The organism is Bradyrhizobium sp. SZCCHNS30572, from assembly GCF_032484415.1.
Classification (GTDB): Bacteria; Pseudomonadota; Alphaproteobacteria; order Rhizobiales; family Xanthobacteraceae; genus Bradyrhizobium.
The window spans coordinates 575,046-632,716 of the sequence record NZ_JAUESY010000004.1; the positions used below are offsets into that span (position 1 = coordinate 575,046).

Below are 57,671 nucleotides of genomic sequence, written 5' to 3' on the forward strand. Positions count from 1 at the left end.
GATCTGGCTGCCATCATCGACGCGCGCGCCGCGGCGGGCGGCGAGGCGTCCTATACGCGCAAGCTGCTCGACAAGGGTCCGCCGCAATGTGCCAAGAAGATGGGCGAGGAGGCGGTCGAGACGGTCATCGCCGCACTTGGCACCGACCGTGAGCATCTGATCTCCGAAAGCGCCGACCTGCTGTTTCATCTGTTGGTGTTGTTGAAGTCGCGCGACGTCCGGCTCGAGGAGGTCGAGGCGGCGCTCGGCAAGCGGACCGGCCAATCGGGGCTGGAAGAAAAGGCGTCGCGCAAGACGGAGTAGGGCGCGACGGCGGGGGAAACGAAGGGCAGCGTCATGGACATGCGCACCACCGAACAACAATATAATCCGTACCGCGTCTTCACCCGCGAACAATGGGCCGAGCTGCGCAACGACACGCCGATGACCTTGGAGCCCGGCGAGTTCTCCAAGCTGCGGTCGATGCACGATCGTCTCGACCTTCAGGAGGTCGAGGACATCTACCTCCCGCTGTCGCGATTGCTGTCGATGTATGTCGATGCGGCGCAGCGGCTGTACTACGCGCAGCGCCAGTTTCTCGGCATCCGCGACCGCAAGATGCCCTACATCATCGGCGTCGCCGGCTCGGTGGCGGTCGGCAAGTCCACCACTGCGCGCGTGCTGCAGGCGTTGCTGACCCGCTGGTCGCCGCGGCCCAAGGTCGATCTCATCACCACCGACGGCTTCCTGTATCCGAACGCGGTGCTGGAGCGGCAGGGCCTGATGCAGAAGAAGGGCTTTCCGGAAAGCTATGACCTGCCGCGGCTGCTCGGTTTTCTCTCCGACATCAAGGCCGGCCGCCATCCCGTGCGCGCACCGGTGTATTCCCATCTGAGTTACGACATCGTCCCCAATCAGTGGGCCGAGATCGACCAGCCGGACATCCTCATCGTCGAAGGCGTCAACGTGCTGCAGACCGGACCGCTGCCGCGCGATGGCCAGGCCGTGCCGGTCGTCTCCGACTTCTTCGACTTCTCGGTCTACATCGACGCCGACGAGGCGATCCTGCGCAAATGGTACGTCAAGCGCTTCCTGTCGCTGCGCGACACGGCGTTCCATGATCCGCGGTCCTACTTCAACCGCTACGCGCTGCTGTCGGACGAGGAGGCCATCGCCACCGCGATCGCGATCTGGGAGCGCACCAACCTGGCCAATCTCGAGGACAACATCCTCCCGACACGGCCGCGTGCGACCTTGATCCTGAAGAAGGGCGCGGATCACGAGATCGAGACGGTGGCGCTGAGGCGGTTGTGAGCGGGGCCCGCGAGCGCGGCGCGAGCTGATCCGCTCCAACTAATGACCTACGCTGGCACCTGTCGCGCCGCCGCCAGATTCGCCAGCGCCTCGTCGAGCTTGTCGCGATCGATCGGCTTGACCAGGAACCCATCCATGCCCGCCTCGAAGCAGGCGTAACGGTCCTCGACCAGAGCATTGGCCGTGAGCGCCAGGATCGGGGTGCGGCCGCCGGGCTCGCTGGCCTCGATGGCGCGAATGCGCCTGGCGGCGGCAATGCCGTCGAGCTTCGGCATCTGCACGTCCATCAGGATCAGATCATAGGGCGCGCCGGCCGAGCGCGCCGCGAGCCAGGAGTCCAGCGCGGCTTCGCCATGCACGGCGATGTCGGCGTGGTGGCCGAGCTTGCTCAGCAGCGAGCGCATCAGCAGTGCGTTGATGTCGTTGTCCTCGGCGACCAGGATGGACAGTCCCGTGCCGGCCTGGGCCGCGATCGGCGGCGCGATGGTCGGGATCGGATCGTCGGCCATGACCGTGCCGTCGGTGTCGAAGCTCACGCGCGCGGCGAGCGATGCGGCCCGCAGCGGCTTGACGAGATAGCCGTTGAATGGCGCCCCCGGCGCCAGCTCGTGGCGGCTCGCCGGTGTCACCAGCACGATCAGCCGCGTCGTATGACGTTGCGCGACCCCGCCCACACGCAGCGATACATCGCCGCCGATGCTGTCGTCGACCAGCACGGCGTGCCAGGCGCGTTCGGGCAGCAGGGCCTCCGCCACCTCGGCCTCGGCGACCAGGCAGGTCTGCGCGCCCCAGTTCTGCAAGCGCCGCTCGATCAGCTCGGCCTGCAGCCCGGCCGGCGCGACCAGCATGATCGACCGTCCTGCGAGATCGGGGCCGCGGAAGCTGTTCTGCTCGCCGCGCTCCAGCGCCGGCGGCAGCGGCACCGACACCTCGAAGGTCGAGCCGGCGCCGAGCGCGCTCTGCAGCGCGATGCGGCCGCCCATCCGCTTGACGATCCGGTCCGAGATCGCAAGGCCAAGCCCGGTGCCGCCGAAGCTGCGCGCCACGCTGTCGTCGGCCTGTTCGAATTCGCGGAAGATCCGCTCCTGCGCGTCGGCTGCGATGCCGATGCCGGTGTCGCACACCTGGAAGCTGATCTCGTTCGGCCAGATGCCGGGCTCGGCGATCAGGGCAACGCCGCCCGTCGCGGTGAACTTGATGGCGTTGCCGGCGAGGTTGAGCAGCACCTGGCGCAGCCGCGCGGCGTCGCCCGTCACCCAGGTCGGCAGCCGCTCGTCGAGATAGGCCGCGATCTCCAGTTGCTTGGCCTGCGCCCGTGGCGCCAGCAGCTCGGTGATCTCCTCGATCAGCGCCGCCAGCGAGAACGGCTGCGCCTCGAGCGCCAGCTTGCCGGCCTCGATCTTGGAATAGTCGAGCAGCTCGTCGATCAGCGACATCAAGGCCTCACCCGAGGTGCGGACCGCCTTGGCGTAGGTCGTCTGTTCCGGCGTCAGCTGCGTTTCGAGCAAGAGTCCGCTCATGCCGAGGATGCCGTTCAGCGGCGTGCGGATCTCATGGCTGGCCATCGCCAGGAACCGCGACTTGGCGCGGTTCGCGGCATTGGCCTGATCGCGCGCGTCCGCCAGCGCCCGCTCGGTCTCGGTGCGGTCGGTGACGTCGCGGCCGACACATTGCAGCACGGCGGGCTGGCCGGCGTCGGAACGCACCAGCGCCTCGCGCCACGCGATCCAGCGCGGCCCGATCGCGCTCTCGATGCGCTGGTCGTGGACGCGCGTGCCGTTCGGCTCCAGCGCGCTGTCGCCCTGCTCGATCAGCTCGAAAGTGAACGCGCTGCCGAGCAGGTTGTCGCGATCGAGGCCCGCCATCCGGCAATAGGCGTCGTTGACGAAGATGATGCTGCCGCCGTGCGCGCGCATGACGATGAGATCGCCCTGCTGCTCGAACAGATTGCGGGCGCGCTGCTCGGCTTCCTGCAGCTCCCAGTTCCGGTCGGCCAGCACCTCGTTGTGGAGCGCAATCTTGTGCATCTTCCTGGCGACGAAGCGCAGCCGCATGCTGAGCGTGGCCAGGCCGACGCAGGCGAGCGCGAACAGGAAGCTGGCGCCGATCGCGAACGTGTGCGGGTTATAGCCGGAGTTCTCGGAGATGCTGGCCTTGATGAAGCCGTACGCGCCGCCGAAGCCGGCGGAGAAGATCATCAGCGAGCGCAGGATGGCGAAGATGGTGCGGTGACGGCGCGTGAACCGGCGCAGGCGCAGCCTGACGTGAAAAATCCGTCCCATCTCGATCACCCCCGACGATTTCGATCCCAATGTCATGGCCGGCCCGCACCATGCGGCGTCGGTATTGCTGAGACTTTGAAAGGTCATGCACGCGCGATGAAGCCGTGCTGAGATGGTGAACCGGGCGTTAGCCCGACTCACAGAACCGGATCGGCGGGCGGTGAGTCGTGGCCGCGGGCCGAGACGATGAGCGCGGCGGCGTGAGCATCTGCTGCACTGTCCTTGGCGAGATGGATCCGGAGCGCGCCAGGATGCGGATCGGCGGCGATCGCGACGACCGCGGTCGCGGCAGTCATGCCGCAGCCACGATCCTCCTTGGCGAGCACATCGTCGACCACGACGAAATCGGCCGTCTCCGGACTGTCGGCCAGCGCCACGCGAACGGTGGCGAGCGCCGGGTCATCGGTGAAGTCGACATGGAGATCGGCGGTAAACGGCGCCGAGCCGAGCGAGATGCTGTCGGCACCGACGGCAATGCAGGGCTGCGGGGAGGGCGCCAATTCGAGTCTGGCGATGACCGCGGCCGCGATCAGCGGCACGGCCGAGACAAGGACCTTGAAACGCAACATGATACGCACCGACGCGGCAGGCCTAATGACGGAACGCGGGCCTTATGGTTGTCGGAGCGTAAAGAGAAGTCGTTACCAGAGTGTTGAGGGGGAGGGGGCGCCCTTACGCCGCGTGGCGATTGTCCTCCGCCAGCGCGCGATACGACAGCGCCTCGGCCAGATGCAGCCGGCCGATCGCATCAGTGTGGTCGAGATCGGCGAGCGTCCGCGCCACGCGCAGCACGCGGTGATAGCCGCGCGCCGACAGCCGCATCGTCTCGGCGGCTTCGCGCAGCAGCTTCTGGCCGGGCGCGTCGAGCCTGGCGATTTCGTCGAGCACGGCGGCGGGGGCCTCGGCGTTGGTCCGGATGTGCGGCAGGCCGGCTTTGGCATAGCGGGCGCGCTGCAGGTCGCGCGCGGCGGCGACGCGGGCGGCCACCTCGGCCGAGCCTTCCTTGGCGGGCGGCAGGATGAGGTCGGCGGCGGTGACGGCGGGGACCTCGATGCGCAGGTCGATGCGGTCCATCAGCGGGCCGGAGATGCGCATCTGGTAGTCGGACGTGCAGCGGTCGATGCGGCCGCGCTTGCAGGCATAGCCGGGCTCGAACGCGTTGCCGCAACGGCACGGATTCATCGCGGCGACCAGCATGAAGCGGGCAGGGTAGGTGACGCGGTGGTTGGCGCGCGAGATCGAGACCTCGCCGTTCTCGAGCGGCTGGCGCAGCGAATCCAGCACGCGCGGATCGAACTCCGGCAGCTCGTCGAGGAACAGCACGCCCTGATGCGCCAGCGAGATCTCGCCGGGGCGGGCGCGCAGGCCGCCGCCGGTCAGCGCCGCCATGCTGGCGGAATGATGCGGGCTGCGGAACGGCCGGCGCGACGTCAGCGCGCCGCCCTCGATCTCGCCGGCGACCGAGGCGATCATCGAAACTTCCAAGAGCTCTGCCGGCGACAGCGGCGGCAGGATCGACGGCAGCCGCGCCGCCAGCATCGACTTGCCGGCGCCGGGCGAGCCGATCATCAGCAGATGATGCCCGCCGGCGGCCGCGATCTCCAGCGCGCGCTTGCCGCTCTCCTGGCCCTTGATGTCGCGCAGGTCGAGCAGGCTGGCGGGTGCCTCCTGGATCTTCGGCTGCGGCCGCGACAGCACCTGCGTGCCCTTGAAATGGTTGGCGATCTGGATCAGCGACGTCGCCGCGATGATCTGAAGGTCCGGGCTCGCCCAGGCCGCTTCGGCGCCGCAGGCGGCCGGGCAGATCAATCCTTCCTCGCGCGCATTGGCGCCGATCGCCGCCGGCAGCACGCCGGCGACCGGCGCAATCGAGCCGTCGAGCCCGAGCTCGCCGAGCACCGTGAAGCCGCCGAGCGCATCCGGCGGAATGGCGCCGATCGCGGCCATCAGGCCGAGCGCGATCGGCAGATCGTAATGGCTGCCTTCCTTGGGCACGTCGGCCGGCGCGAGATTCACCGTGATCCGCCGCGCCGGCAACGCGAGGCCCGAGGCGATCAGCGCCGAGCGCACCCGCTCGCGGGCTTCCGACACCGCCTTGTCCGGCAGGCCAACGATGGCGAAGGCCGGCAGGCCGGGCGCGACCTGGACCTGCACGTCGACCGCGCGGGCCTCGATCCCCTCGAAGGCGACGGTGGAAACGCGCTGGACCATGATGCCCCTCCCGGACAAGGAGGCTAGCGGAAGCCGGCATCGTTCGCAAGAACAATACGGGAACACTGTTGTTGCCGCGCTCTGCCGCAATCCATTAACGACAGCCGCGTGGGGTTTCAGCTCCGTCCGCTGCGCTTAACGCCCCTTTAGTCCGGCCTTCGCATTCTTCCTCAATTGAAGATCGACCCGCGCCTCCGTCACAGCCGAGGGAGGCGCCCAACGAGGGACGTGCGATGCCTCCAGCGCCTGCGGCAGCTCCGACCGCCAAGACGCCCCCCGGTGATGCGCGGACGGTGTCCGAGCTCGCCACCGACATGCTGCGCCGGACCACCAGCCTGTTCCTGGCCGGTCCGCGGCCGGCCTCGGCCGAGCAGCTCGATCTCTACGATCAGATGTTCGCCCGGCTGATGCCGCAGGTCGCGACCGAGCTGCTGGCCGAGCTGAGCATGGCGCTCGCCGGCGTCGAGCGCGCGCCTTACGCGACGGCGCGGATGCTCGCCGTTCACCCCGAATTGCGCGTCGCCGGGCCGATGCTGGCCAAGGCGGCGGTGCTGACCGAGCGCGACCTCGCCGAGTTCATCCGCACCGGCAGTCCGGCGCATCTCGTTGCGATCGCCAGCCGCAGGGGCATCGGCGACGGCCTCACGACGCAGCTGATCGCGCGCGGCTTTCCGGCGGTGCGCATGGCGCTGGCGCAGAATCTTTCCGCCCGGCTGTCCGAGGACGGCTATCGCAGCCTGTTCAAGATCGCCGAGCGCGACGAGGATCTCGCCGAGAAGCTGGCGCTGCGCACCGACCTGCCGGCCAAGCTGTCGCGGGCCTTCGTCGCCGCGGCCAGCGAGGGCGCCCGCGCCCGCTTCATCAAGGCCGCGCCGCCGGCGACCCGCGCCACTCTGCAGGCGACGCCGACCCGCTCGCCCGGCGCGGCAATGCGCGCGATCTGGGATTATCAGCAGGTCAAGGCCGAGGTTGCCGCCCTTAGCCGGACCGGCAAGCTCGGCGACTCCGCCGTCAACCGCTTCTGCGCCACCGGCGATTTCCCTGCCGTGATAGCAGCGCTGGCGCTGCTCTGCGTCGTCACCATCGAGACGATCGAATCGCTGCTGGAGGAGGACCGCATCACGGACCTGCTGCTGGCCTGCAAGGCCGCGCGGCTCAGCTGGGCGACGACGTCGATGATCCTGCGCGACCGGCCCGGCTGCGACGCGCTTCCGGCCGATGACCTCGAAGAGGCGCGCAAGCGCTTCGAGAAGCTCGCACTGTCAGAAGCGCAATGGAAGGTGCGCGGGCTCGAATCGCGCTGAGCGAGCGCGAGAGGCGGCGTCAGCCCGGCGGCGTGCTCGGATAGGCCGTGAAGTCGATCTTGAACATCGCCGGATCGAGCTTCTTGGTCGTATCCAGATTGTAGACGGCAATCGTGGTGTCGTAGCCCTGCGGATCGGTCACGGTCCACTGCTTGAGCTGGCCGTCCTTGGCGCCGAGCATCAGCATCAGCCGGCTGGTGCCGATCAGGGCCTGCTTCTCCTCGATCGTGATCGTGACGTAAAGGTCGTCGGCGGCGACCGCGATCACGTTGGTGTCCTTCAACAGGTCGATGCGGTCGGACAGCAGATAACGCAGCGGCGTCTGCGACAGCGGATAGACGTCCTGGGTCGCGAGCTTGCGGTCGCGCACCACCAAGGAAGAGCCGTCGGCGATGATGTCGATCGGCGTCGGCGGCTCGTATTCGAAGCGGACCTTGCCCGGCTTCTGGATGTAGAAATCGCCCTTGGTCTTGCTGCCGTCCGGGCCGACCTGGACGAAGTTCCCGACCAGGGTCTGCAGCGACGACAGATAGGCGCTGACCTTGGCCGCCTGCGCCTTCTGGTTGGCGTCGAACGAGGTGAAGATGCTGGCCGGCACGTTGCGCCGGGGATCGGGAATGACCGGGTTTGGCGGGGCCGTCTGGGTGGTCGAGGGGCTCTGGCCGGCCCGCTGCTGGTCGGAGGCGCTGAGCTGGGAGCCGCTCTTCGGGCCTGATTTCGGAGCCGGCGTGCCCTGCGCGGCGGCGTGACCGGACGCACCGGCGACAGAGCATATCGTCACGGCGCAGGCGACCAGCCAAGCGCCGATCCGGCGCCCGCGCCAAGCTGCGTGATACGAAAACGTGCTGTTCAACAAGGAGCTTTTCAAAACGACGTCCTGAGGTTTTACGCGTTCTATCCCGGTTCGGCCGGGCAGCGTGATCGTAATCGCGTGAAGATCGGGCACTGAAGCGGCGTTTCTGCGGCCATCGGGGCCGTCAGAACCCGCCTTCCTCCTCGGGCACCAGGATCTCGCGCTTGCCGGCGTGGTTGGCCTGGCCGACGATGCCTTCCTGTTCCATCCGCTCCATCAGCGAAGCGGCCTTGTTATAGCCGATCTGCAGCCGGCGTTGAATGTAGCTGGTGGAGGCCTTGCGGTCGCGCTTGACCACGGCGACCGCCTGGGAGAACAGGTCGTCGCCGCCGCCACCGCCGCCCATGCCGGTGGCATCGAACACGGCGCCATCCTCCTCGCTCGGCTCCTCGGCGGTGACCGCCTCGAGATATTCCGGCGAGCCCTGTGCCTTCAGGTGCTTGACGACCTTCTCGACCTCCTCGTCGGAGCAGAACGGGCCGTGCACGCGGCTGATGCGGCCGCCGCCGGCCATGTAGAGCATGTCGCCCTGGCCGAGCAGTTGCTCGGCGCCCATCTCGCCGAGAATGGTGCGGCTGTCGATCTTGGACGTGACCTGGAAGGAGATGCGGGTCGGGAAGTTCGCCTTGATGGTGCCGGTGATGACGTCGACCGACGGGCGCTGCGTCGCCAGGATGACGTGCAGGCCGGCGGCACGCGCCATCTGCGCGAGGCGCTGCACCGTGCCCTCGATGTCCTTGCCGGCGACCATCATCAGGTCGGCCATCTCGTCGACGATGATGACGATGTAGGGCAGGGGATCGAGGTCGAGCTTCTCTTCCTCGTAGATCGCCTTGCCGGTCTCCTTGTCGAATCCGGTATGGACGGTGCGCGTCAGCTCCTCGCCCTTGGCGCGCGCTTCGCCCAGACGGGCGTTGTAGCCGTCGATGTTGCGCACGCCGAGCTTGGCCATCTTCTTGTAGCGTTCCTCCATCTCGCGCACGGCCCATTTCAACGCGACGACGGCCTTCTTCGGATCGGTGACGACAGGCGTGAGGAGATGCGGAATGCCGTCATAGACCGACAGTTCGAGCATCTTGGGGTCGACCATGATCAGCCGGCACTGGTCCGGCCTGAGGCGATAGACCAGGCTCAGGATCATGGTGTTGATGGCGACCGATTTGCCCGAGCCGGTGGTGCCGGCGATCAGCATGTGCGGGGTGCGGGCGAGGTCGATGATGATGGATTCGCCGCCGATGTTCTTGCCGAGGCACAGCGGCAGCTTGGCGACGCTCTCGGTCGCCTCCTTGGCGACGAGCAGCTCGCGCAGGTACACCTTCTCGCGGTGCGCGTTGGGCAGCTCGATGCCGATGGCATTGCGGCCGGGCACGACCGCGACGCGCGCCGACAGCGCGCTCATCGAGCGGGCGATGTCGTCGGCAAGACCGATGACGCGGGACGATTTGATGCCCGGCGCCGGCTCCAGCTCGTACAGCGTGACGACCGGGCCGGGATGCGCCTTGACGATCTCGCCGCGCACCCCGAAGTCCTGCAGCACACCTTCCAGCGCGCGCGAATTGGCCTCCAGCTCGCTCTTCGACAGCGGCTGGCGGTCGGAGGATTTCGGCGCCGCCAGCATCGAGACCGAGGGCAGGTCGTATTTGTCGTTGGCCTTGCGCGCCGGCGTCTTGGCCGCGGGCTTCTTGCGGGCGCGGGGAGCGGGCTCCTCCTCCTCTTCTTCGTCCTCGCCTTCGTCGGCCTCGTCCTGGTCGCCGCCGTCCTCGTCCATCTCGGGCGCGAGCGTCGGCTTGCCGCGACCCAGGCTCGGCTCCTGCCGGCCTGCGGCGGCGGCGCGCGGCTGCGGGCCGGAGGAGACCAGCGCACGATAGGCCGTGCTCAGGAACCAGACGACCTGGGCCTTGGCGCTCATGATGGCGTGGAACACCCAGCCGAGCCGGATCGCCTTGCGGTCGTCGTCGTCCTCGGGGTCGGCCAGCGGCGTGTCGTCGTCCTCATCCGCGAGCAGGCTCGGATCGGCTTCCTTCGCGCCCATGCCGCCGGCCACCAGCAGGCAGCCGATCATCGCAACCAGAAGAAGGGCGCCGAGCACCAGCCGATAGATCACACCGGGCGGACCGAACACCACGGCCGGTGCGCGCACCAGGGCGTCGCCGACCACGCCGCCGAGACCGGTCGGCAGCGGCCAGGCGTGCGAGCGCGGCCAGCAGCTGGCAAAGCCGGCGGCGATGACGGCGCCGAGAATCCAGGCGCCGAAGCGCAGCGCCTCGCGGTCGAACGGCCGGTGCGTCATCATCCGCCAGCCGCGGATCGAAAGCGGCAGGATCGCCATGATCGAGCCGAGACCGAGGATCTGCATCAGCAGATCGGCGCTGATCGCGCCGGGATAGCCGACGATGTTGCGGATGGCGCGCGAGGTGGCGTGGCTCAGGCTGGGGTCCTGCACCGACCACGTCATCAGCGCCGCCGCGGCCACGCCGCACAGCGCGATCAGGCAGAGGCCCGCGAGCTCGCGCAGCCGTCGCACCAGCGCGTCGCGCAGCGACGTCGGCAGGTGGTTGACCAGGGGGATGACTCGTTCGATCGCCGGCATCTGCATCAGCCCCGCGATTATCCCAGGACCTCGACCAGCCGGTGCAACGCCTCACCGGTGGATCCGGCATCCGCCACCAGCGCCAGCCTGATGTAGCCCAGGCCCGGATTGAACCCGTCGGCTTGCGGCCGCGCCAGGTAGCTGCCGGGCACCACGCGCACGCCGGCGTCGCGATACAGCCGCAACGTCACGTCCTCGTCGCCGCCGCGATCAGCCACGTCGAGCCAGACGCAGAAGCCGCCATCGGGACGCTTGTAGCCATAGCGGTTGCCGATGATCTGGTCGGCGAGATCGAACTTGGCGCGGTACAGCCGCCGGTTCTCCTCGACATGCGCCTCGTCGGCATAGGCGGCGACGGCCACGTGCTGCAGCGGCACCGGCACCTGCGGCGCCGCGACGTTGCGCAGCTCGTGAAAGCCCGCGAGGAATCGGCGGTCGCCGGCGGCGAAGCCGATCCGCATGCCCGGCACGTTGGAGCGCTTCGACAACGACTGGAACGCGACCACGTTGGTGTAGTCGGGTCCGGCATGCTCGAGCATGCTGCCGGGCGCCGCCTTCGTGTAGATCTCCGAATAGCATTCGTCGCTGAAGATCAGGAAGCCGTAAGCGTTGGCGAGCTGGACCAGCTTGCGCATGTAGTCCGCTGATGCCACCGAACCTTGCGGGTTGGCCGGCGTCGCGAGGTAGAACGCGATCGTGCGCGCCAGGGTCGCCTCGTCGATCGCATCGAGATCGGGCAGGAAGCCGTTGTCGCGCGTGGTCGGCAGATAGATGGAGTCGCAGCCGGCGGTGCGGGCGCCGACGCCATACACCGGATAGAACGGGTTCGGCATCAGGATCGCGGGCCGTCCGCGGCGCGGGCCGACATGGCGGAGCGCCGCATGGGCGGCGAAGAACAGGCCCTCGCGGCTGCCGTTCAGGACGAGAATCTCGTGCTCGGGATCGATCGCGCGCGGCAGCGCGAATCGCCGCGCCAGCCAGCCGGCGGCCGCCTTGCGGAACGGCTCGATGCCCTTGGCGGCCGGGTAGCGGCCGAACTCGGCGATGTGCTGGGCCAATACAGGCCCGACGAAGTCCGGCACCGGATGCTGCGGCTCGCCAACGGCGAGTGTGATCATCGGCTTGCCCGGCTTGTAAGGGGCGAGCAGCTCGTTCAGCCGCGCAAACGGCGAGCGTTCGCTCTCCGAATGGCTGGCGCCAGCGGGCGCGGGGGATGAAGCGGTCATTGCCATACGTAAAACGCGCGCCAAACCAGTGGAAGCCGCCGATCGCCCATGAACCGGTGCCTGTCTGGTCACCATAGGTGGGGCGAGGTTAAGACGCGATTAACCATCGGCGCTGCCGCCCGTTTTGATCGGTTTTCCCGCCCCGATCCAGAGGCAATTTCGCAACAGCGGCGGACATTGTGGTGATTCGGGTGGGGCGGCGGGAACCGTGGGAGGGCAAGGCGGCGGCCGGCACACCGCCGCGCAGCGCATTCGCGCTCAGACCGTGGGCATGGCGCTGCCGCGACCTCGGATGGAGCCGCGGCACGACCGCCTCCGCCCATCCTACGGGCCATCGGCTCGCGCGCGAGGGAAAACGGGCGGCCCGGTGCGCCGGAATATAAATGGGAATCTACGCGCACCGGGCCTTGGCCGAACTACTTGGGGGCTTAGTTCGGATGACGATCAATTAGCACCCTCGTTTTTCCCTCGTATTGCCAATTTCCGAAGATTTGTAGAATTTGATTTCGGAAGCCACCGAATGCGGCGCGGCCGGGCCGATTGCTTAACGGAGATGTCCGTCTCAGCCGTGGCTTTCCGGTCGCAGCGCGGGCGACGCACTTATTAGCTGCTCATGCCCTCTGCCGCTCGGTTGGCCCGAGAATCTTGTCTGACCGGAAACACTCAGTCACATCCAGCATCATCAGACATTTCACGAAACGAGATCGGCGCATCGCGACCATCTTTGACGGGCATCAGCGATTCCGGTGGCGTGCCGACGAACGTCTGCGCGCCGAGGACTCTGACTTTCGAAAGAGCGTCGATGATGCGTCTGAGACTGCCGGGCGTGCTTGCCCTGATGCTGCTGGCCATGCCCGTTTCCTCGCTGCCCCGCATGGCTGCGGCGGCACCCGCCGTCGCCAGCGCGATCACCGTCGAGGGTAACAGGCGCGTCGAATCCGACACCATCCGCTCCTACTTCAAGCCGGGTCCCGCCGGCACGCTCGATGCCGGCCAGGTCGACGACGGCCTCAAGGCCCTGGTCCAGACCGGCCTGTTCGCCGACGTGAAGATCGACCGGCAGGGCGGCCGGCTGATCGTGCGCGTGGTCGAGAATCCCGTGATCGGCCGCGTCGCCTTCGAGGGCAACAAGAAGGTCAAGGACGAGCAGCTCTCGGCGGAAGTGCAATCGAAGCCGCGCGGCACGCTGTCCCGTCCGATGGTGCAGTCGGACGCGCAGCGCATCGCCGAGATCTACCGCCGCTCCGGCCGCTACGACGTCCGCGTCACGCCCGAGATCATCGAGCAGCCCAACAACCGCGTCGACCTCGTCTTCACCATCGAAGAGGGCGTCAAGACGGGCGTGAAGTCGATCAGCTTCGTCGGCAACAACGCCTATTCCGCCGCGCGCCTGCGCGACGTCATCAAGACGCACGCAACGAACTGGCTCAGCTTCCTCGGCAACAACGACGTCTACGACCCCGACCGCGTCGAGGCCGATCGCGACCTGATCCGCCGCTTCTATCTGAAGAACGGCTATGCGGACGTTCAGGTCGTCGCGGCGCTCAGCGAATATGACCCCGACCAGAAGGGCTTCCTGGTCACGTTCCAGATCGAGGAGGGCCAGCAATACCGCGTCAGCTCGGTGCAGTTCCAGTCGAGCGTCGCGGCGCTCGACGCCAACACGCTGCGCGGCTATTCGCGCGTCAATGTCGGCGCGCTCTACAACGTCGAGCAGCTCGAGAAGTCGGTCGAGGAGATGCAGATCGAGGCCTCGCGTCGCGGCTTTGCCTTCGCCGTCGTGCGTCCGCGCGGCGACCGCAATCTGGAAGCGCATACGGTCGCGATCGTGTTCCAGGTCGACGAGGGTCCGCGCACCTATATCGAGCGCATCACCATCCGCGGCAACACCCGCACCCGCGAGTACGTGATCCGGCGCGAGTTCGATCTGTCCGAGGGCGACGCCTACAACCGCGCGCTGGTCGACCGCGCCGAGCGCCGGCTGAAGAATCTCGACTTCTTCAAGGACGTGAAGATCGCGGCCGAGCCGGGCTCGTCGAGCGACCGCGTCATCCTCGTGGTCAATCTGGAGGAGAAGTCGACCGGCGACCTCTCCGTTTCCGGCGGCTATTCGACCACCGATGGCGCGCTGGGTGAGGTCTCGGTTTCGGAACGCAACTTCCTCGGCCGCGGTCTGTACGCCAAGGCGTCCGTGAGCTACGGCCAATACAGCAGGGGCGTCTCGCTGTCCTTCGTCGAGCCCTATCTGCTCGACAACCGGATCGCGCTCGGCCTGGATGTCTACTACAAGCAGCAGCTGGCGAACAGCTATACGAGCTATGGTGTGACGACGATCGGCTTCAGCCCGCGGCTTGGCTTCCAGTTGCGCGAAGACCTCTCGCTCCAGTTGCGCTACTCGCTGTATCGCCAGGAGATATCGCTGCCGTCCTACTACAAGAACTGCAACAACAACGCCGCCAACAGCCTGCTCGCCTTCAACCCGACCCCGGCCTACATCAAGAGCGTGCTCGGCGGCGTCGATCCGACCAATTCGACCAGCTCGGGCTACTATGGCTGGGGCTGCTACGGCGATGGCGAGTCGAGCCTGCCGGTCCGCAAGGAGCTGAGCGACGGCGCCGCGCTGACCTCTGCGCTCGGCTACACGCTCAGCTACAACACGCTCGACAACAACAAGAACCCGACCGATGGTCTGCTGATCGACTGGAAGCAGGATTTCGCCGGCGTCGGCGGCAATGTCAGCTACCTCAAGTCGGCGGTGGATGCGAAATATTACTCGCCGCTGGTGGCCGACATCGTCGGCATCATCCATCTGCAGGGCGGCATGCTGAACAAGATCGGCGACAAGGATCTGCGGATGCTCGATCACTTCCAGATGGGACCGAGCCTGGTGCGCGGCTTCGCCTCGAACGGAATCGGGGCGCGCGACATCACCTATCGCAGCCTCGGTGCCACCGGCGATGCGCTCGGCGGCACCAAATATTGGGGCGCCTCGGCCGAGCTGCAGATGCCGTTCTGGTTCCTGCCGAAGGAAGTGGGCTTGAAGGGCGCCGTCTATGCCGATGCCGGTTCGCTGTGGGGCTATCAGGGGCCGACCTCCTGGGCGGCGACCGGCGAGGTCAACACCGCGACCTGCAAATGCGGCCTGCTGTACGATGACAGCAAGGTGGTGCGCTCCTCCGTCGGCGTCGGCCTGATCTGGGCCTCGCCCTTCGGCCCGCTGCGCTTCGACTACGCGGTGCCGCTGTCCAAGGGCAAATACGACACCGTCCAGGAGTTCAGGTTCGGCGGCGGCACGTCGTTCTGAGGCGCACAGCGACCGCGCTCTCCCAGAGGTGCGTGACGCTCACCACGCGGGCGGTGCGCGCTCCCCTCCCCCTTGCGGGGAGGGGTCGGGGGTGGGGTCCACGAATCATGCTCGACATGAGGGTCAAAGCCCATGCCCTGATATCGGCGATAGCGACGCTTGCTGTTCGCCCGGCATTCACGCCACTGAAGTCAGCGCCCGCGGACCCCCACCCCCAACCCCTCCCCGCAAGGGGGAGGGGAGCCGACCGTCTGCGCGGCGCACAGTGCGGTCCACATGATCTCTGATCAGCTTGATCTCTCATGAGAGAGATCGCATCAGAGATGATCGCGTCGATCGAATGATGTTGTTCGCATCCCTCCCATGCGCAAATTGCCCGTCGAGCTACTTTGTCGCGCACCGCCGACGTTGCACCGTCGGGCAAATCACCTGCACATTTCCGCACGTCCCTGCTGCCGCATGAGGGGCGCTTCGCGACCGTCACGAACCGTTGGCAGTGGGATGCGATGGGCGTGTGTCGCCGCAGCGTGGATCAGTCTGCGCGGACGAACGGTGATGCACGCACGGTCAAGTCGCGCGGTCCTGACATCCCGATGCTGATGTCAACTCACGTTGAGGCTTTGCTTCGCGTGGGGATGGTGGCCAGACAGCCCGGCGCACCAGGGAGAACGCGAAGCAGCCGTTAAAACCGTTGCGCGGGGAAGGCCGGGCGTTCTCGGCCAGACCTGTGGTACCTGCCGCCTGCATTTTCTTTCGCAGGCGGGCCACGGGCGCGGCCAGCGCCCGGCCTTCCCTGCGCCCTCTGTTTGAGGGGCGACCAAATTCAGCACAGCTCGGGCGCGGATGCGTCGCGGGGTGAACACACACGTATTCAACTCTGTCTCGAAGGCAACGCTGCCAACGCCAACCTCCGCCGTCGTCCCTGCGAACGCAGGGACCCATAACCACAGGGTTCAGTTGTTTTGCACGGGACTCGCCGCCTGCCTCCTACAACAATCACGCGGTATGGGTCCCTGCGTTCGCAGGGACGACACCGGTAGCTGGGCATCACCTCGATCTTCATGACCCGCGCCGACACGATTGCCGCAACCGATATCCAGCCCCGCTCAATCCCGGTTCCCCGGCGTCTGGATAAATCCCCGATTCCACGTCGGACTGATCAGGATCTCGTTGACGCACACCCGCGGCGGCATGTTCGCCACAAAGGCGATGGTGCGGCCGAGGTCTTCCGGCTGCAGCATCCGCGCCCGCTCCTCGGCGCTCGGCACCACCGGGCGCTGCTGCAGGATCGGCGTGGCGACCTCGCCGGGCATCAGGCAGCAGGCGCGCAGGCCGTTGACGCATTCCTCCATGTTGAACGAGTGCGTCAGCGCCAGCACCGCGTGCTTGGTCGAGGTGTAGGCCGGTCCCGGCATCTTCGAGACATGACGGCCGGCCCAGGACGAGACGTTGATGATGGTGCCGTCCTGCTGCGCCCGCATCGCCGGCAGCACCGCCTTCATGCAGTAGAGCACACCGTTGAGGTTGATCTCGACCAGCTGGTTCCAGCCCTCGATCGTCAGGTCGTCCCAGCGCCGCTTCGGCACGTTGACGCCGGCCGAGTTGACCAGCAGATCGATGCGGCCATGCCGCGCCAGGATGGCATCGGCCGCGGCCTGCACGTCGGCGGCTTTGGCAACGTCGAGCTCAACGGCCTCGGCCGTGCCGCCCGCCGCGGCAATCTTGGCCACTACGGCCTGGAGCGCGGCCGTGCGCCGGCCCGAGACGATCACCGTCCAGCCGTCGGCCGCGAGCGCCAGTGCGCCGGCCTCGCCGATTCCGGTGCCGCCGCCGGTGATCCACGCGATCCGTTTTCCCTTGACCATATCCCAGCGTCTCCCGTTGCCTTCGAAAGGGCGTTTTTGCTAGAGCAGCCTCGATCAGAGATGGCGACCGTGGTGATGGCGATGTCACCGGTCTTGTTCGCTGTCCCGGCCCTTTTCGTCTTCGTCGAGCATGATGTTCCGCCGGCTGGCACTGCCGGCCTGCCCATGCTCCCAGGGGAATGTTGCATGAACCAAGCCGCCAACGCCAATCTGTTCTCCCGCCTGTTCGATGGCCTCGACGATCCCAGCCGCCTGGCGATCGAGACCCATGACGGTCAGCGCATCACCTACGGCGACCTGATCGCGCGGGCAGGGCAGATGGCGAATGTGCTGGCGGCTCGCGGCGTCAAGCCGGGCGACCGGGTTGCGGCGCAGACCGAGAAGTCGGTGTCCGGCCTCGTGCTCTATCTCGCCACGGTGCGTGCAGGCGGCGTCTATCTGCCGCTCAACACCGCCTATACGCTCAACGAGCTCGACTATTTCATCGGCGACGCCGAGCCGACCGTCGTCGTCTGCGATCCGGCCAAGGCCGAGGGCATCGGCGCGCTGGCGGCCAAGGTCGGCGCCAAGGTGGAAACGCTCGATGCGTCGGGCAGGGGCTCGCTGACCGAGGCGGCCGACAAGGCCGACAAGGCGTTCACCACCGTGCCACGTGGCGCCGATGATCTCGCCGCCATTCTCTATACGTCCGGCACCACCGGCCGCTCCAAGGGCGCGATGCTGTCTCACGACAATCTCGCCTCGAACTCGCTGACCCTGATCGACTACTGGCGCTTCACCAAGGACGACGTGCTGATCCACGCGCTGCCGATCTATCACACCCATGGTCTGTTCGTGGCCAGCAACGTCACGCTGTTTGCGCGGGCGTCGATGATCTTTCTGCCCAAGCTCGATCCGGATCTGATCATCGACCTGATGGCGCGCGCCACCGTGCTGATGGGTGTGCCGACGTTCTACACTCGGCTGTTGCAGAACCCGCGGCTGTCGAAGGAGACGACCAGCCACATGCGGCTGTTCATTTCCGGCTCGGCGCCGCTGCTCGCCGATACCCATCGCGAATGGTTCGCGCGGACCGGCCATGCCGTCCTCGAGCGCTACGGCATGACCGAGACCAACATGAACACGTCGAATCCTTACGAGGGCGAGCGCGTGCCCGGCGCGGTCGGCTTCCCGCTGCCCGGAGTCTCGGTGCGCGTCACCGATCCCGAGACGGCCAAGGAGCTCGCGCGCGACGAGATCGGCATGATCGAGGTGAAGGGCCCGAACGTGTTCAAGGGCTATTGGCGGATGCCTGAGAAGACCAAGTCGGAATTCCGCGACGATGGCTTCTTCATCACCGGCGATCTCGGCAAGATCGACAAGCAGGGCTACGTCCACATCGTCGGCCGCGGCAAGGACCTCGTGATCTCCGGCGGCTTCAACGTCTATCCGAAGGAGATCGAGAGCGAGATCGACGCGATGCCGGGCGTGGTCGAGTCCGCCGTTATCGGTGTGCCGCATCCCGATTTCGGCGAAGGTGTCACGGCGGTCGTGGTGCGCCATCCGGGGGCCGATGTCAGCGAGGCCGGCGTGCTCAAGGGTCTCGACGGCCGACTGGCGAAATTCAAGATGCCCAAGCGCGTGTTCGTGGTCGACGAGCTGCCGCGCAATGCGATGAGCAAGGTGCAGAAGAACGTGCTGCGTGATCAGTACAAGGACATCTATACGAAGTGACGGCGGCCTAGCGCCGTCGTCCGATCGCGAGGCCGGCGAGCGCGGCCAGCGGCGGCGCGGCGCAGATCAGCACGAATTCGAGCACGGCGAGCGAGGCAATCTCATGCTGGATGGCCAGCGCGAGACAGGCGGCGAACAGGCCGGCGGCGGTGAAGCCGAGCACGCAGGTCAGGGGCTCCTCGACGGGCTCGTGCGACGACACCTTGCGCGCCGGCAGTGCCGCCGGGCGTTCAGTGGTTGTCGGTCGGACCGTCGGCAGCGGCATCGAGGCTTCCTGCACCGCGTCTGTTGCACCTCGCCTGAGACTAGGCTGCTTCGCCGGGCGGCGACATGCGGCAAAATCGACCGGCGGAGGGGCCCCGTGTGGGCGAGGAACGCGGGAGATCGAGGGAGATTTGCTGCAGCGCAGGCGGTCGCAACGCAGGTTGTTGCTCCGCGAATCGCTCCGGGCAGGTTTGCAGAATCATCAGATGGCGCTGACGCTTGCCGCGAAACCGGCTTGGTCAGGACCGTAGCTAAGCGGTGAATCAATGCTCGACAGTCGGCGCCATTTGACAGTCTCGCGGCGTCGGTCATGGCCTTGGTGAGGACTTAGGAATGAATAATAGTTCGCCGCATCCGGTCACGATCGGTTTCTGGTATACCACGGCGGCCATTGATCCTTTTGCGATCGGTCGCCTAGGACTGAATCGCTGTTCGCATTTGGGCGATTTGTTCGTTGCAACGCCTGTTCCTTCTCCGTAAATAAAGCCCGCCTTGCCGATCCACACGGCCGCAAGCCCCCCGCGTTCACGGCCCACAAGAAATCATCAAAGCAACCAATGACAGCCAGGATCGAACGACCGCTTTCGCCGCATCTGCAAACCTACCGCTGGACGCTGACGATGATTCTCTCGATCGTCCATCGCGCCACCGGGGTTGCATTATATTTCGGGACGCTGCTGCTGGCCTGGTGGTTGATCGCCGCCGCGTCCGGTCCCAGCGCCTACTCCTACGTCCAGGGCTTCATGGGCAGCTTCCTCGGCCGCCTGATCGTGTTCGGCTACACCTGGGCGTTGCTGCACCACCTGCTGTCCGGCATCCGCCACTTCGTCTGGGACCTCGGCTACGGCTTCAAGGCCAATGAGCGCGAGGCGCTCACCTGGGGCGCCCTGATCGGCGGCATCACCTTGACCGTCCTGGTGTGGATCGTGGCTTACGCAGTGGGAGGCGGCCGATGAGCAACGCACACGCGAAATCGATGCGCACCCCGCTCGGCCGGGTCCGCAACCTCGGCGCAGCGCATTCCGGCACCGGCGACTTCTGGCGCCAGCGGCTCACCGCCGTCGCCATGACCCTGCTGATCGTGCCGGTCGTCGTGGTCGTGATCATGCTGCTCGGCCGCAACCAGGCCGGCGCGGCGCAGATCCTCGGCTCGATTCCGATTGCGGTGATCATGCTGCTGTTCGTGATCGCGAGCTGCTGGCACATGAAGATCGGCATGCAGGTCGTGATCGAGGACTACGTGCACAGCGAGCCGCTCAAGCTCGTCGCGATCATGGCCAACAACTTCTTCGCGGTGACCGTGGCGCTCGCCTCGATCTACGCCCTCATCAAACTGTCCACTGGAGTCTAGCCTATGGCCGGCGGAGCAAATGGCAGCGCGAATGGCGCGCCCGCGACGAACGGAAAAGCCTATCCGATCGAGGACCACACCTATGACGTCGTCGTGGTCGGCGCCGGTGGCGCGGGCCTGCGCGCCGTCGTCGGCTGCAGCGAGGCGGGCCTGCGCACCGCCTGCATCACCAAGGTGTTCCCGACCCGCTCGCATACGGTGGCGGCGCAGGGCGGCATCTCGGCCTCGCTCGGCAACATGCACCAGGACGACTGGCGCTGGCACATGTACGACACCGTCAAGGGGTCGGATTGGCTCGGCGACCAGGACGCGATCGAATACATGGTGCGCAACGCGCCCGACGCCGTCTACGAGCTCGAGCATTGGGGCGTGCCGTTCTCGCGCACCGAGGACGGCAAGATCTACCAGCGGCCGTTCGGCGGCATGACCCTGGACTACGGCAAGGGACAGGCGCAGCGCACCTGCGCCGCCGCCGACCGCACCGGCCACGCGATGCTGCACACGATGTACGGCCAGTCGCTGCGCCACGCCGCGGAGTTCTTCATCGAATTCTTCGCCATCGACCTGATCATGGACGACCAGGGGGTCTGCCGTGGCGTCATCGCGCTGAAGCTCGACGACGGCACCTTGCACCGCTTCCGTGCCCAGACCACGATTCTGGCCACCGGCGGTTACGGCCGCGCCTACGCCTCCTGCACCTCGGCGCATACCTGCACCGGCGACGGCGGCGGCATGGCGCTGCGCGCCGGCCTGCCGCTGCAGGACATGGAGTTCGTGCAGTTCCACCCGACCGGCATCTATGGCTCCGGCTGTCTGGTGACCGAAGGCGCGCGCGGCGAGGGCGGCTATCTCGTCAACGCCGAGGGCGAGCGCTTCATGGAGCGCTATGCGCCGTCCGCCAAGGACCTCGCCTCGCGCGACGTCGTCTCCCGCGCGATGACCATCGAGATCCGCGAAGGCCGCGGCGTCGGCCGGAAGAAGGACCACATCTTCCTGCATCTCGACCATCTCGATCCGAAGGTGCTGGCCGAGCGTCTGCCCGGCATCTCCGAATCGGCCAAGATCTTCGCCAATGTCGACGTGACGCGCGAGCCGATCCCGATCGTGCCGACCGTGCACTACAACATGGGCGGCATCCCGACCAACTATCACGCCGAGGTGCTGACCAAGAGGGACGGCGACGACAACGCCATCGTGCCCGGCCTGATGGCGGTGGGCGAGGCGGCCTGCGTGTCCGTGCACGGCGCCAACCGGCTCGGCTCGAACTCGCTGATCGACCTCGTGGTGTTCGGCCGCGCGGCGGCGCTGCGGCTGGCCGAGAAGCTGACGCCGAACGGCAAGCAGCCGGACCTGCCGAAGGACTCCGCCGACAAGGCGCTGAGCCGGCTCGATCACTATCGCTACGCCTCCGGCGGCACGCCGACCGCGAAGCTGCGCGAGAGCATGCAGAACGTGATGCAGACCAACTGTGCCGTGTTCCGCACCGGCGAGGTGCTGCAGGAAGGCCATAACCTGATCCACAAGGTCTATGGCGGCATCGGCGACATCGCGGTGTCCGACCGATCGCTGGTGTGGAATTCCGACCTGATCGAGACGCTCGAATTCGACAATCTGATCGCGCAGGCGGTCGTGACGATGGACTCGGCCGTCAATCGCACCGAGAGCCGCGGCGCCCATGCGCGCGAGGATTTCCCGGATCGCGACGACAAGGACTGGATGAAGCACACGCTGGCGTGGATCGACAGCAAGGACGGCAAAACCACGATCGATTACCGCCCGGTGCACAACTACACCATGACCAACGACGTGCAGTACATCCCGCCGAAGGCGCGCGTGTACTGATCGCGTGTGACCTGAGCCCGTCCGTCAAACCCAAAAAGGCCTTCCGAAATGGCTGAGTTCGCACTTCCGAAGAATTCTCAGATCACCGGCGGCAAGACCTGGCCCAAGCCGGCCGGCGCCACCGAGGTCCGCGAGTTCAAGGTCTATCGCTGGAATCCGGACGACGGCAAGAATCCGAGCGTCGATACCTTCTACGTCGACGTCAACGATTGCGGCCCGATGGTGCTGGACGGGCTGATCTGGATCAAGAACCACATCGATCCGTCGCTCACCTTCCGCCGCTCCTGCCGCGAGGGCGTGTGCGGCTCCTGCGCGATGAATATCGACGGCCAGAACACGCTGGCCTGCACCAAGTCGATGCACGACGTGAAGGACGGCGCGGTCAAGATCAATCCGCTGCCGCATCAGCCTGTCGTGAAGGACCTGGTGCCGGACCTCACCAATTTCTACGCGCAATACGCCTCGATCGAGCCGTGGCTGAAGACGACCTCGCCGACGCCGCAGAAGGAATGGCGGCAGAGCCACGAGGATCGCGAGAAGCTCGACGGCCTTTACGAGTGCATCCTGTGCGCCTGCTGCTCGACCTCGTGCCCGAGCTACTGGTGGAACAGCGAGCGCTATCTCGGACCCGCCGCTCTGCTGCAGGCGACGCGCTGGGTCAAGGACAGCCGGGACGAAGCCACCGGCGAGCGGCTCGACAATCTCGAGGACCCGTTCCGGCTGTACCGCTGCCACACCATCATGAACTGCGCCAAGGCCTGCCCGAAGGGGCTCAACCCCGCCGAGGCGATCGCGGAGCTCAAGTTCAAGCTGGTCGAGCGGCAGATCTAGCCTGACGGGCGGCTTTCGATCTCACCTTCCGCGCCCGATACCGGTGCAAGTTTCGGGCGCGGCTAGTTTGTAGCTGCCGTCGATTGCGTTAAGCTCGTGGCCCTTTGAAGCCGGAGCGACCGTGCAGACCGCACAACGCAAATCGATGACGATGCTGCGCTGGATGATGGTCGCGTCCCTCGCGCTTCCCGTCGCGCTGTTCGTGATCACGGCCTACGTATCCCACGGCACGACGTATGAGGAGGCCGATCGCGAGATCCGCCGCTCGCTCGAAATCGTCCACGAGCACGCGCTGAAGGTGTTTGAGACGATCGAGCGCAGCCTCTCGGAGATCGACGAGGTCGTCCGCGACCTGTCGGATGCCGACATCAAGGCGCGCGAGCAGGTGCTGCATGCCCGGTTGCGACAATTGTCGGACGCGCTGCCGCAGATGAAGTCCGCCTGGGTGTTCGACGCCAGTGGCCGGCCGCTGGTCAACAGCATGATCTATCCGGCGCCGGACATGACGTTCCTCGACCGCGACTACTTCAGCGCCCACGTCAAGGACAGCATCGGCACCTTCATCGGCGCGCAGTTGACGCCGCGGCCGCCCTATCAAGGCGCGCCGTTCTTCAGCATCAGCCGCCGCCGCCAGAGCGACGACGGCAGCTTCACCGGTATCATCCAGGCCTCGGTGCTTCCGGACTATTTCGAGCACTTCTATGCCCGGATCGGCCGGGCGCCCGGCAGCTACTTCGCGCTGCGCCGCTTCGATGGTCTCGTTCTGGCGCGCTTCCCGGCTGGCGGGCGAAGCGCGGCTGCGGGGCCCAGCGACATCGCCGCCCGGGCCGCAGATACCGAGCAGCTCGTCACCGAGATCTCGCCGGTCGATGGCGTCGAGCGTCTCGTCGGGTATCAGCGGCTCGGCGGCTATCCCGTCTACGTCTCGGCAGGGCTTGCGACGTCGACCATCCGCAACCGCTGGCTCGGCACGATCGGCCGGCATCTCATCTTCGGCATCCCGGCAACCGCGCTGCTCATCGTCTTCCTGGCCCTTGCCCAGCGGCGGACCGAGCGCCTGCATGTCGAGGCCGCCCGCCGCCTCGAGGCCGAGGATGCGCTCAAGCACGGTCAGCGCATGGAGGCGCTCGGACAATTGACCGGCGGCGTCGCGCACGACTTCAACAATCTGCTGACCGTGATCCGGGCCTCAGCCGACCTGTTGCGCCGGCCGAATCTGGCTGATGAACGGCGGCAGCGCTATATCGACGCGATCTCGGATACGGTGGCGCGCGCATCGAAGCTCACGTCGCAGCTCCTCGCGTTCGCCCGTCGCCAGACGCTGAAGCCGGAGGTCTTCGACATCTGCCGCAGCGTCGTCACCCTGCGCGACATGACCAAGACCCTGGTCGGGTCACGCGTCGAGGTCGCGGTCTCCGTTCCCGACGAGCCGTGCTACGTCAATTGCGACGCTGGCCAGTTCGAGACGGCACTGATCAACCTGGCCGTCAATGCCCGCGATGCGATGGCCGGCCAGGGACGTCTTAGCATCACCGTCGCCCCTGCAGCGGCGCTGCCGACGCCGGCGGCGCCGCACGACCGTCCGCCGCTGGGCTATGTCGCCATCACCGTCCAGGACACCGGCGTCGGCATCCCGTCGGAGCATTTCGGACGCATCTTCGAGCCGTTCTTCACGACCAAGACCATCGGCCAGGGCACCGGCCTCGGTCTCTCGCAGGTCTTCGGCTTCGCGAAGCAGTCCGGCGGCGAAATTGGGGTCATGAGCCAGCCGGGCCGCGGCGCGACGTTCACGCTCTATCTGCCGCGCGTCGCTCCAGCCCAGGTGCAGCGCGGCGAGGACGGCAGCCATGCGGAGCCGATCGACGGTCGAGGCATGTCGGTGCTGGTGGTCGAGGACAACATCGACGTCGGCAGGTCGGCGACCGAAGCGCTGGCCGAGCTCGGCTATCGGACCACGCTGGTCGACAACGCCAGAGACGCGCTGGAGGAGCTGATCAGCGGCACCAGCCGGTTCGACGTCGTCTTCACCGATGTCGTGATGCCCGGCATGACTGGGCTGGAACTTGCCGAGGAAATCAGGCGGCTCGAGCTCAACGTGCCGGTCGTGCTCGCGAGTGGCTACAGCCACGTGCTGGCGCAGCAGGGCACGCATGGCTTCGAGCTGCTGCGCAAACCCTATTCGATCGAGGAATTGTCGCGCGTGCTGAACAAGGTCGTTCCGGTGCCGCTGTATCGTGCCCCACCAATGGCGCCGAACACGCAGGTGCCCTGAATCCGGCGCGCATTGCGCGGGAACCAAGCCGGGAACCTTCTGTTCGCACTGCTGTTATCGCGCGATGGGACAGGTTCAGGACACCGCGCGGCCGCCGGCACAGGCGCCCGAGAAGGCGCCGATCATCGAGATCGCGGCCGAGAATGGCGGCCAGGTTGAGCCGCCGCCGCCCGAACTGGTGGAGCCTGATCCGGAGCTGTCGCCCGAAGAGGCAGAGCAGCTGCGCAAGCGCTATCTGCTGACGCGGTTCTGGATCAGCGCCCGCGGTTATTGGGGTCAGAGCGGCGACCGTCTGGCGTGGGCATTCACGATCGGGCTGCTGTTCCTGATCGTTGCGACTGTCGGATTTCAGTACGGCATCAACGTCTGGAATCGGTCGATCTTCGATGCGATCGAGAAACGCGATTCGGCGACGGTCTTTCATCTCACCGCGATCTTCTTCCCGCTCGCGATCGGCAGCGTCATACTCGGGGTCGCCCAGGTCTATGCGCGCATGTCGATCCAGCGGCGCTGGCGCGCCTGGCTGACCAACAGCGTCGTCACCCGCTGGCTGGCCAGCGGGCGCTACTATCAGCTCAATCTCGTCAGCGGCGACCACAAGAATCCGGAATACCGGATCGCCGAGGACCTGCGCATCGCGACCGATTCGCCGGTCGACTTCATCGCCGGCGTGACCTCGGCGCTGCTGTCGGCTGCGACCTTCATCGTCGTGCTCTGGACCATCGGCGGCGCGCTGACGCTGCATCTCGGCGCCACTGAGATCACCATTCCCGGTTTTCTGGTCATTGCCGCGATCGCCTACGCCGCCATCGCCTCGGGCTCGATCATGACGATCGGCCGCCGCTTCGTGCAGGTCTCCGAGGACAAGAACCAGGCCGAGGCCGATTTCCGCTACACCCTGACCCGCGTCCGCGAAAACGGCGAGAGCATCGCCCTGCTCGGCGGCGAGACCGAAGAGCGCGCCGGCATCGACCGGACGTTCGGTAACGTGCTGCAGCAATGGGCGCGGCTCGCCGGCCAGCACATGCGCACCACCCTGGTGTCGCAGGGCTCCAGCCTCATCGCCCCTGTCGTGCCACTGCTGCTGTGCGCGCCGAAATTCCTCGACGGCAGCATGACGCTCGGGCAGGTGATGCAGGCGGCGAGCGCGTTCACGATCGTGCAGACCGCGTTCGGCTGGCTGGTCGACAACTATCCGCGGCTCGCGGATTGGAATGCCTGTGCCCGCCGCATCGCCTCGCTGATGATGTCGCTCGATGCGCTGGAACGTGCCGAGAGAGGCGACGGCATCGGCCGCATCAAGCGCGGCGAGACCACCGGCGACGCGATGCTCAGTCTGAATGATCTGCAGGTGACGCTCGACGACGGCACCGCCGTGGTCGGCGAGACCGAGGTCGTGGTCGATCCCGGCGAGCGCCTGCTCGTCGCGGGCGAATCCGGCACCGGCAAGAGCACGCTCGTGCGCGCCATCGCCGGGCTGTGGCCGTGGGGCGGCGGCAGCATCAACTTCCACCCCGACCGCAAGCTGTTCATGCTGCCGCAGCGACCCTACGTGCCATCGGGCACCCTGCGCCGGGCCGTCGCCTATCCCGGGGCTGCCGAGGATTGGAGCGTGGCGCAGGTCGGCGAAGCCCTGCACAAGGTCGGTCTCGACCATCTCAAGGACAAGATCGAGGAGGACGCGCCCTGGGATCAGACGCTCTCCGGCGGCGAGAAGCAGCGTCTCGCCTTCGCGCGCCTGCTGCTCCACAGCCCCGACATCGTCGTGCTCGATGAAGCCACCTCCGCGCTCGACGAGAAGAGCCAGGACAAGATGATGGAGATGGTGACGAGCGAGCTGCCGAAGGCGACCATCGTCAGCGTGGCGCATCGGGCGGAGCTCGAGGCCTTCCACAGCCGCAAGATCGTGCTCGAACGGCGCAAGGGCGGCGCCAAGCTCGTCAGCGACATCGATCTCATTCCGCGCAAGGGGAAGCGCCGCCTCATCGGCCGCTTCCTGCGTCAGCGCAAGGCGGCCTGAACGGCTCGGGCGTTGCCTCAGCGCGGTCCTGGAGACGACACAATGCGGCCACGCCGCCTGCATTGGAGATCGCGGCGAAACCAGCTATCACACGTCGCCCTCAGCCCAGGACGCGACCTTGACGCCCGACAACGATCCTTCTCCGCCCCCCTTTGGTGCCTTCGCTCCGAATGCCGCCCAGGCGCTGGTGATCCGCATGGCGCACGGCTCCGGGCTGAAGCGCGGCGCGTTCCGGCCGATGTTGACGCGTGTCGTCAACATGCTCGGAGCAGGCCCCGTCGACGTCGGCTATCAGGGCGCCAATTTCCGTTTCTACCATCAGGTCAGTGCGACCGAGCGCGGTGCACTGTTCAATCCCGACTACAATCGCGAGGAGCTGGATTTCCTGCGCAGCCACGTTCCGCCGGGCGGCGTGGTGGTGGATGTCGGCGCCAATGTCGGAACGTTCGCCTTGCCGCTTGCCCGTCACGTCGGGCCTGATGGCCTCGTGATCGCAGTGGAGCCGCATCCGGTCACGCATGCGCGGCTGAGCTTCAACCGTGCTGCGTCCGCGCTGCCCCAGGTCAGGCTGCTCGCGGTGGCAGCGGGTGAGAGCGATGGCGAGGTGATGATCGAGACCGATGGGGACAATCTCGGCGCCAGTCACATCGTGACCGGCGAGGCCGGAGCGGAAGCGTTCAAGGTGCCGTCGTTGCGGCTGCAGACCATTCTCGCACAGGCCGGAGCGACCAGGGTTGATGCGCTGAAGATCGACGTGGAAGGTTTTGAGGACCGCGTGCTGACCGGCTTCTTCCGTGACGCGCCTGCCGCGTTATGGCCGCGTGCCGTCGTCATCGAACACCTGTCGCGCGACGAATGGCAGAACGATTGTCTCGCCGACATGCTCGGTCGCGGTTACCGTGAGAGCGGCCGCACGCGCAGCAATACGCTGCTGCTGCGCGGCTGAATGGCGTTCGCTTTCCCCGGGCGCGTCCGGAACATCGGCGCCCCACGCGGCGTTGTCGCCCCTGACATTGAGGGAGCCGACCATGAGCAATGACGACGCGCGCGACCAGGACCGCGTTTGGGACCTGATGAAGAAGATCGGCTTTGCGATGCTGGTCACCCGCGACGGTGACAGGCTGCGGGCACGGCCGATGAGCGCGTATCTCGCGCGCGGCGAGAACATGATCTATTTTCTCACTGACGCGCGGCATCACAAGGACGAGGAGATCGCGCGATCGCCGCAGGTCAATCTGTCGTTCGCGGACGCCGGCAACCAGAAGTACGTGTCGCTCACGGGTACGGCGGCCATTTCCAACGATCGCGGCAAGATCCGGGAGCTGTTCTCGACGCCGGCCAAGGCCTGGTGGGACAGCGCCGAGGATCCGAACATCCGCCTCTTGAAGATCACGCCCGACGACGCCGAATTCTGGGATTCGCCCGGCACGGTCGTGAGCTACGTCAAGATGGCGGCGGCCGCGGTGACAGGCACGCGTCCCGACCTCGGCGACAATCGAAAGGTCGCGATGTGATGCCGATCGAACCGCCAGAGATTCCGCCGGCGACGCCGGGCCGCCCGGTCGAACCGCCGCCGGAGGATCCCGTCGGCAATCCGCAGCCCGACATTCCGCCGCCGGTCTACGAACCCGATGCGCCGGCGCCGCCGCGCGAGCTGCCAGGGCAGACGCCGGACGAAATCCCCGGCCGGGGGCCGCTCGGTCCCACCACACCGAATCCGGCCACGGATTGACCGCGATTGGACGGTCATGATGATCGCCCGCCAGGGGCTTGGTCGCGGGCCTGTCCCGCAGCCCTGCGGCTGCGCCAAGCCCTTGAAAATCAAGGCTGAATGAAACCTGAATGGCGGCCCTGCGGGGGTGGCTTCGCGTCGAAATAAATCCCCCTGCGGATTTGAACTGCGCCACAATCCGGCCTAACGCATACTTGTTGATCTCTCCGTGCTTGAAAAAGATCGTTCCGGGAAAACAAGACACATGAGCAAACTTCGCGTCCTGCTGCTGGCGACGACTGCGCTGTCGGCGATGCAACTAATGAGCTCCGGCTCCCATGCGCAGGGGGCGCCGATGATCGTCGCCCAAGGCCCGGGCGGCGGCGAAGTCGGTCCAGACGGCCGGCCGAAACAGCAGCCGCAGGGGCAGCCGCAGCGACCTGGCCCAGGCGCGCCGCCACCGCATCAGGCTGCGCCTCCGCCGCCTCCCGCGCCGCCGCCGGCCGCTGCTCCACGCCCAGCGCCTCCACCGCCCGCGCCGCCACCGGCAGCGGCCCCGCGTCCCGCACCCCCTCCACCACCGCCTGCTCCGCCGCGGGCCGAGCCGCCGCGTCCGGCGCCCCCACCGCCCCCTCCGCCACGGGCCGAGCCACCACGTCCGGCTGCTCCGCCGCCGCCCCCACCGCCGCCGCGGGCTGAGCCGCCACATTCGGCACCGCCGCCTCCACGGGCTGAGCCGCCTGCACCTCCGCCGGCGCGTCCAGCGCCACCTGTTGCGGCTCCGCCGGTGCATACGCCGCCGCCTCCAGCGCCTCCGCCGGGGCCGCCGCGTGAGCCGGCACGTCCTGCGACTCCGCCTGCGCCCCCGCCGACGGCTGCTCCCGCGCGTCCAACGCCGCCCACGCCGCCCGTGGCCACGCCCGCCCCGCCACCTCCGCCGAGTCCGGCACCGAACCTGCGGCCGGGAACGCCGCCGTCAGCCGTGACACCCCCGCCTTCGTCGCCAGCGGCCGGGAACGCGTCGCCGCCTGCGCACTCGCCGGCTCCGTCCGCGGCGCCGTCTCCGCAGCCGACGCCGGCTCCGACTCCTCCGGTTGGCCCCGGGCAGCGGCCGCCGACACAGCCAGGTGCCGGCGTCCCGCCGCCTGGTGCTCCCCAGGGAGCACCCCCGCCACGCGGCGCGCCGACGCCGCCGGCCGGAACCGTCGCGCCTGCTCCGGGAACTCCGCCGGCGCCACCCGCGCCTCCGGCCACCCAGACGCCGTCGCAGCAAGGCACGCCGCCCGCAGCCGGGAGCCCGCCCGGCGGACGTCCGGGGACGCCCCCAGGAGCCCCGGGTGGTCCGCCTCCGGCGGCAGGTCCTGGTGCTGCCGGACCCGGTCCGGGACCCGCCGGCGCGCCGCAGGCCGGTCCTGGCGCTGTGCCGCCCGCCGGCCCCCCGGCCATGTCCAATCGGCCGCCGCCGCAGGTCACTGCGCCCATCCCGGCGCCGCCGCCGCCGACGGCACAGCAGCTCACGCCGATCGCGCCCGGCGCGCCGTTGGCGGGGCCGCAGCGGCTGGACGATTTCCGCGGCCAGCGCCGCGAGGTCCAGGAGGGCGGTCGCACGCTGATCTACGAGCCGGGCCGCGTCATCGTGCGCGATCCGAGCGGTCAGGAGTTCGTGCGTCATGACGAGCTTGAGCGCTTCCGCTACGGCGCGCGGGACATCCGCGTCCAGCAGGAGCGGGGAGAGACGCGCACAGTGGTGATCCGTCCCGACGGTAGCCAGATCGTCACGATCACCGCGCCGGACGGCCGGCTGCTGCGCCGCATCCGCCGCGACATCGGTGGCCGCGAGATCATCATCATCGACAACACCTACCGCGATCCCCAGGCGGTCGGCGGCTTCTACGTCGACCTGCCGCCGCCGGAGATCCGCATCCCCTACAACCGCTACATCGTCGACGCGGATGAGGCCGAGCCGGATGTCATCTACGACACGCTGATCGCGCCGCCGGTGGAACGCGTCCAGCGCCGCTACTCGCTCGACGAGGTCCGCTACTCCCCATCGGTGCGACAGCTGATGCCGTCGATCGATCTCAACACGATTACCTTCGAGACCGGATCGTGGGAGATCAGTCCCGACCAGGTGGCGAAGCTGCAGGTCATCGCCGACGGCCTCAACCAGGCGATCCAGCGCAACCCGCGCGAGGTCTTCCTGATCGAGGGCCACACCGACGCGGTCGGCAACGACACCGACAATCTGTCGCTCTCGGATCGCCGCGCCGAGTCGGCCGCCACCTTGCTCACGCAGCAGTTCGGCGTGCCCGCCGAGAACCTGACCTCGCAGGGTTACGGCGCGCAGTACCTGAAGGAGCAGACGCAGGGGCCGAGCCGCATCAACCGCCGCGTCACGGTCCGCCGCATCACGCCGCTGCTCAATGGCGGCCAGGCCGCCCTGCCGCCGCCACCTCCGGGCGTCGCGCCGCCGCGGTGAGACGCGACTGAGCGACAATGAAAATGGCCGGGAGCGATCCCGGCCATTTTTTGTTGGTGGCAATCCGTTCCGTCCTGTTCGGTGTCGTCCCCGCGAACGCGGGGACCCATACTCACAGGATCCAGTTTTGCGATGGCTGGAGCCGCAGCCGGCTCTCACCGTGTCAGTCGGTGGATATGGGTCCCTGCGTTCGCAGGGACGACAGCGGTGGAGACGGCGCGGATTGCGCTCGACAGCTCCAACTCAGCCCTTGTCGTGGCCGAGCTGGAAGATCTGAGCGCCGTCCGCGCCCGACAGCAGCCCCGTGTCCGAATAGAGCTTCAGCTTGGAGCGGGTGTCGGTGATGTCGAGATTGCGCATCGTCAGCTGGCCGATGCGGTCGGCAGGCGTGAACGCGGCGTCCTCGACCTTCTCCATGCTCAGCCGCTCCGGCTGGTAGGTCAGGTTGGGGCTCTCGGTGTTGAGGATCGAGTAGTCGTTGCCGCGGCGCAGCTCCAGGGTCACCTCACCGGTGACGGCGCGCGCCACCCAGCGCTGCGCGGTCTCGCGCAGCATCAGCGCCTGCGAATCGAACCACCGGCCCTGATAGAGCAGGCGACCGAGGCGCATGCCGCTGATGCGGTACTGCTCGATCGTATCCTCGTTGTGGATGCCAGTGACGAGCCGCTCATAGGCGATGTGCAGCAGCGCCATGCCCGGCGCCTCGTAGATGCCGCGGCTCTTGGCTTCGATGATGCGGTTCTCGATCTGGTCGCTCATGCCGAGACCATGACGGCCGCCGATCGCGTTGGCCTCCAGGAACAGCGCCACGGGATCGCTGAAGCTCTGGCCGTTCAGCGCGACCGGCTGCCCCTCCTCGAAGCGGACCACGACCGTCTCCGGCTTCACGGAGCAATCCTCGCGCCAGAACGGCACGCCCATGATCGGATTGACGATGCGGATGCCGCTGCTCAGGCTCTCGAGATCCTTGGCCTCGTGGGTGGCGCCGAGCAGATTGCTGTCGGTCGAATACGCCTTCTCGGCGCTCATCTTGTAGTCGAAGCCGTTGGCCGTGAGGAAGGCCGACATCTCGGCGCGGCCGCCGAGCTCGTCGATGAACTGCTGGTCGAGCCAGGGCTTGTAGATCTTGAGGCTCGGATTGGTCAGCAGGCCGTAGCGGTAGAAGCGCTCGATGTCGTTGCCCTTGTAGGTCGAGCCGTCGCCCCAGATGTTGACGCCATCCTCCTTCATCGCGGCGACCAGCATGGTGCCGGTGACGGCGCGGCCGAGCGGGGTGGTGTTGAAATAGGTGATGCCGCCGGTCGAGATGTGGAAGGCGCCCGACTGAATCGCGGCGATGCCCTCATGCACCAGCTGAGTGCGGCAATCCACGAGGCGCGCCTTCTCGGCCCCGAAGCTCACCGCCTTGCGCGGGATCTCGTCGTAGTCGGACTCGTCGGGTTGCCCGAGATTTGCCGTGTAGGCAAAGCAACGCGCGCCCTTCTGCTTCATCCAAAGCAGCGCGGCGCTGGTGTCGAGACCGCCGGAAAAGGCGATGCCGACCTTCTCGCCCTTGGGCAGGCTTTTCAGGATCGTGGTCATGGGAGAGTCCAACCGTGTTTGTGGCTGCGCCGTTCAGAAATTCGGGCGCGAATAACAGATTTTGCGTTGCTGGGCACGCCTTTAATGGCGACTGAGGGTGACCGGCCCGCGCTCAGGCCGCGGGGCTGGTATCCGCGGTACGGCGGCCGAACAGCCGGCGCATCAGGCGGAAGCCCGGCCAGCCGAAGCGGGTCAGGGCGGCGTCGATGCCGGCGTCGGTGAGGCGGGTGGACGGCCAGCGGTAGATGTAGCCGTGCAGCAGCCAGATCACGATGAAGGTGACGAGGCCGGCCGCGGCGATGTCGGTGAAGAAATGTCCGCCAAACGCCATCCGCAACACCGAGGTGGCGATGCCGAACAGGACGGCGGCGCCGTAGGCGACGGGCCGGATCGCGGGCGGCGTCAGCGCGGCCGGCGCCAGGGTCCAGAATGCGGTGGCTCCCTCTCCGGAGAAGAACGAGCAGTTGCGGCCGCAGCCGCCGCGCGGATCCCACCACGGCACGAACTGCATGTCGCCGCCGAACTCGGCCACGACAACCGGGCGCGGCCGGCCCCAATAGGATTTGAAGGTGAAGTTGGTGAGCACGCCGGCCGAGAGCGATAAGGTCAGCAGCAGGAACGCCACGGTGCGGCCCTTCACCAGCAGCGGCCGGTCGGGACGGACGAGCTTCACGACCAGCGCAACGATGGACGGCAGCGCGATGCCCCAGGCGACCCACATCGCGGCATCGCGCGCGAACGCAGCATAGCCGTCGAGCTTCACGGGGAAGCTGTGCGTGCGCGGATCGTAGAACAGCGCGGCCAGCTTGAGGTCGAGCTCGGGAAAGACGCCGAACAGCACGCCGATGACGAGCGCGAGCGACAATGCGATGAAGAGGCCGGTCCGGTTCATGGCGCGCGGTTTAGCGAAAGCGGATGGCGATGGAAAGGCCGGCGGCTCAACGTGGCGATCCCGACGGCAATGGCGGCGGTGGCGGCAGGCGCGGCGACGGCTCGCGCCAGCGGCCGGCGTTGCGGCCGGCAATCAGCCAATAGACCAGTCCGCCGACGATGCCGGCCCCGGTCAGGATCTCGAGATGGCGACGCACGATGCCCTCGAACCGGAAGGTCTCGGGATCGAACGGGACCAGGCCGAGATAGCAGGCTGCGCCGACCACGCCGCCGCCGATCGCGTAGGCGAGCACGCTGCGGATCGAGAAAGCCTCGGTGATCAGTGCGATCAGCAGCGCCGGGATCAGCGCGAAGCCCGACACGAAGATGAAGCCGAAGCCGATGATGACCTCGAACGCGCCCTGATCGATCGGGCCATTGCCGAGATCGGAGAACTCCGGAAACAGGACCGCGGTCACCACGATCAGCCCCGCGAGGAAGCACGCGGCAAGAAACGCGAGCGCGATCACGACGAGACGACCGATCAGCGCCATGGCTTTAGACCCGTGTTACCCAAGCGAGGCCCCGCTTTCTTCGCTCGTCATGGCCCGGCATGAGCCGGCCATCCATCTCTCGGTCGATGAATCGATGGTTGCCCGGGTCAAGCCCGGGCATGACGATCTCGTTCGGAGATGCAGGCGCGATCAATCATCAATCCGTCATCGCCATCGCGCGCAGTGCCTGACGCTCCCGCGCGGACAGCTTCTCCGTCTCCGACTTCAACTGGCCGCAGGCGGCGAGGATGTCGCGGCCGCGCGGCGTGCGCACCGGCGACGAATAGCCCGCGTTGAAGACGTATTCCGAAAACTTCTCGATCTGCTCCCAGTCCGAGCACTCATACGCCGAGCCGGGCCAGGGATTGAACGGGATCAGGTTGATCTTGGCCGGAATGCCCTTCAGCAGCTTGACCAGCAGCCGGGCGTCGTCGAGCGAATCATTGACGCCCTTGAGCATCACATATTCGAAGGTGATGCGGCGCGCGTTGGATGCGCCGGGATAGTCGCGGCAGGCCTGCAGCAGCTCGGCGATCGGATATTTGCGGTTGAGCGGCACCAGCTCGTTGCGCAGCTCGTCGCGCACCGCATGCAGTGAGATCGCCAGCATCACGCCGATCTCCTCGCCGGCGCGCTTGATGTTCGGCACCACGCCGGAGGTCGACAGCGTGATGCGGCGGCGGGAGATGCCGATGCCCTCGTTGTCCGAGACGATCAGCAGCGCGTCGCGCACCGCGTCGAAATTGTACAGCGGCTCGCCCATTCCCATCATGACGATGTTGGTGATGAGCCGGTTGCCGAGCGGGGTCTCGCGGTCGGCCCAGTCGTTCAGCCGGTCGCGCGCCACCATGACCTGGCCGACGATCTCGCCGGCCGTCAGGTTGCGCACCAGCCGCTGCGTGCCGGTGTGGCAGAACGAACAGTTGAGCGTGCAGCCGACCTGGGAGGAGACGCAGAGCGTGCCGCGATCGGTCTCGGGGATGTAGACGCACTCGACCTCGTGGGCCTTCTGCAGATTGTCGCCGCTCGGCAGCCGCAGCAGCCATTTGCGGGTGCCGTCGTTGGAGATCTGCTCGGCCACGACCTCGGGACGGTCGACCGTGAAATGTTCGGCCAGCGCGGTGCGTGTGTCCTTCGATACCGATGTCATCTCGTCGAACGACCTGGCGCCCCGGAAATAGATCCAGTGCCACAACTGCTGCACCCGCATCTTCTGCTGGCGCTCTGGCACTCCGACCTGGCCGAGCCTTGCTGCCAGCTCCGCGCGTGACAGGCCGATCAGCGAGGGCTTCGCCGGCGGGACGTAGGTTTCGAGCGGAGTCTTTTCGAGGGGCGCAGAGGAGTCGCGCAGCCCGGCAGTCGTTGCCATGTCGATGGGCCCAAAGTGCTGCCCGGCCGCGGCGGCCGAAGGCGTTCAGCGGGTTTATATAACGATCCGGCCGGCAAATGCGACCCGCCTGACGAGCGGTACCGGCGGCCGCCGTCTACCGGCGGCAATCCTGCGCGATGCGGTCGAGCGCCTGGGCGAGGCCCTTCAGTGAGAACACGTCGGTGGTCTCCGTGCCCTTGGCCGAGACGCCCTTGACCACGGCCTCGGGCGCCTTGCGCATGGCATCGACCATCCGCTCTTCCTCGGCGGCGTTCTTGATCCAAAGTCCGTCGCCCTGGGTATACATGGCATAGGAGGCTCCGCCGACCTCCACCGTGGCGTCGGATCCCGGCTTCAGCGCATAGCCGATCATGATCGAGACCTCGTTGAAGACCTTCTCGGAGGGCCGGGTCGACACGAAGGCATAGGCGGGATCGCGCGGACGGTTGGGCGGATTGGTCTTGGAGGATGTCGGCTTGGCCAGCGCGAAGCAGACCTTCTTGCCGCCGGGCATCGCGGTATAGGCGCCCCAGCCGCCGAACTGTCCGATCAGCGTCGGTTCCGCGCCGCCGATGTTGGGAACGGCCGGCTTCGATTCCGATTTCGGTGCGGCCTTCGGATGCGGAGCTGCGGCCTTTGGCGCGGCGCTCTGTGCCGCTACGAGGCTCGGAGCTCCGAACAGCAGCACGCCGCCGACCAGCGTTGTCAACAATCGCCCGAACAACATGATACGTTGAGTTCCCCCGCGACTTCGTTCCACCAATATTGTGACTGGAAAATGGCCCGGAATCGCTGACCGTGGTCGCGATGGATAGCGGCTAAATGCACCGCTTGCAAAGGCCGCAGAGCTGGATTGTCCGGCGCTCCGCGTCCCTGGCCCGGCGCCGCGCAGCTGCCGCGGCCTGATGATGATTGTGGCGCGGCGGCAAATCCGGCATGACGTTCCCAAAGCCGGACCTCGATCCGGCGCCAACGACCAAGGAGCGCCCATGAAAGCCATTCTCTGCTCGCAATTCTGTCAGCCCGACGATCTCGTCCTCACCGAGGTGCCAGATCCGGTGGCCGGTCCCGGCGAGGCCGTGATTGCGATCAAGGCGGCGGCGCTGAACTTCTTCGACATCCTGATGATCCAAGGCAAGTACCAGATCAAGCCGCCGTTCCCGTTCTCGCCGGGTGCGGAGGTCGCGGGTGTCATCGAGAGCGTCGGCGATGGCGTCACCGAACTGAAGGTCGGCGACCGTGTCGTCGCCTCCTGCGGCCACAACGGCGCGCGCGAAAAGATCGCGCTGCCGGCCGCCTCGATCGTCAAGATTCCGGACAATCTCGATTTCGATCGCGCCGCCGGCATCATCATCATCTACGGCACTGCGCTGCATGCGCTGGAGGATCGTGCCAGTCCGAAACCGGGCGAGACGCTGGCCGTGCTTGGCGCCGCCGGCGGCACCGGCCTGGCGGCTTGCGAGCTGGGCAAGCTGATGGGGTTGAAGGTCATCGCCTGTGCCTCTTCGGACGAGAAGCTCGAATTTGCCAGGCAGCACGGCGCGACGCTGACGTTGAACTACGCCAAGGAGGATCTCAAGGAGGGACTGCGGCGGCTCACCGACGGCAAGGGTGCCGACATCATCTTCGATCCCGTCGGAGGCGCCTACGCCGAGGCAGCGCTGCGCTCCATCGCATGGGAGGGCCGATTCCTGGTGATCGGCTTCGCCGCCGGCGACATCCCGAAGATGCCGCTGAACCTCGCGCTGCTGAAGGGCTGTGATATCCGCGGCGTGTTCTGGGGCGCCTGGACCCGACTCAACCCCGCCAAGAACCGCGCCAACCTCGAAAAGCTCGTGCAGTGGACCGCGGAGGGCAAGCTGTCGTCGCACGTCGACCGCACCTTCCCGCTGGCTCAGACCGCCGATGCCTTGAAGGTGCTGGCCGGCCGCCAGGCGATGGGCAAGGTGATCCTGCACCCCTGAGGACGTCGCGCAATGAAGGCCCCCGGGGGGCTGTACTCCCCGGGATAGCCTCGCCCTGATCCGTGCAACCAAACCGAGCAGTGCCCCGGCTGTTGTGCCGATGGAATGCTCGAGCCGGCCCGGCGTCGCTGTGACATCCGCGCGCTGCGCGGCGGTCGCAAATTTGTTCGGCGGGCTGCCGCGCCGGCGCCACGGATTCGCAACCGGAAGCAGAAAATCCGAAAACGAGCGTTTCTTGGTTAACACAACCACGCCACATTGTGGCATGGTTAATTTGAGGCTTGGCCGTTGTTATCACGACGTTTCTGGATTTGGCGCCGTGCGATGTCGCACGTGCGTTGCCACAATCAGATCAAAATGTTTCCAGAATCATGCCGGCTCTCGTCCACTTTTAGTCGGATTCAATTAGTCAATTAGTTGTCGGCAGTGGGGTGCCTCTGGCAATCGTGACGTGTCTCGAGCTTCTGACGGGCTTGGGACCAAAAGTATGTTGCGTGAAGTTGAGATGGGGATGAAGGCCATGGCTGAGCGGACGACGCGCGGGCGTTTCAACAACAGAACTCCTTCGGAGCCTGACTTCAGGCCTTTCCCCGACGAACTCCCTCAGGAGCGCCCACCGAGCTATCGTTTCGGCCGGTCGACCCAGGATAACTATCCAAACGACGAATCGATGCCGATGTTCCTCTCTGAGTATGAGAGCGGCAACCAGATCGACAGCACGCATTTCGAGGACCAGTGGCCGGAGCGGACCCGCCGCGTCTCGGTCTCGTCCCGGATTCTTCTCGCCGTGGTGGCTGCGGCCGGCGTCGCGGTGCTCTTCGCGCTTGTCACCTCGGATGCGACGCGCGACCTGATCGCCAGTGCCAAGGCTTCCATCATCGGCGCCACGCCGGACCCGACGGCCCCGCCGCAGGCCACCAACACGCAGCTCACCGCGCGCGACATGCAGCTGAACGAGCCGGCGCGACTGCCGCCCGCCGAGCCGCCGGCTGCGGCGGCGCCGGTGCAGACGGCAGCCGTGGCCCCGACGCGTGACGACATCGCCAACGCCTACCAGACAGCGCTGCAGAATCGCAGTGTGACGCAGCCCGCGCCGGTTGCAGCACCACCGAGCTTCGCCACGGCACCGTCCGCGCCGGCCCCGAGCGCGATGGAGCCATCCTCGATCAATTCGCCGGGCGCCGGATCGGCAATCGTCGCACCCGGCCTCGGCGCCGTGACCGCCGCTCCGCCGCCCGCGCAGGTCCGCCGGCTCGATCCCGACGAACTCGCGGGCATCATGAAACGCGCCAAGAGCCTGCTGGCCGCGGGCGACATCCCGCCGGCCCGACTGCTGCTGGAGCGCGCGGCCGAGGCGCAAGAACCGGCCGCGGCGCTGATGCTTGCCCAGACCTACGATCCCCACGTGCTGGGGACGAAGGACATCCGCAACATCAATGCCGATCCGGCTGCGGCTCGCAACTGGTACCGCCGCGCCGCCCAGCTCGGCTCGGCTGAAGCGCAGCGCAGGCTCGATCAACTGCAGAACTGAACGCTCGTGACGGCAGCGATGCCGCCTCGTTTCATTTTTTTGTTTCACGCGTGATTTTCGAGTCTGTTCATGGGCGATGCCAGGCGAGACCTGGCGCTGCCCGCGTTCCGGCTTGCAAACATGTGCCAGCCTTAGATCAAGGGGGACAGATGCGACGTCTTGTTGGAGCGGCCCTGGCCGCAATGATGATAGCGTGCGGTTTCGCTGCCCACGCCGAGGAAGGCGAGTTCGACCCCGCCAAGGTGAGCGACAGCCTCAAGGCGATCTTCCAGTTCGGCTCGGTGCAGACCAAGCAGGCGCTGAACGCCAACACGGTGACGCTCATCACCGGCACCATTGGCGGCACCTATGTGCAGTTCGGCGCCGATCTGGCCTCGCTGCTCGACGACGGCAACAATCTGCGCGTCCTGCCGATCGTCGGCCGCGGCTCGGTGCAGAGCGTGGCCGACATCCTGTTCCTGCAGGGCGTCGATCTCGGCGTCGTCCGCGCCGATACGCTCGACTACCTCGAGCGCAAGGGTTTCGCCAAGGACATCAAGCGGCAGTTCACCTACGTCACCAAGCTCTACAATGAAGAGATGCAGGTGATCGCGCCGCGCGCGGTGCGCAACCTGCGTGATCTCGAGGGCCGCCGCGTCAGCGTCGACCTGCCGAATGGCGGCACCTTCGTCACGGCGCTGACGGTGTTCGAGCGGCTTGGCCTGCGCGCCAACTTCGCCTACATCGAGCAGCGCATCGCGATGGAGAAGCTGAAGCGCGGCGAGCTCGATGCCGTCATCGTGGTCGGCGGCAAGCCCTACAAGTCGGTCTCGACCTTCGTGAACGACGGCCGCTTCCATCTCGTCAACGTCGACTACGATCGACCGCTGCAGACCGACTATCTGCCGGCGACCCTGACGGCGAAGGACTACCCGAACCTGATCGCCGAGGGCGAGAAGGTCGACACGATCGCGGTGCCGGCCGTGCTCGCCGCCTATAATTGGGCGCCGAACACCGACCGCTATCGCAAGCTCGCGACCTTCGTCGACGCCTTCTTCACCAAATTCCCGGCATTCCAGAATCCGCCGTTCCATCCGAAGTGGAAGGAGGTCTCGCTGTCGGCGCCGCTCGCCGGCTGGCAGCGGCTGCCGTCCGCCAGCAAATGGCTGGAGAGCCACGCCATGGAAGGCGCACAGCGCGACCGCTTCGATGACTTCCTGAAGCAGAGCAGCGCCGGCAGGGCGATGCCGAGCGAGGCCGACCGCGAGGCGCTGTTCAAGCAGTACCAGGCCTGGGAGGCCGAGAAGACCGGCAGCGCCCGCGCCCAGGCGCGCGGCCAGCGCTGAGCTCGTAGCGTTCGACGAAGTCCCATCAAGAGAAAAGCCCCGCGGATGCGGGGCTTTTTACTGTTGTGCCCTTCCGAGGCGCTGATTGCGGGCGCCCGGCTTGCCGGCCGGAGCCGCCGTCAGCCGATATTCTCGCCGTCCTTCGCGACGTCTGCGTTCTTGTCTGCCGCGAGCCGCGCGAGTACGGCGCGGGCTGCCGCATGATGGTCGGGCGTGATGTGCGAGGCGACCATGCGGATGGCGGTGGCGAGCACCGCCGCGTCGTCGGTGAAGCCGAGGATGGGCAACACGTCAGGCATGAAGTCGAACGGCACGACGAAGTAGGCGATGGCGCCGAGCAGGGCGACCTGTACGTGCCGGGGTGTCTCCTTGTCGAAGGCGCAGTAATACGCCGCAAGCAGCCCCTCGGCGAATGGCAGCCGCGCGACAACCTTCTTGAACTTGATCCAGAAACGACGGCGAAGGGTCTCGCGATCCCGGGCCAGCCGCTCCGCGGGCTCGAAGCCAACGCTGTAGTCGGTCGCATCCGACATGATGTCCGATCTCCGGTTCCAGACGGCGCTGGGGGCGCGGTCCTCGCCCTCGGATGTGGTGATGGCGACGCCGGCCGCAAGGCGCGTGCCGTCGTCGCCAAGATCTCAGCCGCGCATCGTCGCGGCGATCGCATTCATCGCCTTGGCGAGCGCGATGTCGCGCATGGTCACGCCGCCCGCGTCATGGGTCGTGAGGACCACCTCGACGGTGCGGTAGACGTTGCGCCACTCGGGATGATGGTCAGCCTTTTCAGCGACCAGGGCGACGCGGGTCATGAAGCCGAAGGCTTCGTTGAAGTCTGTGAATGTGAACGTGCGGGCGATGGCCTCACGGCCCTGTGCCTCGGACCAGCCGGGAAGCTCCCGCAAGGCGGTGGCGCGTGCCTCCGCCGACAATGGTTGCGGCATCTCGATCTCCTCTTGTGGTGCAATCGACCGGACACGCGGCGGCATCCGGGCGATCGCGGGGCTACCTCCGGCTGGGTCGCGCCGGTGTCCGGTTGCCAAGACTAACCGAAAACGCATCCCTATCAGAGCCTTGTCACAGGCGCGATGCCGGAGGTGCTTGGAACTGCCCCGATCCTCCGGCGACTGGTGCGATGGTAACCATGACGCAGATGTCACCCCGGGCGGACAAGAAATTTGCTACAGTTCGGCTCTATTGAAGGACGACGTGGCCAGACGAAGCCGCCTGTGGCATCGCCCGGGCCTGGGACCACCGGAGGACGGGATCTGGTAGATACTCAGACCACGCCAGCGCAGCGCTCACGGATGCGCCCTGCCGTGTTCATCGTCATCGCCGGGATCCTTGCGGTCGTCGGCGCTTTGACGGGGGCCTACTATTTTGCGATGCGTCCCGTGGTGCTCAAGATCGCGGTCGGTCCGCCCAACAGCGACGACCTGAAGGTCGTCCAGGCCCTGACCCAGGCCTTTTCCCAGTCGCACGCCTCCGTCAGGCTGCGGCCGGTTCCGACCGAGGGCGCCGCACAGAGCGCGCAGGCGCTGGCCGCAGGCAAGGTTGATCTCGCGATCGTCCGGGGTGACCTCGAGGTCCCAAAGAACGCGCAGGCCGTGGCGACGCTGCGCAAGAACGTCGCCGTGCTCTGGGTGCCTCCGGGCGGCAAGGGCAAGGGTCGCAAGGGCGCCAAGATCACCAAGATCTCCCAGCTCGCGGGCCACAAGGTCGGCATCATCGGTCGGACCCCGGCGAACGCCAATTTGCTGAAGGTGATCCTGCATCAATACGGCGTCGACGCCGGCAAGGTTGAGATCGTCCAAGTCCCGATCACCGAGGCCGCCGAAGCCGTGCGCAACCAGCGGGCGGACGTCTATCTTGCGGCCGGACCCATCAATAGCAAGATCACGGCGGATGCGATCGCCGCTGCCACCAAGGACGGCGGCACGCCGACCTTCCTGGCGATCGATTCGGCCGAAGCGATCGCGCAGAACCACCCCGAATATGAATCGACCGAAATTCCCGCCGGCGCGTTTGGCGGCTCGCCCGATCGTCCCGAGGACGAGGTGAAGACCATCAGCTTCAACCACCACATCGTGGCGCGCAAAGGCCTGTCGGATTCGACCGTGTCCGCGTTCACCCATCAGCTGTTTTCGGTGCGCCAGCAATTGCTGTCGGAGTTCCCGCTGGCTGCCAAGATCGAGACCCCCGACACCGACAAGGACGCCGCGATTCCGGCACATCCCGGCGCGGCGGCGTTCATCAACGGCGAGGAGAAGACCTTCCTCGACCGCTACAGCGACTACATCTGGTGGGGCCTGATGGCGCTTTCGGCGATGGGTTCGGCCGGTGCGTGGTTCGCCGGCTATCTCAAGCGCGACGAACGCACCATCAACACCTCGCTGCGCGATCGTCTGCTGGAGATGATCACGATCGCGCGCAAGAGCGATTCGACCGAGGAGCTCGACCAGCTGCAGAGCGAGGCCGACGAGATCCTGCGCAACACGCTGACCTGCTTCGAGGACGGTGCAATCGAGCACGCGGCGTTGACCGCGTTCAACATCGCGCTCGAGCAGTTCCACAACGCGGTGGCCGATCGCAAGCTCATCCTGATGAGCATGCCCGCCAATCTGCAGCGAACCGGCGCGCAGTTGCGTGCCGCCGGCACCTGAGGGCGGACCATGTTCGCCCTGCGGCCGTGTCACGCGCTGTCCACGGCGCGATTGTAATTCCAGCGTCATCAATCTTTTCTAGGTCTGCCGGGCCGTGGCTCGCGCCGGCTCCCGCGCGCGATCCGACCAGGAGATCCGCATGACGCTTCGCATTCCTCGATCGCACACAGCCCTGTCCCGCCGCCGCTTCCTGTCGACGGCCGCCGCAGCCGGCGTCACGACGCTGGCGATGCCCTATCTGAGCCGCGCCGCCGACCGGCCGCAGATCACGCATGGCGTGCAGTCCGGCGACGTCGGCATGGATGGTGGCGTGGTCTGGGCGCGCGCCGACCGGCCGTCGCAGATGCTGGTCGAGGTGGCGACCACCGAATCGTTCAAGGACGCGCGTACGCTGCCTCCGATTGCCGCGCTTCCGGAAAGCGACTTCACGGCCAAGATGCTGATCGACGGCCTTCCGAGCGGCCAGGACATCTTCTACCGTGTCAAGTTCCGCGACCTGTCGCATACCGCGGTCGAAAGCGAGGCCGTGGCCGGCCGCTTCCGCACCGCGCCAGGCAACAAGCGCGACGTCTCGTTCGTCTGGGGCGGCGACGTGGCGGGGCAGGGCTGGGGCATCAATCCCGATGATGGCGGCATGTTCACCTTCTCGACGATGAAGAAGCACCGCCCGGACTTCTTCCTGCACTCCGGCGACACCATCTACGCCGACGGTCCGATCAAGTCCGAGGTGAAGCTGCCGGACAACAAGGTGTGGAAGAACCTCACCGTGGAAGAGAAGGCCAAGGTCGCCGAGACGCTCGACGAATTTCGTGCCGCCCACAAATACAATTTCCTCGACGAGAACGTTCGCGCCTTCAATGCCGAGGTGCCGATCTTCGTGCAGTGGGACGATCACGAGGTCACCAACAACTGGTCGGCGTCCAAGGAGCTGCCCGCCGCCTACAAGGAGCGCAACATCCAGTTGCTCGCGGCCCGCGCGGCGCGCGCCTTCCACGAGATGTATCCGATGCGCGAGAGCCTCATCGAGCCGGGCCGAGTCTATCGCACCATCAACTATGGCCCGCATCTCGACGTGTTCGTGCTCGACGAGCGCAGCTACCGCGGCGCCAACGGTCCCAATCTCGAGGACGAGTATGGTCCGGCGTCCTACTTCATCGGGCCGGAGCAGATGCGCTGGTTGAAGCAGGCGCTGCTCAATTCCCGCGCGACCTGGAAGGTGATCGCCTCCGACATGCCGCTCAGCATCATCGTCTATGACGACGCGGCCAACAAGAAGGGCTCGGAAGCCATCGCCCAGGGTGACGGCCCGGCGCGCGGCCGCGAGCTCGAGATTGCCGAGATCCTGCGCTTCATCAAGACGGCGCCGATCCAGAACACGGTGTGGCTGACGGCGGACGTGCACTACGCGGCCGCGCATTATTACGATCCGAACAAGGCGCAGTTTCAGGACTTCGAGCCGTTCTGGGAGTTCGTCTCCGGCCCGCTGCATGCCGGCACGTTCGGTCCGAACGAGCTCGACAACACCTTCGGCCCCGAGGTGCGCTTCATCAAGGCGCCCGGCCTCGACAAGCAGAATCTGCCGCCGTCGGCCGGCATGCAGTTCTTCGGCCACGTCAAGATCGAAGGCGCCACGGGCCAGATGACCGTGACCCTGCGGGATCGCGCCGACGTCGCGCTGTGGTCGACCACGCTCGATCCGAAGCTGGGCTGAGGTCTCGTTGTTCGGCGGCAAGACGACCGCGTGCGGCGACGGCAACTAATCGCGTCGCCGCAGCGCCGCCTCCAGCGCCTCGGTCGGGCAAGGCTTCGGCAGCCGCGGCCGGTCGGCGAATGCGGGTGGCACGCGGTCGGCGCCATAGCCGGTCGAGAATGCGAAGGGAATGCCGAGCGCCGTCAGCCGCTCGGCAATCGCAAAGCTCTTTTCGCGGACCAGGCCGACATCGAGCAGCGCGAATTGCGGGACGCGCTCGGCGATCATGGCGAGCGCGGTTGCGACGTCGGCTGCGATCCTGATGTCGGGAACGCCGAGGTCGGTGATCGTGTCTTCCAGTCCGAGTGCAATGATGGGGTCGTCTTCGACGACCAGCACATGCTGATAGAACTCGGGCACGCCTGATTGCGAGCTGGTCATGGGATCTACGGGTTCCAGGATGAGGGATGGACCCCGCGGCCGGCGCCTCCTCTCGAGCGCGCTGGCGGGTTCCTGGAACCAAGGCAGCATATCAGAGTTCCTGTGTCGGTGCACTTGTGAACACAAGGTGCACGGATCACGCACATGCGTTGCGCACGGGGATGACGATGCTGAGCCAAGGTGTGACCACGCTGAGCCGGGAGCGGCCCTACAACAACCTGCTGCGGCGGCTCAGTCCGGCCGACTACGCGCTGATCTCGCCGTATCTGGTGGAGGACGAGGCAACGCCGAACGAGCTGCTCTACAGTCCGGGTGACGACGTCCAGATCGTGCATTTTCCCTGCGGGCCGGCGCTGACGTCCTATCTCGTTCCCAATGAGGATGGCCGCGACGTCGAGACCATCCTGGTCGGCCGCGAGGGCGCCGTCGGCGGGATCGTCAGCGAAGGCTTCCTGCCGGCCTACACACGGATCGTCGTCAAGTTCGGCGGCCCGTTCGCACGGCTGCCGCTGTCCCGCCTGGCGGCCGCCAAGCTGCAATCCAAGACGCTGCGCAACGTATTCGCGCGCTACGCCGATTGCATGCTGGCACAGATGTTCCAGTCGACCGCCTGCAACGCAATCCATTCGATCGAGCAGCGGACGGCGAAGTGGATCGTGGCCGCGATGGACCGTACCGATGGCGAGCCGATCGTGCCGCTGACGCATGAGCAGCTGGCAACGCTGCTGGGCGTCGGCCGCAGCTACGTCAGCCGGGTTGTCCAGACCTTCAGGGCCGAGGGCATTCTCGAAACCCGCCGCGGCGCCTTCATGGTGCGGGACTTCGACGCGCTGAAGCGCCGCTCCTGCCTGTGCAACGAGGCCGTGAAGACCCATTTCGAAGAGGTCCTGCGCGGCGTCTATCCGACCGAGCAGGCCGCGGCGGGCTGCGCCTGCAGGCGCCATTGACGTCCCGCGTACAGACTCCAGCCAACCGCGTTGGCTGTCAGCGCTGGTCCTCGTGGGATTGCCGGTCGGAGTGGTTGATCTTGTCTTCTCCCGCGCCTCCCGGAGGCGCGTGGCGGCGGAGGCGTTAGCCAGCCGCTCGGAAACCGCTCCCCGTTCCTGAAAGCAGTCATTGTTTTTTGGCATTTTCTGCCTATATTGCGCCGCAACGCGTGAGGTCTGCCCGGTCGATTGGCCGGGCTTCCTATTTGGGGCTGCCGGCCCCTGCCGCCGAACGAGTTTCGCGAGCGCGCGTCGCAAAGCTAACAGCTTGATTCGACTATAACAAAGCGCGCGCCCCGCCGGGGACAGAGCACGGGCTCTTGAGAAAGCTTAGAAGACACCGACCATGAATCTTCGCAACATCGCCATCATCGCCCACGTCGACCACGGCAAGACCACCCTGGTTGACCGTCTCCTGCAGCAGTCGGGTACCTTCCGCGAGAACCAGAAGGTCGCCGAGCGCGCCATGGACTCCAACGATCTGGAGCGCGAGCGCGGCATCACCATCCTGGCCAAGGCCGCCTCGGTGCAGTGGAAGGACACCCGCATCAACATCGTCGACACTCCCGGCCACGCCGATTTCGGCGGCGAGGTCGAGCGCATCCTGAACATGGTGGACGGCGCCCTGGTGCTGGTCGACGCCGCCGAGGGCCCGCTGCCGCAGACCAAGTTCGTGGTCTCCAAGGCGCTCAAGGTCGGCCTCAAGCCGATCGTCGTCATCAACAAGGTCGACCGTCCCGACGCCCGTCCGACCGAGGTCATCAACGAGGTGTTCGACCTGTTCGCCGCGCTCGACGCGTCCGAGGAGCAGCTCGACTTCCCGATCCTGTACGGCTCGGCCAAGCAGGGCTGGATGGCCGAGAGCCCGGAAGGTCCGAAGGACGCCGGGATGCAGCCGCTGTTCGACCTGGTGCTGCGCCATGTGCCGGCGCCGTCGGTCGAAGAGGGGCCGTTCCGCATGATCGGCACCATCCTGGAGGCCAACAACTTCCTGGGCCGCATCATCACCGGCCGCATCACCTCGGGCAGCATCAAGCCCAACCAGGCCGTGAAGGTGCTGAACGCCGAGGGCAAAGTCGTCGAGCAGGGCCGTATTTCCAAGATTCTCGCGTTCCGCGGCATCGAGCGCGTGCCGCTCGACGAGGCCGAGGCCGGCGACATCGTCGCCATCGCGGGCCTGACCAAGGGCACCGTCGCCGACACGTTCTGCGATCCCTCGGTCGAGACTCCGCTCCCGGCGCAGCCGATCGACCCGCCAACCGTGTCGATGTCCTTCATCGTCAACAACTCGCCGCTGGCGGGCACCGAAGGCGACAAGGTCACCAGCCGCATGATCCGCGACCGCCTGCTGCGCGAGGCCGAGGGCAATGTCGCGCTGCGCGTCGTCGAATCCGCCGACAAGGACGCCATGGAAGTGTCGGGCCGCGGCGAATTGCAGCTCGCGATCCTGATCGAGACCATGCGCCGCGAAGGCTTCGAGCTGTCGGTGTCGCGTCCGCGCGTGGTGCTGCAGAAGGACGAGGCCACCGGCGCGTGGCTGGAGCCGATCGAGGAGGTCGTGATCGACGTCGACGAGGAGCATTCCGGCGTCGTCGTGCAGAAGATGAGCGAGCGCAAGTCCGAGATGATCGAGATGCGCCCGTCCGGCGGCAACCGCCTGCGGCTGGTGTTCTACGCGCCGACCCGCGGCCTGATCGGCTATCAGGGCGAGCTGCTCACGGACACCCGCGGCACCGCGATCATGAACCGCCTGTTCCACGGCTATGCTCCGTTCAAGGGCGAGATCGCCGGCCGCCGCAACGGCGTCTTGATCTCCAATGACCAGGGCGAGGCGGTGGCCTACGCGATGTTCAAGCTGGAGGACCGCGGCCCGATGATGATCGAGCCGGGCTGGAAGGTCTATCGCGGCATGATCGTCGGCGAGCACACCCGTGACAACGATCTCGAGATCAACGTCTTGAAGGGCAAGCAGCTCACCAACATCCGCACCACGTCGAAGGACGAGGCCGTCCGCCTGACGCCGCCGATCAAGATGACGCTGGAAAAGGCGCTCGCTTATATCGAGGACGACGAGCTGGTCGAGGTCACGCCGAAGTCGATCCGGCTGCGCAAGAAGCATCTCGATCCGAACGAGCGCAAGCGCGCCGAGAAGCAGAAGGAAGCGGTGGCGTAATTTCCGCCCTCCATTCTCAAATGCGTCATGGCCGGGCTTGTCCCGGCCATCCACGTTTTGGGGCTTGCGAGGACGACGTGGATGCCCGGCACAAGGCGGGGCATGACGACGGAGTTGGATGAGCCAATGTCTTTCCCATCCTCCATCGACATCGCCATCATCGGCGCGGGTGCCGCGGGCCTCGGCGCGGCACATGCGCTGCAGGACAAGGGCGTCTCGTTCATCGTCCTGGAGGCCCGCGACCGCATCGGCGGGCGTGCCCGCACCATCATGGCTTCGCCTGATGTCACGTTCGATCTCGGCTGCGGCTGGCTTCATTCGGCCGATCGCAACTCGTTCGTCGGCATTGCCGAGCAGCTTGCTTTCACTATCGACACCAGCCGGCCGCCCTGGCGCGATCAGGCCTATGAGGCGGCATTCCCGCGCGAAGAGCGCGAAGAATTCATCCGCGCGCTGGAGGCGTTCTTCATGCGTACCGCGGAGGCTGCCAGGAGCGGCCGCGATGCGCCGGCGAGCATCTGCCTCGAGCCCGGCAATCGCTGGAACGGCATGATCGACGCGATCTGCACCTATCTCAACGGCTGCGAGCTGGCGCAGATGTCGCTGCTCGACTTCGAGGCCTATGAGGACACCGAGCTGAACTGGCGGATACGCCGCGGCTATGGCGCCCTCGTTGCAGCCTACGGTGCGGACCTGCCGATCGTGCTCGACTGCAACGTGACGCTGATCGACCGTGGCGACAGGCGCATCCGCCTGACGACGTCACAGGGCACGCTGACGGCCGACAAGGTCATCGTGACCGTGCCGACCAATCTCATCGCCGACGAAGCGCTCCGTTTCACGCCGGCGCTGCATGCCAAGGTCGAAGCCGCTACCGGCCTGCCACTCGGGCTGGACAACAAGGTGACGCTGGCGCTCGACGGCTGGGAGCACCTGCCGAGGGATTCGGGCATGCGCGGCCGAAGCCACACCGCGCGGGTCGGCAGCTTTCAGCTGCGCCCGTTCGGCCAGCCCTGCATCGAAGGCTTTTATGGCGGCAGCTTCGCCCGCGAGATCGAGGCGGCGGGCGAGGGGGCCTTGGCGGCGCAGGCGATCGACGACATCGCGGCCCTGCTCGGCAACGACATCCGCAACAGCCTCCGTCCGCTCGCCGAGTCCCGCTGGGGCGCCGACCCGTTCGCGCGCGGCGCCTATTCGCATGCACTGCCCGGACATGCCGACAAGCGCGCCGTGCTGGCCGCGCCGGTTGATGATCGGCTGTTCTTCGCCGGCGAGGCGACGCCCTTGGATTTCTTCTCGACCGCCCATGGCGCGCGCGACAGCGGCGAGCGCGCGGCGCGGGAAGCTCTGGCGTCATTAACCACGACCTAGTCCATCGATCGTCATTGCGAGCCCAGCGAAGCAGTCCAGACTGTCACCGCGGCGGGATTTCTCGATCGCTTTCGCTGCGCTCGCGATGACGTGCCCCGATCAATGCGTCTCCTCCACCATCCGCAGAAACTCCCGCGCGGCCTGCGTCTGGTGATGCTCTTTGTGGCGCAAGCTGTAGAAGTGCCGCTTGGGCAGCTCGATGTTGGCGACGGCGAGCAGACCCGCCTTGACGGCGCGCATGACCACGAGGCGCGACAGCACCGTGACGCCGGCGCCGGCTTCGACGGCGCCGCGCACGGCCTCGTTGGACGGCAGGTCGAACACCACATCGAGCTCGGCCGGGGTGATTCCGAAGCGGCCAAGCGCTGTTTCGAGCGCGGCGCGCGTGCCGGAGCCCTGCTCGCGCAACACCCAGCGCGCCGTCTTCAGGTCGCCGGTTGTCACTGACCTTCCGCGGCACAGCGGATGATCGATCGGACCGACCAGCACCATGTTGTCCTGCGCGACCGGCTGAACCGTGAGCACGGGATCGTCGACATCGCCCTCGATGAAGCCTAGATCGGCAGAGCCCTCGCGGACCTGGGTCGCGACCTGCTCGGTATTGCCGATCGACAGCTGCAGCTTGATCGCCGGATGCGCGGCACTGAAGCGGTGAATGAAGGCCGGCAGCCAATAGCCCGCGATGGTCTGGCTGGCCGCCAGCGCCAGCTGCCCGCGCTTCAGGCCGGCGAGATCGTTCAGCACGGTCTCGGCGGCGGCCGCGCGCGCCAGCACCGCCTTTGCTTCGACGAGAAACGCCTTCCCGGTCGCCGTGAGCACGATGCGGCGTCCGACGCGATCGAACAGCCTGGTCTCGTAGCGCGCTTCGAGCGCGGCCACGGCCGCCGATGTCGCCGACTGGGTTAAATTGAGGTCGCGCGCCGCCTGGGTGACGTGCTCGCGGGTCGCGACCGCAACGAAGATCCTGAGCTGTTCGAGCGTCACAAGCGTCCTATGTGGTGAGCTTCACCAGGGCCAGGCTGAAGCCTGCGATGAACAGGAAGGCGAGCAGGCCCAGCGCCAGCGGCCGCAGGCCCTTGGCCTTGAGCTTGGCGAAATCCGTTTCCAGTCCCATCGCGGCCAGTGCCATCGACAGCAGGAACGTGGTCGCCGTCACGATCACCGTCTTCATCTCGGCGGGAATGCTGATCACGCTGTTGAGGCCAACCAGCGCGATGAAGCCGAACACGAACCAGGGCAGTGGCGGCTGCGCATTGCCTCGGGTCTCGCCGCCATGGCGCGCACGCCGCGTTGCCAGCAGGCCGAGCGTGAGCACGACCGGCGCCAGCAGCATCACGCGGGCGAGCTTGGCGATGGTGCCGAACTCGCCAGCCTGCTGGCCCTGCTGAAACGCGGCCGCGACCACCTGGGCGATCTCGTGAATGGAGGCGCCGCTCCACAGGCCGAAGGCGTGCGCGTCGAGATGCAGCAGCGCCGGAAGCAGCGGATAGATGAACATTGCGATCGAGCCGAACACCGTGACGCAGGCCACCGCATAGGCGACGTCCTCGTCATGGGCGCGCGTGACCGTGTTGGTCGCGATCACGGCGGACGCACCGCAGATCGAGGTGCCCGCGGCGATCAGCTCCGCCAGCTTGCGATTGACGCCGAGCAGCTGTCCCATCCACACCGTGAACAGGAAGGTGCCGGTGAGGCTCAGCGCGATCACGGCGAGACCACGCGCGCCGACCTCGACGATCTGCGTCGCCGTCAGTTGCAGGCCCAGCAGGATGATCGCCAGCCGCAGTACGCGACGCATCGAGAAGGCGACGCCGGGCTTGGCCCGCGCCGGTGTGCCGACCACGTTGTGCAGCGCCATCCCTGCCACGATCGCCAGGATCATCGGGCTGAACAGGCCGAGGCCCGGCAGCAGGCGCAGCCCGAAGGCGCCGGCCGCGAGCGCCGCGGACAGCGCGAGCCCGGGCAGCAGCGTCGGTGCCGCCGGCGTCGCAGGCGCGTGCGCAGGTCGATGATGAATGGCAACGGGCGCATCGGCGATCAGATCGTGCGAGGGGGCAGCCATGGAAATCTCTCCCAAACCAAGTGCGAGGAAGAGAATTTCATGCTGTGAACAATCGATCCAACAGATTATATCGCACGTATCATTCGATTCAATCGATTAATCGCCCACTGCCGCATCTCGCCGCCGACCGGATCACGACTCCAGCACCCGCTTGCGCAGCTCGGCATCCGGCACGAAGCAGGATTCGTATTTGCCGAAGATGTGGTAGCGGTTGCGTGCGACCACGCCATAGACCGCATCGCGCAGCGGCTTCGGAATGGCGAGCAGCGCGCGCGTCCAGCCCCAGCCCGGCAGGTTCGACAATACGGTCAGCGCAGCATCGGATTTCAGATGCGCCTTGCCGTCATGCACGACCGCGTTGGTGTCGGGGTCCTGGGGATCGATGCCGAAGGCCTGTGCCAGCCGGGTGCCGTAGGGCGACTGGATCGGCGTGAAGCGGAAGCGCCTGGCGGTGTCGCGCGCGATCACGAACTGCACCCAGCGGGAGCAGAACACGCAGACGCCGTCGTAGAGGATCACGTCATCGTCGGGCCAGTTGGTCATCAGCGATTGTCCATCATGAGCAGCGCGACCAGCATCAGCACGATCGCAGGTCCCGTCTTCACCAGGGCGCCGAGCGGCTCGAGCCAGAGATCGGGCGTGAGGATCGCGCAGCCGAGCATGTAGCCGAGCGAGACGAGGATGCCGGCGGCGAGCCCGAATGTTGCGGTTCTGCGGAACGCGATCAATAGGCCGACCGAAATGTCCATCATGCTGGTGATCGCCGCGAACGGAATCGCAAAGCCTTCCGGCCAGCCGCGCGTGGTCAGGACCGCCGTGGTCGCCGGGAACGAGACGAACAGTGCAATCGACCCCGATGCGACCCAGAACAGCACGAGGCTCGCGATGATCAGTGCCTTGATCAGGAACAGCCGCGCGAACCATTTGTCCTGAATGGTGGCGCCACGCGCGCCGACGGCGTCCAGCGGCGTGGGGGTGATGCCGGTTGCCGCGATCCATGGTGCGGGATCGCCGTGCACCCCGCGGCGAAGCTCGGCGATCGCGGTGGTGCGCATCGGCGGCATCCAGCCGAGCCGGCTGCAGAGGTCACCGGCGAAAGCGCCGAGATTGATCAGTGGTGCGGGCAAGGCAACGCGCGGCCAATCCGTCGTGCCGAAACTGCGCCGAAACGCATCGACGACGTCGCCAAGCGTCACCGCCTCGGGCTGCATCAGGTCCCAGCTCACCGCGCGTGTCGCCTCGTCATCGATCGGCCGCATCGCGAGCCAGGCGATGGTCGCGGCGATGTCCGCCACCGCCACCGGCTGGAACGGCGTCGCCGCATCCCTCGCCGGCAGGTCGACCGGAAGCGCCGCGAGCGCGCGGACCATCGCGCTGCCGCCATAGGCCGATGGCGCGATCACGAAGCCCGGGCGCAGGATGGCGTAGGGAATGTCTGAGGATGCAATCAACTGCTCCGCCTCGCGCTTGGTGGTCGCGAAAGCGGTGTGATCCTCATCGGCCGCGCCGGGGATCGAGATGTGAATGAAGCGCACGCGACGGCCGCAGGCCGTGATCGCTGCGAGCACGCGCGCGACGAACTCACGATGCACGGCCGTAGTATCGCTGCCCGGACCATCCTGCAGCACGCCGAGGCAATTGACGACGACATCGATCTCGTGGGCGCGGATCAGACTCGCCAAAGCCGGTGCATCGAGCGCCATGATCGGCAGCTCGATGTCGAACGGCGACACGCGTTGCGATGGCGAGAACGCGCGCGCGACGCCGACCGTCGCGCAGCGACGTCGGCGCAGATCGTCGGTGATGAAGCGTCCGATCAGGCCGGAGGCGCCAAGCACGAGGATGCGGGGGGTGGTCGACGTGATCATGCGCGTCTCGTCAGAACGGCTTTGCGATCATCAGCCAGAGAATGGCCATGACCGCGCCGAAACCGGGGATGCCGCACAGGAACCAGCGGCGGAAGACGATGAAGTAGCGCGGCGGCAGCGCCTGTGCGCTGATATCAGCAGCACGGGCGAGGTCGCGCAGTTCGATCTGCATGAAGATCACGGGGACCCAGAACAGGCCGGCGACGGCGTAGAGTGCGAGCGAGGTGAGCAGCCAGCGCTCGGTCATCGCTGTCGACGACAGCCACATCAGCGTGCCGCCGGTGACTGGTTGCAGCAGCACCGCCGAGAGCGTGAACAGCATGTCGGCAATGACGACGACGCCTGCGGTGCGCGCGATGAACGCGGCCTCGCCGCTCAGATGCGCCATCAGCATGAAGAATGCGATCCCCGTGCCGGTGCCGAGAATGACGATGGCGCCGAGCACGTGGAGATATTTGACAAGGAAATACAGCGTCATCGTGTCCTGCTAGTTCGGCGGCATCGGATGCGTCGATCGACGTGTCGTTGTCAGCGCCCGCGACAGCAAATCCGCCGCCAGTGCCACGCCGTCGTCGTGCTCGATCATCCAATGCCCCTCCTCGCCGGACGCCGGCAACAGATTGAAGTCCGCCCGGCCTCCGGCCAAGCCGAAGGCCTCCGCAAGCCGACGCGAAAGCGGCGGTGGAAAGTAGCTGTCATTGGCCGCGACCAGCCACGTGACCGGCACGCGCGCGCCGCGTCCAAATGCGCGGGCCGTATCAAGCAGGCGCGCCTCTGCACAGACGCGCCCTGGCACGTCGTCGGCATGGCCGCCACGGCCGGGCGCGAACACGACGATTGTCGAGACGATCTGCGGCGGTTGATCGGCGAGTGCCAGCGCGCCCCAGCCGCCGGCCGAATGGCCGACGACGACGGCGCCGCCATTCGCCGTGAACGGCTGCTCGCGCATGTAGGCAAGCGCGCGCGAAATCTGCGCCGCCGTCGCGCGTCCTGCTTTCTCGTAGTCCGCGTCGGCGCAGCCGCCCTGGTCTTCGACATAGGGACCGCCGGTGCGGCCGTGCCCGAGCCGCTCCGGGACCAGCACGGCATAGCCCCGCCCGACCAGGAGACGCGCCAGCGCCGTGTAGGTGGGCTGCGGCAGCTGTGCCCGCCACAGCGGATTCTGCGTCGAGGCATGCGCGATCACGGCCAGCGGAAACGGTCCACCGCCAGCAGGCCGATAGAGGATCGCATGCGCGGGAATTTCGGTCTCGATCGACGGAATCAGCCATTGCTGCCGGCGCGCAGGCTCGGCTTCGGGCGACGCGGGACCGAACGGCTGTGCCGTTGCGCCGGCTGCGACCGACAGGACGACCAGCGCGAGCAACCATGAGACGCAGCGAAGCAGCACCATTCAGCCGAACGGGAGGATGTTGAGCCTGCGCCACACTAGCCGAGGCCGCGGCCCGTCCGATGCGATTTTTCCTACGCGGCGTGAGGCTGCGGTGACAGGGCACCGTCGACCCTCAACAATGTTGCGAATTTGTCCCTTTTCGGCACAGCTTTCCGCCACGGTGATGCCGAAAGTCCACAGGTTAACCGATCTTTAACGTGGCACCTTGAAGGCGGACCGCCGACTTGCTTTGATCCACTCATGAGCACAACCCTGATCGAAGTCCGTCCGGCCAAGGCTGCAGATGCGGCTGCGGTGGCGTCAGCCCATGATGAAGCCTGGCGTTCCGCCTACCAGGGAATCATCCCTGGCGCAGAGCTGGAGAAGCTGATCAACCGGCGCGGCCCGCAATGGTGGGACAGCGCGATCCGCAAAGGCAGCCGCGTCAGCGTGCTGGTGTTCAACGACAAGGTCGCAGGCTATGCGAATTACGGCCGCAATCGCGCCCGCAGCCTGCACTTCGACGGTGAAGTCTACGAGCTTTATCTGCGACCGGAATTTCAGGGGCTGGGGTTCGGTCGCCGGCTCTTCCAGTCCGCCAAGCGCGACCTCGCGCAGAGCGGCCTGAAGAGCATGGTGGTGTGGGCGTTGTCCGACAACGATCCCGCCACCGAGTTCTACCGCGCCTTGGGTGGCCGGATGGTCGCGCGGTCGTCGGAGCGCTTCGGGCCGAAGTCGCTCGACAAGGTTGCCTTTGCCTGGACCAACTGAGCCTGGGCCGGCCGTGCTCCGGGCGCGTTAAACGTTAACGCGCCAGCGAATTGAACTGGAATTGAACTGAAAGTGTTGGCTTGAGGTAGCTGTTGCGCAGCCGCGTTTTTTTTGCGACTGCGAATGTCAGCGCTCGCCTGTCGAGCGTCCGACCCTCAACGTTCAAGTTCTCAAACGTTCAAGTTCTACGGAGCATCCATGCGCATCGACGCCATCCCGATCGGGAAAGATCCGCCGCGCGAGGTCAACGTCGTCATCGAAGTGCCGGTCGGCGGCGAGCCGATCAAGTACGAGCTAGACAAGGAAGCCGGCACTCTGTTCGTCGACCGCTTCCTCTATACGGCGATGCGCTACCCCGGCAATTACGGCTTCATCCCGCACACGCTGTCCAATGACGGCGACCCCTGCGACGTGCTGGTCGCCAACACGCGCGCGATCGTGCCCGGCGCGGTCATGAGCGTGCGCCCAGTCGGCGTGCTGCTGATGGAGGACGAGGCTGGCGGCGATGAGAAGATCATCGCGGTGCCGTCCTCGAAGCTGACCCAGCGCTACGACAAGGTCCGCACCTATTCGGACCTGCCGGACATCACGCTGCAGCAGATCCGGCACTTCTACGAGCACTACAAGGATCTCGAGCCCGGCAAATGGGTGAAGGTGCTGCGTTGGGGCAATGCCGACGACGCCCACCAGTTGATTGCCGAGGGCATCGCCCGCGCCAAGGCGGCGAAGAAGTAGGGCGCGCGGAAGCTCCAAACGCAGCGCTTCGCGGCTCCAGGCGATGGACTTTCGAGTCCGCTCCGAGCAGTTTCACGGCGTCGCAGATAGGATCTGCGGCGCCGTCTTGTCTTGGAGCGTTCTGCAATGCGCCGCCTGCTCAGGTCCCTTCGATACCTTGGTCTTCTCATCCTGGCGGCAGGCGCGGCGCTCGTCGCGGTCGTGCTGGTCAACATGTTTCGCCATGGCTCCCGGCAGCTCGATGTCGCGGCGCTGCCGAAGATCAGCATCGATGCCGAGGCCGCGGCGCAGCGGCTTGCGGCGGCGGTTCGTTTTCGCACGATTTCGAGCTCCGACGATCCCGAGCTGAATGCCGATGCCTTCGCGGCGCTCAAGGCCCATATCGAGGCGAGCTTCCCGGCCTTTCATGCGGCCGCGACACAGGAGGTCGTGGCCGGGCACAGCCTGCTGTACCTGTGGAAGGGCTCGGATGCGGCGGCCAGGCCGATTGCGCTGCTGGCCCATCAGGATGTGGTGCCGGTCGCGCCGGGCACCGAGCCCGACTGGGCCGTGCCGCCGTTTGCCGGCGTCGTCAAAGACGGCTTCGTCTGGGGCCGCGGCGCCTGGGACGACAAGGGCAATCTGTATGCGATGCTGGAGGCGGCCGAGGCGCTGATCAAGGCCGGCTTCAAGCCGAAGCGCACGATCTATTTCGCCTTCGGTCACGACGAGGAGGTCGGCGGCACCCGGGGCGCCAAGGCCATCTCGGCCGTCCTCGCCGCCCGCAACGTCCGGCTGGACTTCGTCATCGATGAGGGCCTGCTGATCTCGGAGGGCGGCATCAGGGGCCTCGACAGGCCGGCGGCACTGGTCGGTGTTGCCGAGAAGGGCTATGCGAGCCTGGTGCTGACGGCCAAGGCCAACCCGGGGCATTCCTCGATGCCGCCGCGGGACACCG

The 57,671-nt window shown here is 66.7% G+C and carries 49 protein-coding genes (2 of these 49 cut by a window edge); 26 read left to right on the plus strand and 23 right to left on the minus strand.

The features are described from left to right. A protein-coding gene (locus tag QX048_RS13835; protein ID WP_315716784.1) for a phosphoribosyl-ATP diphosphatase crosses the window boundary here: on the plus strand, positions 1–303 show its 3' portion. The gene continues 21 nt to the left of window position 1, outside the view; the window shows 303 of its 324 coding nt (coding positions 22–324); the start codon falls outside the window, past its left edge; it ends in the stop codon at positions 301–303. Positions 304–336: 33 nt separating this feature from the next. Then, positions 337–1,293 carry a type I pantothenate kinase gene (gene coaA / locus QX048_RS13840; RefSeq protein ID WP_315716783.1) on the plus strand — a complete coding sequence of 319 codons (957 nt, stop codon included), beginning with the start codon at positions 337–339 and terminating at the stop codon, positions 1,291–1,293. 47 nt (positions 1,294–1,340) lie between these two features. Here the strand turns inward: coaA and QX048_RS13845 are convergent, their stop codons facing one another. The 3 genes from QX048_RS13845 to QX048_RS13855 form a co-directional block, all read right to left on the minus strand. Next, positions 1,341–3,575, minus strand: coding sequence for a PAS domain-containing hybrid sensor histidine kinase/response regulator (locus QX048_RS13845; RefSeq protein ID WP_316200453.1), 2,235 nt, complete (start codon positions 3,573–3,575; stop codon positions 1,341–1,343). Positions 3,576–3,712: 137 nt separating this feature from the next. After that, a complete protein-coding gene (locus QX048_RS13850; protein WP_316200452.1) occupies positions 3,713–4,144 on the minus strand; it encodes a hypothetical protein in 432 nt (143 codons plus the stop codon). 103 nt (positions 4,145–4,247) lie between these two features. Then, positions 4,248–5,786 (minus strand): YifB family Mg chelatase-like AAA ATPase, encoded by a 1,539-nt coding sequence (locus QX048_RS13855; protein ID WP_316200451.1) that lies wholly within the window; start codon positions 5,784–5,786, stop codon positions 4,248–4,250. Positions 5,787–6,019: 233 nt separating this feature from the next. Between QX048_RS13855 and QX048_RS13860 the strand changes: the two genes are divergently transcribed. Further along, on the plus strand, positions 6,020–7,090 hold the full coding sequence (locus QX048_RS13860) for a DUF2336 domain-containing protein (protein WP_316200450.1): 1,071 nt from the start codon (positions 6,020–6,022) through the stop codon (positions 7,088–7,090). 19 nt (positions 7,091–7,109) lie between these two features. Here the strand turns inward: QX048_RS13860 and QX048_RS13865 are convergent, their stop codons facing one another. From QX048_RS13865 to QX048_RS13880, 4 genes are all read right to left on the minus strand, one after another. Continuing rightward, on the minus strand, positions 7,110–7,871 hold the full coding sequence (locus tag QX048_RS13865) for an outer membrane lipoprotein carrier protein LolA (RefSeq protein WP_315716778.1): 762 nt from the start codon (positions 7,869–7,871) through the stop codon (positions 7,110–7,112). Positions 7,872–8,067: 196 nt separating this feature from the next. Further along, positions 8,068–10,539, minus strand: coding sequence for a DNA translocase FtsK (locus tag QX048_RS13870; RefSeq protein WP_315716777.1), 2,472 nt, complete (start codon positions 10,537–10,539; stop codon positions 8,068–8,070). An 11-nt stretch (positions 10,540–10,550) separates the two neighbouring features. After that, entirely contained in the window at positions 10,551–11,765 is a 1,215-nt protein-coding gene (locus QX048_RS13875) for an aminotransferase class I/II-fold pyridoxal phosphate-dependent enzyme (protein ID WP_315825702.1), read from the minus strand. A 657-nt stretch (positions 11,766–12,422) separates the two neighbouring features. Further along, positions 12,423–12,611, minus strand: a complete 189-nt coding sequence (locus QX048_RS13880; RefSeq protein WP_315716967.1) for a hypothetical protein — start codon at positions 12,609–12,611, stop codon at positions 12,423–12,425. On the opposite strand from QX048_RS13880, the gene bamA reads away from it, so the two are divergent. Beyond that, positions 12,562–15,063, plus strand: a complete 2,502-nt coding sequence (gene bamA, locus QX048_RS13885) for an outer membrane protein assembly factor BamA (RefSeq protein ID WP_315716775.1) — start codon at positions 12,562–12,564, stop codon at positions 15,061–15,063. The genes QX048_RS13880 and bamA overlap by 50 nt on opposite strands. A 1,106-nt stretch (positions 15,064–16,169) precedes the next feature. On the opposite strand, the gene QX048_RS13890 is transcribed toward bamA, so the two are convergent. Next, a complete protein-coding gene (locus QX048_RS13890) occupies positions 16,170–16,928 on the minus strand; it encodes an SDR family oxidoreductase (RefSeq protein ID WP_315716774.1) in 759 nt (252 codons plus the stop codon). A gap of 186 nt (positions 16,929–17,114) precedes the next feature. Between QX048_RS13890 and QX048_RS13895 the strand changes: the two genes are divergently transcribed. Beyond that, on the plus strand, positions 17,115–18,641 hold the full coding sequence (locus tag QX048_RS13895) for a malonyl-CoA synthase (RefSeq protein ID WP_315716773.1): 1,527 nt from the start codon (positions 17,115–17,117) through the stop codon (positions 18,639–18,641). A 7-nt stretch (positions 18,642–18,648) separates the two neighbouring features. Here QX048_RS13895 and QX048_RS13900 read toward each other — a convergent pair whose 3' ends face one another. After that, the gene (locus tag QX048_RS13900) at positions 18,649–18,906 is read right to left on the minus strand and encodes a hypothetical protein (RefSeq protein WP_315758639.1); all 258 of its coding nucleotides are present in this window, start codon (positions 18,904–18,906) and stop codon (positions 18,649–18,651) included. A gap of 556 nt (positions 18,907–19,462) precedes the next feature. Here QX048_RS13900 and sdhC point away from each other — a divergent pair. The 10 genes from sdhC to QX048_RS13950 all read left to right on the plus strand — a co-directional run bounded on the left by sdhC (position 19,463) and on the right by QX048_RS13950 (position 31,411). After that, complete coding sequence (sdhC, locus tag QX048_RS13905) at positions 19,463–19,861, plus strand: succinate dehydrogenase, cytochrome b556 subunit (protein ID WP_315716771.1); 399 nt, start codon at positions 19,463–19,465, stop codon at positions 19,859–19,861. Positions 19,862–19,881: 20 nt separating this feature from the next. After that, a complete protein-coding gene (gene sdhD / locus QX048_RS13910; protein ID WP_315716954.1) occupies positions 19,882–20,256 on the plus strand; it encodes a succinate dehydrogenase, hydrophobic membrane anchor protein in 375 nt (124 codons plus the stop codon). 3 nt (positions 20,257–20,259) lie between these two features. Next, positions 20,260–22,098, plus strand: a complete 1,839-nt coding sequence (sdhA, locus tag QX048_RS13915; protein ID WP_315716770.1) for a succinate dehydrogenase flavoprotein subunit — start codon at positions 20,260–20,262, stop codon at positions 22,096–22,098. A gap of 48 nt (positions 22,099–22,146) precedes the next feature. Then, positions 22,147–22,929 carry a succinate dehydrogenase iron-sulfur subunit gene (locus tag QX048_RS13920; protein WP_315716769.1) on the plus strand — a complete coding sequence of 261 codons (783 nt, stop codon included), beginning with the start codon at positions 22,147–22,149 and terminating at the stop codon, positions 22,927–22,929. A 121-nt stretch (positions 22,930–23,050) separates the two neighbouring features. After that, positions 23,051–25,201, plus strand: coding sequence for an ATP-binding protein (locus QX048_RS13925; protein ID WP_316200449.1), 2,151 nt, complete (start codon positions 23,051–23,053; stop codon positions 25,199–25,201). A gap of 64 nt (positions 25,202–25,265) precedes the next feature. Next, the gene (locus QX048_RS13930) at positions 25,266–27,221 is read left to right on the plus strand and encodes an ABC transporter ATP-binding protein/permease (protein WP_315716766.1); all 1,956 of its coding nucleotides are present in this window, start codon (positions 25,266–25,268) and stop codon (positions 27,219–27,221) included. Between the two features lie 118 nt (positions 27,222–27,339). Continuing rightward, positions 27,340–28,167, plus strand: coding sequence for an FkbM family methyltransferase (locus tag QX048_RS13935; RefSeq protein WP_315750535.1), 828 nt, complete (start codon positions 27,340–27,342; stop codon positions 28,165–28,167). Between the two features lie 82 nt (positions 28,168–28,249). Beyond that, on the plus strand, positions 28,250–28,735 hold the full coding sequence (locus QX048_RS13940) for a pyridoxamine 5'-phosphate oxidase family protein (protein ID WP_315825706.1): 486 nt from the start codon (positions 28,250–28,252) through the stop codon (positions 28,733–28,735). Then, complete coding sequence (locus tag QX048_RS13945; protein WP_315758646.1) at positions 28,735–28,953, plus strand: hypothetical protein; 219 nt, start codon at positions 28,735–28,737, stop codon at positions 28,951–28,953. The genes QX048_RS13940 and QX048_RS13945 overlap by 1 nt, the downstream gene beginning before the upstream one ends. A 244-nt stretch (positions 28,954–29,197) precedes the next feature. After that, positions 29,198–31,411, plus strand: a complete 2,214-nt coding sequence (locus QX048_RS13950) for an OmpA family protein (protein ID WP_315825707.1) — start codon at positions 29,198–29,200, stop codon at positions 31,409–31,411. A 243-nt stretch (positions 31,412–31,654) separates the two neighbouring features. Here QX048_RS13950 and argG read toward each other — a convergent pair whose 3' ends face one another. From argG to QX048_RS13975, 5 genes are all read right to left on the minus strand, one after another. Next, positions 31,655–32,992 (minus strand): argininosuccinate synthase, encoded by a 1,338-nt coding sequence (gene argG / locus QX048_RS13955; RefSeq protein WP_315716760.1) that lies wholly within the window; start codon positions 32,990–32,992, stop codon positions 31,655–31,657. 112 nt (positions 32,993–33,104) lie between these two features. Next, positions 33,105–33,884, minus strand: coding sequence for a phosphatase PAP2 family protein (locus tag QX048_RS13960; protein ID WP_315825708.1), 780 nt, complete (start codon positions 33,882–33,884; stop codon positions 33,105–33,107). 46 nt (positions 33,885–33,930) lie between these two features. Next, a complete protein-coding gene (locus QX048_RS13965) occupies positions 33,931–34,416 on the minus strand; it encodes a hypothetical protein (RefSeq protein ID WP_315716758.1) in 486 nt (161 codons plus the stop codon). 157 nt (positions 34,417–34,573) lie between these two features. Next, positions 34,574–35,785 (minus strand): 23S rRNA (adenine(2503)-C(2))-methyltransferase RlmN, encoded by a 1,212-nt coding sequence (gene rlmN / locus QX048_RS13970; RefSeq protein ID WP_315750541.1) that lies wholly within the window; start codon positions 35,783–35,785, stop codon positions 34,574–34,576. Positions 35,786–35,900: 115 nt separating this feature from the next. Then, entirely contained in the window at positions 35,901–36,512 is a 612-nt protein-coding gene (locus QX048_RS13975) for an invasion associated locus B family protein (RefSeq protein WP_315716756.1), read from the minus strand. A gap of 262 nt (positions 36,513–36,774) precedes the next feature. Between QX048_RS13975 and QX048_RS13980 the strand changes: the two genes are divergently transcribed. The 3 genes from QX048_RS13980 (at position 36,775) to QX048_RS13990 (ending at position 40,605) form a co-directional block, all read left to right on the plus strand. Beyond that, positions 36,775–37,749, plus strand: a complete 975-nt coding sequence (locus QX048_RS13980; RefSeq protein WP_315750543.1) for an NADPH:quinone oxidoreductase family protein — start codon at positions 36,775–36,777, stop codon at positions 37,747–37,749. 520 nt (positions 37,750–38,269) lie between these two features. Then, positions 38,270–39,280, plus strand: coding sequence for a hypothetical protein (locus QX048_RS13985; protein WP_315716754.1), 1,011 nt, complete (start codon positions 38,270–38,272; stop codon positions 39,278–39,280). Positions 39,281–39,429: 149 nt separating this feature from the next. After that, positions 39,430–40,605: a TAXI family TRAP transporter solute-binding subunit gene (locus QX048_RS13990; protein ID WP_315716753.1), complete on the plus strand. Its 1,176-nt coding sequence runs from the start codon at positions 39,430–39,432 to the stop codon at positions 40,603–40,605. Between the two features lie 119 nt (positions 40,606–40,724). Here QX048_RS13990 and QX048_RS13995 read toward each other — a convergent pair whose 3' ends face one another. Next, entirely contained in the window at positions 40,725–41,138 is a 414-nt protein-coding gene (locus tag QX048_RS13995) for a YkvA family protein (RefSeq protein ID WP_315825710.1), read from the minus strand. 105 nt (positions 41,139–41,243) lie between these two features. After that, on the minus strand, positions 41,244–41,591 hold the full coding sequence (locus QX048_RS14000) for a 4a-hydroxytetrahydrobiopterin dehydratase (protein ID WP_315825711.1): 348 nt from the start codon (positions 41,589–41,591) through the stop codon (positions 41,244–41,246). Positions 41,592–41,921: 330 nt separating this feature from the next. Here QX048_RS14000 and QX048_RS14005 point away from each other — a divergent pair, with 330 nt between their 5' ends. Both QX048_RS14005 and QX048_RS14010 read left to right on the plus strand, forming a co-directional pair. Next, complete coding sequence (locus QX048_RS14005) at positions 41,922–43,265, plus strand: TAXI family TRAP transporter solute-binding subunit (protein WP_315825712.1); 1,344 nt, start codon at positions 41,922–41,924, stop codon at positions 43,263–43,265. Between the two features lie 139 nt (positions 43,266–43,404). After that, on the plus strand, positions 43,405–44,976 hold the full coding sequence (locus QX048_RS14010; RefSeq protein ID WP_315825713.1) for an alkaline phosphatase D family protein: 1,572 nt from the start codon (positions 43,405–43,407) through the stop codon (positions 44,974–44,976). 45 nt (positions 44,977–45,021) lie between these two features. On the opposite strand, the gene QX048_RS14015 is transcribed toward QX048_RS14010, so the two are convergent. Continuing rightward, positions 45,022–45,396, minus strand: a complete 375-nt coding sequence (locus tag QX048_RS14015) for a response regulator (RefSeq protein ID WP_315750548.1) — start codon at positions 45,394–45,396, stop codon at positions 45,022–45,024. A gap of 167 nt (positions 45,397–45,563) precedes the next feature. Between QX048_RS14015 and QX048_RS14020 the strand changes: the two genes are divergently transcribed. The 3 genes from QX048_RS14020 (at position 45,564) to QX048_RS14030 (ending at position 49,926) form a co-directional block, all read left to right on the plus strand. Further along, entirely contained in the window at positions 45,564–46,343 is a 780-nt protein-coding gene (locus tag QX048_RS14020) for a Crp/Fnr family transcriptional regulator (RefSeq protein ID WP_316200448.1), read from the plus strand. Positions 46,344–46,728: 385 nt separating this feature from the next. Continuing rightward, positions 46,729–48,555: a translational GTPase TypA gene (gene typA / locus QX048_RS14025; protein WP_315716745.1), complete on the plus strand. Its 1,827-nt coding sequence runs from the start codon at positions 46,729–46,731 to the stop codon at positions 48,553–48,555. Between the two features lie 126 nt (positions 48,556–48,681). Beyond that, positions 48,682–49,926 carry an NAD(P)/FAD-dependent oxidoreductase gene (locus QX048_RS14030; RefSeq protein ID WP_316200447.1) on the plus strand — a complete coding sequence of 415 codons (1,245 nt, stop codon included), beginning with the start codon at positions 48,682–48,684 and terminating at the stop codon, positions 49,924–49,926. 99 nt (positions 49,927–50,025) lie between these two features. On the opposite strand, the gene QX048_RS14035 is transcribed toward QX048_RS14030, so the two are convergent. The 6 genes from QX048_RS14035 to QX048_RS14060 all read right to left on the minus strand — a co-directional run bounded on the left by QX048_RS14035 (position 50,026) and on the right by QX048_RS14060 (position 55,249). Next, positions 50,026–50,910, minus strand: a complete 885-nt coding sequence (locus QX048_RS14035; protein WP_315825715.1) for a LysR family transcriptional regulator — start codon at positions 50,908–50,910, stop codon at positions 50,026–50,028. 7 nt (positions 50,911–50,917) lie between these two features. Next, positions 50,918–51,988, minus strand: a complete 1,071-nt coding sequence (locus QX048_RS14040) for a YeiH family protein (RefSeq protein ID WP_409977905.1) — start codon at positions 51,986–51,988, stop codon at positions 50,918–50,920. A 132-nt stretch (positions 51,989–52,120) separates the two neighbouring features. Further along, positions 52,121–52,531, minus strand: a complete 411-nt coding sequence (locus QX048_RS14045) for a thiol-disulfide oxidoreductase DCC family protein (protein ID WP_315825716.1) — start codon at positions 52,529–52,531, stop codon at positions 52,121–52,123. After that, positions 52,531–53,856, minus strand: a complete 1,326-nt coding sequence (locus QX048_RS14050) for an SDR family oxidoreductase (protein ID WP_315825717.1) — start codon at positions 53,854–53,856, stop codon at positions 52,531–52,533. Before QX048_RS14050 ends, QX048_RS14045 begins: the two co-directional genes overlap by 1 nt. Positions 53,857–53,866: 10 nt before the next feature. Continuing rightward, the gene (locus tag QX048_RS14055) at positions 53,867–54,334 is read right to left on the minus strand and encodes a DUF2269 domain-containing protein (protein WP_315825718.1); all 468 of its coding nucleotides are present in this window, start codon (positions 54,332–54,334) and stop codon (positions 53,867–53,869) included. 9 nt (positions 54,335–54,343) lie between these two features. After that, entirely contained in the window at positions 54,344–55,249 is a 906-nt protein-coding gene (locus QX048_RS14060) for a dienelactone hydrolase family protein (protein ID WP_315825719.1), read from the minus strand. Between the two features lie 240 nt (positions 55,250–55,489). Between QX048_RS14060 and QX048_RS14065 the strand changes: the two genes are divergently transcribed. From QX048_RS14065 to QX048_RS14075, 3 genes are all read left to right on the plus strand, one after another. Next, complete coding sequence (locus QX048_RS14065; protein WP_006611902.1) at positions 55,490–55,999, plus strand: GNAT family N-acetyltransferase; 510 nt, start codon at positions 55,490–55,492, stop codon at positions 55,997–55,999. Between the two features lie 198 nt (positions 56,000–56,197). Next, positions 56,198–56,734 carry an inorganic diphosphatase gene (gene ppa / locus QX048_RS14070; protein WP_315716738.1) on the plus strand — a complete coding sequence of 179 codons (537 nt, stop codon included), beginning with the start codon at positions 56,198–56,200 and terminating at the stop codon, positions 56,732–56,734. A 126-nt stretch (positions 56,735–56,860) separates the two neighbouring features. Beyond that, a protein-coding gene (locus tag QX048_RS14075) for a M20 family peptidase (RefSeq protein ID WP_315825720.1) crosses the window boundary here: on the plus strand, positions 56,861–57,671 show its 5' portion. 671 nt of this gene lie beyond the right edge of the window; the window shows 811 of its 1,482 coding nt (coding positions 1–811); the start codon lies at positions 56,861–56,863; its stop codon lies beyond the right edge, outside the window.

What these genes read in the sequence shown, in the direction of transcription:
- coaA (WP_315716783.1), top strand. Translation starts at nt 337, where the DNA reads ATGGACATGCGCACCACCGAACAACAATATAATCCGTACCGCGTCTTC.
- QX048_RS13845 (WP_316200453.1), bottom strand. Translation starts at nt 3,575, where the DNA reads ATGGGACGGATTTTTCACGTCAGGCTGCGCCTGCGCCGGTTCACGCGC.
- QX048_RS13850 (WP_316200452.1), bottom strand. Translation starts at nt 4,144, where the DNA reads ATGTTGCGTTTCAAGGTCCTTGTCTCGGCCGTGCCGCTGATCGCGGCC.
- QX048_RS13855 (WP_316200451.1), bottom strand. Translation starts at nt 5,786, where the DNA reads ATGGTCCAGCGCGTTTCCACCGTCGCCTTCGAGGGGATCGAGGCCCGC.
- QX048_RS13860 (WP_316200450.1), top strand. Translation starts at nt 6,020, where the DNA reads ATGCCTCCAGCGCCTGCGGCAGCTCCGACCGCCAAGACGCCCCCCGGT.
- QX048_RS13870 (WP_315716777.1), bottom strand. Translation starts at nt 10,539, where the DNA reads ATGCAGATGCCGGCGATCGAACGAGTCATCCCCCTGGTCAACCACCTG.
- QX048_RS13875 (WP_315825702.1), bottom strand. Translation starts at nt 11,765, where the DNA reads ATGGCAATGACCGCTTCATCCCCCGCGCCCGCTGGCGCCAGCCATTCG.
- bamA (WP_315716775.1), top strand. Translation starts at nt 12,562, where the DNA reads ATGATGCGTCTGAGACTGCCGGGCGTGCTTGCCCTGATGCTGCTGGCC.
- QX048_RS13880 (WP_315716967.1), bottom strand. Translation starts at nt 12,611, where the DNA reads ATGGCCAGCAGCATCAGGGCAAGCACGCCCGGCAGTCTCAGACGCATC.
- QX048_RS13890 (WP_315716774.1), bottom strand. Translation starts at nt 16,928, where the DNA reads ATGGTCAAGGGAAAACGGATCGCGTGGATCACCGGCGGCGGCACCGGA.
- QX048_RS13895 (WP_315716773.1), top strand. Translation starts at nt 17,115, where the DNA reads ATGAACCAAGCCGCCAACGCCAATCTGTTCTCCCGCCTGTTCGATGGC.
- QX048_RS13900 (WP_315758639.1), bottom strand. Translation starts at nt 18,906, where the DNA reads ATGCCGCTGCCGACGGTCCGACCGACAACCACTGAACGCCCGGCGGCA.
- sdhC (WP_315716771.1), top strand. Translation starts at nt 19,463, where the DNA reads ATGACAGCCAGGATCGAACGACCGCTTTCGCCGCATCTGCAAACCTAC.
- sdhD (WP_315716954.1), top strand. Translation starts at nt 19,882, where the DNA reads ATGCGCACCCCGCTCGGCCGGGTCCGCAACCTCGGCGCAGCGCATTCC.
- sdhA (WP_315716770.1), top strand. Translation starts at nt 20,260, where the DNA reads ATGGCCGGCGGAGCAAATGGCAGCGCGAATGGCGCGCCCGCGACGAAC.
- QX048_RS13920 (WP_315716769.1), top strand. Translation starts at nt 22,147, where the DNA reads ATGGCTGAGTTCGCACTTCCGAAGAATTCTCAGATCACCGGCGGCAAG.
- QX048_RS13930 (WP_315716766.1), top strand. Translation starts at nt 25,266, where the DNA reads ATGGGACAGGTTCAGGACACCGCGCGGCCGCCGGCACAGGCGCCCGAG.
- QX048_RS13940 (WP_315825706.1), top strand. Translation starts at nt 28,250, where the DNA reads ATGAGCAATGACGACGCGCGCGACCAGGACCGCGTTTGGGACCTGATG.
- QX048_RS13945 (WP_315758646.1), top strand. Translation starts at nt 28,735, where the DNA reads ATGCCGATCGAACCGCCAGAGATTCCGCCGGCGACGCCGGGCCGCCCG.
- QX048_RS13950 (WP_315825707.1), top strand. Translation starts at nt 29,198, where the DNA reads ATGAGCAAACTTCGCGTCCTGCTGCTGGCGACGACTGCGCTGTCGGCG.
- argG (WP_315716760.1), bottom strand. Translation starts at nt 32,992, where the DNA reads ATGACCACGATCCTGAAAAGCCTGCCCAAGGGCGAGAAGGTCGGCATC.
- QX048_RS13960 (WP_315825708.1), bottom strand. Translation starts at nt 33,884, where the DNA reads ATGAACCGGACCGGCCTCTTCATCGCATTGTCGCTCGCGCTCGTCATC.
- QX048_RS13965 (WP_315716758.1), bottom strand. Translation starts at nt 34,416, where the DNA reads ATGGCGCTGATCGGTCGTCTCGTCGTGATCGCGCTCGCGTTTCTTGCC.
- rlmN (WP_315750541.1), bottom strand. Translation starts at nt 35,785, where the DNA reads ATGGCAACGACTGCCGGGCTGCGCGACTCCTCTGCGCCCCTCGAAAAG.
- QX048_RS13975 (WP_315716756.1), bottom strand. Translation starts at nt 36,512, where the DNA reads ATGTTGTTCGGGCGATTGTTGACAACGCTGGTCGGCGGCGTGCTGCTG.
- QX048_RS13980 (WP_315750543.1), top strand. Translation starts at nt 36,775, where the DNA reads ATGAAAGCCATTCTCTGCTCGCAATTCTGTCAGCCCGACGATCTCGTC.
- QX048_RS13985 (WP_315716754.1), top strand. Translation starts at nt 38,270, where the DNA reads ATGGCTGAGCGGACGACGCGCGGGCGTTTCAACAACAGAACTCCTTCG.
- QX048_RS13990 (WP_315716753.1), top strand. Translation starts at nt 39,430, where the DNA reads ATGCGACGTCTTGTTGGAGCGGCCCTGGCCGCAATGATGATAGCGTGC.
- QX048_RS13995 (WP_315825710.1), bottom strand. Translation starts at nt 41,138, where the DNA reads ATGTCGGATGCGACCGACTACAGCGTTGGCTTCGAGCCCGCGGAGCGG.
- QX048_RS14000 (WP_315825711.1), bottom strand. Translation starts at nt 41,591, where the DNA reads ATGCCGCCGCGTGTCCGGTCGATTGCACCACAAGAGGAGATCGAGATG.
- QX048_RS14010 (WP_315825713.1), top strand. Translation starts at nt 43,405, where the DNA reads ATGACGCTTCGCATTCCTCGATCGCACACAGCCCTGTCCCGCCGCCGC.
- QX048_RS14015 (WP_315750548.1), bottom strand. Translation starts at nt 45,396, where the DNA reads ATGACCAGCTCGCAATCAGGCGTGCCCGAGTTCTATCAGCATGTGCTG.
- QX048_RS14020 (WP_316200448.1), top strand. Translation starts at nt 45,564, where the DNA reads ATGCTGAGCCAAGGTGTGACCACGCTGAGCCGGGAGCGGCCCTACAAC.
- typA (WP_315716745.1), top strand. Translation starts at nt 46,729, where the DNA reads ATGAATCTTCGCAACATCGCCATCATCGCCCACGTCGACCACGGCAAG.
- QX048_RS14030 (WP_316200447.1), top strand. Translation starts at nt 48,682, where the DNA reads ATGTCTTTCCCATCCTCCATCGACATCGCCATCATCGGCGCGGGTGCC.
- QX048_RS14040 (WP_409977905.1), bottom strand. Translation starts at nt 51,988, where the DNA reads ATGGCTGCCCCCTCGCACGATCTGATCGCCGATGCGCCCGTTGCCATT.
- QX048_RS14045 (WP_315825716.1), bottom strand. Translation starts at nt 52,531, where the DNA reads ATGACCAACTGGCCCGACGATGACGTGATCCTCTACGACGGCGTCTGC.
- QX048_RS14050 (WP_315825717.1), bottom strand. Translation starts at nt 53,856, where the DNA reads ATGATCACGTCGACCACCCCCCGCATCCTCGTGCTTGGCGCCTCCGGC.
- QX048_RS14055 (WP_315825718.1), bottom strand. Translation starts at nt 54,334, where the DNA reads ATGACGCTGTATTTCCTTGTCAAATATCTCCACGTGCTCGGCGCCATC.
- QX048_RS14060 (WP_315825719.1), bottom strand. Translation starts at nt 55,249, where the DNA reads ATGGTGCTGCTTCGCTGCGTCTCATGGTTGCTCGCGCTGGTCGTCCTG.
- QX048_RS14065 (WP_006611902.1), top strand. Translation starts at nt 55,490, where the DNA reads ATGAGCACAACCCTGATCGAAGTCCGTCCGGCCAAGGCTGCAGATGCG.
- ppa (WP_315716738.1), top strand. Translation starts at nt 56,198, where the DNA reads ATGCGCATCGACGCCATCCCGATCGGGAAAGATCCGCCGCGCGAGGTC.